This is a genomic window from Nocardia sp. No.11 (assembly GCF_038752175.1).
Lineage (GTDB): Bacteria > Actinomycetota > Actinomycetes > Mycobacteriales > Mycobacteriaceae > Nocardia > Nocardia canadensis.
Genome location: NZ_JBCGFB010000044.1, coordinates 1 through 44,183, shown reverse-complemented (window position 1 = coordinate 44,183; position 44,183 = coordinate 1). Strand labels below are relative to the sequence as shown.

Genomic DNA, 44,183 nt, shown 5'->3' with positions numbered 1-44,183 from the left:
TGCTCGGCTACCTCGCCGCCGTGGTGGGCCGCCTCGCCGCCCGCGCCACCGAGACCCGGCAGCGGCCGACCCGCACCGACCTCACCTCCGCGCTCGCCCACCCGCTGGGCGTGGCGCACTACTTGGCGCTGTGGACCCGGTCGCACTACCGCCATCGCACCGGCACGCTGCGCTGGAAGCAGCGCCCACTGGTCGCGCCGGAGACCGCGAGCGCCCAGCACGCCTGACGCGCCCGGCCGCGCTCAGCGATCGGTGATCCGCAACGAGAATTCGCCGCCCATCCCCCGGCTCGTCGTCAGGGTCAGCCGCAGCCGCGACATACCGTCGACGAGATCGCGATTGCCGCCCCGACGAAGATCCGGCCACAGCCACGAGATCCTCGAACCCCAAGCGATCCGGCGCCACGCGATCCGGCGCCACGCGATCCGGCGCCACGCAGGAAGAGAGCAGATCCGCGGGGCCACCTTCGAACATCGGGTCGGCGAAGGCCTTCGCGCGCAGGCGGTGGGAAGGCGCGTGCGTATCGGGCCGTCGGCGCGTGCTCGGCGAAGGCGGCTGCCGCACGCGCTGTTCCATCGGCCAGGACCAGCACCAGCATGGCGGCCAGGAACACCGTCGAAGCCGTTGGTCGCGTCGACCACCCGCTTGCCGCCGAGCGCGGCGGCGCGTGCGAGTCCGTCGAGTCCCCGCTGAGCCCTCAGGGAACCTCGGTGATCCCCACGGTCGGGAAGAAGAAGCAGGAGCGGCCCGCGTTGTCGGTGGTGCCGAAGACGGCGGCCAGGACGGTGCCGTGGCCGGTGTCGACCGGGACGGCCCGCACACCGCCGACCGGGACGGCGGCGAAGAGGAAGTCGCGGATCGCGGTCTCGGCGATGGGGCGCAGTTCGACGGGGACCTCGGGCGGGACCAGCGCGCGCACCACGTCGGCGATGGAGCCCATCGAGGCCAGCCCGCCGCGCCCGGTGCTGATATTGAGCCAGGCCACCTGCATGCCGGAGGTCTCGGTGGCCGCGGTGTCCGGTGCCAGGCCGTAGGGCAGGAAGGTGAACATCGTCTGGCCCGACTTCACGGCGGTGAGGTCGAGACCGGGGATCTGCACGGCGTTGGCGGGCCACGGGCCGGGCACCGCGCCCGCGACGGCGGGCACGAGCCCGAGGCCGTCGCCCGCGCAGTTCGCGGCGACCGTCGGGTACAGGAACGGTTGGATGCCCAGCGCTTTCAGGGTGTCGACGACGGTCTGATACGCGCCGAGCAGGTCACCGGGACCGGCGGTCGGGGTGGCGGCGGGCGCATCCCTGGTTACCGTCGCGGGCACGGCCGCCGCGGTGGGCGCGGCCAGCAGCAGCGCGGCGGCGCAGGCCGCCAGCGTGGTCAGGGCGGTGAAACGACGCGGCACGGTCACAACGCACTCCTCATCGACGCGGAGACATCCGACGCTACGCCCGTATACGGCGGAATCCGCGCAGGTGAGGCGCGTCGTTTCGTCGGCGCGTCGCGGACAGTGTGCACCAGCGCCGCCCCGGTTCCAAGCTCTGCGCTCACGCTGATCCTTACCGTTGTGAAGTATCGCCGCAGTGCCACATGCTGATTCGGTACCGGCCCCTGTGGTCGGTCACAACCATCCAGAGCGACCGAGAGACCTGGCTCCATGACGTCGCAGCAACCCGCCCGTTCCCGGGTGTGGGTGCTTCCGCCGGGTTCGATGGAGGAGCAAGAGTGGCGAGGTCTGCTGTCGCATGAAGTTTCTGTTGTTCACGCTGGTGACCCGGGCGGTGACCACGCTCAGCCTGTTCGACCCGGTGCGCGCGTCCGAGGACTACGCGACGCTGGACAACCTGGCGGATGGCCGGCTGGAGCTGATCATCGGCAAGGGCAACGGCGCCGCGCAGGCCCGGATCCGGCACGGCAGCGCGACCAGCCGCGAGTCGGTGGAACTGGCCGCGCGCCACGGTGATCCGCTGCTCTCGGCCGACGTCACCAACCCCATCGAGCCGTCTGCCGAACTGGTTCGCCACTATCGGCAGCGCTGGGCCCACTACGGCCGCGACCCCGCCGACGCGCTCGTCGGCGCGGGCACTGCGGGCTTCCACGTCGCCGCCACCTCCCAGCAGGCCAGAGCGGTCTCCACGCCGCTGTTCGAGGCGCGTCGCGCGCTGGCGCGAAAGCTGGGCCTGCCCCTGGTGTTCGACACCATCGACGACTTCCTCGCGCGCAGCTCCGCTCTGGTCGGCAGCCCGCAGGAAGTCATCGACAAGGTCGGCCGCTACCACGAGCAGCTCGGCCACGAGGTGATCCATCTCTCCGCCGAACGCGACGGTCGCGCCGACACCGACTACCTGGGCAGCCTCGAGCTGTTCCAGGCCGAGGTGGCGCCCGAACTGCGCCGCCGCATTCCCAGCCGTCCCCTGGCCGCAGGCCGCGAATTCTCTGGAGTCACCCCGTGATCGGTCCTCGTCATCGTTTCGCCGCCGCCGTCGGCGTCCTGGCTGTCGCCACCTCCGTGGTCGCGTGCGGCAGCGACACCGGCGGATCGGGTGGGCAGGCCGGTCCGCCGCAGCCCGGCGGCACCCTGCGCTACGGGTTGTCCCAGGCCCCGTCGTGCTCGGATCCGGCCCAGGCCGGGTCGAACCAGACCATCTACGTCGCCCGCCAGATCGTCGACTCGCTGACCGATCAGGACCCCAAGACCGGCGCGATCACCCCCTGGCTGGCCAAGAGCTGGGAGGTCAGCCCCGACGCCAAGGTGTTCACCTTCACCCTCGCCGACGGCGTCACCTTCAGCGACGGCACCGCGCTGACCGCGGATTCGGTGCGCGACACCTTCGACGCGATCGTCGAGCTGGGCGGTGCGAAGGCGCCGCTGGGCGCGAGCTACCTGACCAACTACGTCGGCACGACGGCGGTCGACAAGCTCACCGCCCGGGTCGAGTTCAGCCAGCCCAACGCCCAGTTCCTGCAGGCCTCCTCGACGCCGCAGCTCGGCATCCTGGGCCGGGCGACCAATGCCAAGCCGGCCGAGGCCCGCTGCGCGGGCGACAACATCGGCAGCGGCCCGTTCACCTACGCCGCCTACAAGCAGGACGTCTCGGTGACCCTGGCCAAGCGGGCCGGATACCACTGGGGCTCGGCGGTGTTCGGCCATCAGGGCGAGGCCTACCTGGACCGGATCGAATTCACCGTCGTTCCCGAGTCCGGCGTGCGCACCGGCAGTCTCGTCTCCGGCCAGCTCGACGCGATCAGCGACGCGCTGCCCCAGGACGCGCCGCAGATCGAGGCCGTCGACGGCCGGATCCTGTCCACCTCCAACCCCGGCACGCCGTTCGGCTTGCAGCTCAACGTCAATCGCGGCCCGCTGCGCGATCCGGCCGTGCGCCAGGCGCTGCTGCCCGCGCTCGATCGCAAGCAGCTCGTCGACACCGTACTCGGCCCGCAGTTCAAGTTCGCGACCTCGTCGCTGGCCTCGGCGACCCCGGCCTACACGGACCTGTCGGCGAAGCTGCCCAACGACCCGGCCAAGGCGAAGTCGATCCTCGACCAGGCGGGCTGGGTGCCCGGTGGCGACGGTATCCGCGCGAAGAACGGTGAGCGCCTGAGCTTCTCGGTGACCTTCAGCCAGGTCTTCGCGGGCAACCAGGCGATCCTGGAGCTGGTGCAGCAGCAGCTGCGGCAGGTCGGCGTCGAGCTGACGCTCGATCTGGTCTCGGGCCCGGAGAGCACCGCCAAGATGAACTCCAAGGACTACGACTCCTTCTACAGCAACTCCACCCGCGCCGACGGTGACATCCTGCGCACGTCGTTCTCGCTCACCGGCCGCAACCTCAACGCGCGCGGCCCGATCCCGGCGCTGGACGAGACCCTCGACAAGCAGCTGGCCACCAACGATCCCGCGGCCCGCGCCGCGCTGCTCGGGACCGCGCAGCAACTGATCCTCGACAACGGCCTCTACCTGCCCACCGTCGAGCTGTCCCAGGCGATCGGCGCGGCCGCCAACACCCAGGATCTGAAGTTCGAGGCCTCGGCCCGGCTGCAGTTCTTCGATACCTGGCTGAGCGGGCGCTAGTCATGGTCCGCTATGTGGGTTCGCGCCTGCTGCAGGCGATCTGGGTGATGTGGGCCGCGTTCACCATCTCCTTCGCCGTGCTGTACCTGCTGCCCGCCGACCCGGTGTCGATGGCCGCCGACGGCGGCGGCCCCGGCAGCGCCGTCGACAGGGCGGCGATCGCGGAACTGCAGGCACGCTACGGGCTGGACAAGCCCCTGTGGGAGCAGTACGTGACCGCGCTGGGCAACGCGGTGACCGGCGATCTCGGCCGGTCCATCACCACCGGCCAACCGGTCACCGAGGCCCTGCTCGACGTGCTGCCCGCCACGCTCGGGCTGGCCGCGCTGGCGCTGCTGTTCGCCACGCTCGGCGGGGTGGTGCTGGCCTTCGCCGCCACCTACACCCGCCGCCCGTGGCTGCGCAACACCCTCAACGCGCTGCCGCCGCTGGGGGTGTCGGTGCCGACGTTCTGGACCGGCCTGATCCTGTTGCAGCTGTTCTCCTTCCGGCTGCACTGGTTCCCGGCGTTCGGCGGGACCGGGCTGCGCGGCACCCTGCTGCCCGCGCTGACCCTGGCCCTGCCGATCGGCGCGGTGATCGCCCAGGTGCTCGCGGCCGGATTGCAGCAGACCTGGCGGCAGCCGTTCACCGAGGTGGCGCTGGCCAAGGGCGCGTCGCGCTGGTGGGTGCAGCGGCGCCACGTCGCGCGGCTGGCGAGCGTGCCCGCGTTCACCATCGCGGGTGTGCTGGTCGGCACCATGCTCGCCGGTTCGGTGGTGGTGGAGTCGGTGTTCGCCCGCGCGGGCGTGGGCAGGCTGACCCAGACCGCCGTGCTCAACCAGGACATCCCGGTCGTGCAGGGCGTGGTGTTGCTGTCCGCGCTGATCTTCGTCGCGGTGAATCTGACCGTCGACCTGCTCTATCCGCTGCTCGATCCACGCATCACCGGTGCGAGCAGGCGGCGGGCCACCGCGCGCGCCGCGCTCCCGGACACCAAGGCCGATGTCGCCGCGAAGGCGGTGCACAGTGCCTGATCCCACCCCGCCCATCGAGACCGAAGGGAACGTCCATGGTTGACATCCTCGTGCGCCGTGGCACGGTCGCCGAGCGGCCCGACGCGGCCGACGACAGCCACGTACGGACGCACCGTGCCGCCGCGGCGGCGGGCTGGGTCCGCGGGCATCTGGGCCTGGTGCTCTCGGGCGTCGTGCTCGTCGTCGCGGTCGGCTGGGCGGTGGCGCCGTCGGTGTTCGCCTCCGGCGACCCGCTGACCGGCGTGCCCGCCGAGAAGTTCCAGGCGCCCAGCGCGGCGCACTGGTTCGGCACCGACAATCTCGGCCGTGACCTCTACACCCGGATGGTGCACGGCGCCGGGCTCTCGCTCACCGCGACCCTGACCGCCGTCGGGATCGCCCTGGTGATCGGCTCGCTGCTCGGGCTGCTGTCCGGTGCGGCGGGCGGGATCGTCGACACCGCGATCATGCGGGTCGTCGACGTGCTGCTCTCGATCCCCGCGCTGCTGCTGTCGCTGGCCCTGGTGACCGCGCTGGGCTTCGGTACCCGCAATGTCGCGCTCGCCGTCGGCATCTCGCTGATCGCCAACTTCGCCAGGGTGATGCGCTCGGAGGTGCTGCGGGTGCAGCACGCACCGTATGTCGAGGCGGCGCACGCGTCCGGCGTGCGCTGGTACGCGGTGCTCGCCCGGCACGTGCTGCCCAACTCGTTCCAGCCCGTATTGGCGCTGGCCGCCGTGGAATTCGGGATGGCGGTGCTGGCGGTGTCGTCGCTGAGTTTCCTGGGCTACGGCACCAAACCGCCCACCCCCGAATGGGGTTCGCTGATCTCGGAGGGCCGCAACTTCCTCGCGTCGGCGTGGTGGCTGACGACGCTGCCGGGTCTGGTCATCGTCACCGTCGTGCTGTCGGCCCAGCGCCTCGGCCGGTTCGTGGGAAAGGCGGAGACCCGATGAGCGAGTCGGCGGCCACACACCCGACGTCGGCGGAGGAAGCGTCCGCCGCACACGCGGAAGTTCCAGCGCTCCCGGCCGGTCCGCTGCTGCGCGTCGACGAGCTGCGCATCGCCTACCACTCCAGCTCCGGCCGGGTCGACGCCCTGCGCGGCGCCTCGATCGAGGTCGGGCGCGGGGAGGTGGTCGCGCTGGTCGGGGAATCCGGCTCGGGCAAGTCCACGCTGGCGCACGCGGTGATCGGCCTGCTCGGCGATACCGCGCGCTTCGTCTCCGGCGGCATCGACTTCGCCGGCGAGAAGGTCGACCCGACCGACGAGAAGGCGCTGCGGCGCCTGCGCGGCGCCCGGGTCGGACTGGTGCCGCAGGATCCGGGTCTGTCGCTGAATCCGGTTCTGCGCGTGGGTGATCAGGTGGCCGAGGCGCTGCTGGTGCACCGGCTCGCCGATCGGCGCGGCGCCCGGTGGCAGGCGCTGGACCTGCTCGCGGAAGTCGGGCTGGACCGACCCGAGCTGCGGGCACGGCAGTTCCCCCACGAATTGTCCGGTGGACAGCGGCAGCGGGTGCTGATCGCCATCGCGCTGGCCTGCGGACCGGAGCTGATCATCGCCGACGAGCCCACCAGCGCCCTGGACGCGACGGTGGCCCGCCAGGTGCTGGATCGGCTGGCGGAACGGATCGCGGCCCGCGGCACGGCCGTCCTGCTGATCACCCACGATCTGGCCGTCGCCGCCGAGCGGGCCGATCGGCTGATCGTGCTCGAACGCGGCGAGGTGGTCGAATCCGGTCCTGCGGCACAGGTGCTCACCCACCCGCGGCATCCCTACACACGTCGGCTGCTCGCCGCCTCCCCCGCGCTCGCGCCCGCCGGCTTCCGCCCGCCGCGGGCCAGAGCCGAGTCACCGCTGCTGTCGGTGCGCGCCCTGCACAAACGGTTCCACGCGGCCGAGGTGACCGCGGTCGACGATGTCGGGTTCACCCTCGACCGGGGCGAGACCCTCGCGCTGGTGGGCGAATCCGGTTCGGGCAAGTCCACCACCGCGCGCATCGCGCTGCGATTGACCGAACCCGACAGCGGCACGGTGACCTTCGACGGGCACGACCTCACCAGGGCGCGCAGGCGCAGGCTGCGCGAGCTGCGCAGGCGCTTCCAGGTGGTCTACCAGAACCCGTACTCGTCACTGGATCCGCGCTGGCAGGTCGGCGACATCATCGCCGAACCCCTGCACGCCTACGGCGTCGGCGACCGCGCCGCGCGAACCCGCCGGGTGACCGAACTGCTCGACCAGGTCGCGCTGCCCGCCGAGTTCACCGCGCGCAGGCCCGCCGAGCTCTCCGGCGGCCAGCGCCAGCGCGTCGCCATCGCCCGCGCGCTGGCCCTGCGGCCCGACCTACTCGTGCTCGACGAGCCGGTCTCGGCACTGGACGCCTCGGTGCAGGCGCAAATCCTCGACCTGCTCGACGGGCTGCAAGCCGAGCTCGCGCTCGGCTACCTGTTCATCTCCCACGATCTGGCCGTGGTCCGGCAGATCAGCGACCGGGTGGCGGTGCTGCGCCACGGTCGCATCGTCGAAACCGGGCCCACCGCCACCCTGTTCACCGATCCGCAGCACGACTACACGCGCGAGTTGCTCGCCGCGATTCCCACACCGAGCGTCCGGATCGACCCCCTCGACGGAAAGGACCCCACCCGATGAGCGAAGGCACGCTGTTCCTTGGCATCGAGACCGCGGGCACCGGAACGCATCCCGCGTCCTGGCGACGCGCGGACTCGCGTGCCGAGGATCTGTTCACCGCCGGCTACTGGACCGAGGTGGTGGCGCGCGCCGAACAGCTCGGCGCCGACGCGATATTCCTGCCCGACGCGTTCGGCCTGCAGGACGGCGGCACCGCGGTGACCCGCGGCAGACTCGACGCCGTCGCGATCGCCGCCCGCGTCGCCCCGCTGACCCGCCGGATCGGGCTGATCCCGCAGGCGCCGCTCACCCACACCGAGCCGTTCCACGTGTCCAAGGCGATCGCCGCGCTCGATTTCGCGAGCCTGGGCCGGGCCGGCTGGGAAGTGGGCGTGTCCGCCACGGCCCAGGAGGCGAAGGCTTTCGGCCGCAAGGCGGTTCAAGATCGCACCGACCTGTGGCACGAGGCCGACGAGGCGATCGAGGTGGTGACCCGGCTGTGGGACAGCTGGGAGGACGGCGCCGAGATCCGCGACGTGCCTACCGGCCGGTTCATCGACCGGGATCGCCTGCACTACATCGATTTCGCCGGGGACCACTTCTCGGTGAAGGGCCCGTCCATCACGCCGCGCTCGCCGCAGGGTCAGCCGATCGTGACGGTGCGCGCCGACGACGCCGTGGCCGTCGACGTCGCCGTGCGCCGCGCCGATCTCGTGCGGATCAGCGCCCCCGATCTGGCCACCGCCGCCGCGCACCGCGTTTCGCTGCGCGCCGCCCTCGCCGCGGCGGGCCGCGATCCGGACACGGTCCGGGTGCTGCTCGATCTCACCGTGCACCTGGCCGATTCGGCCGAGCGGGCCAGGGCTGAGGTCCGCGAGCTGGATCAGTGGCTGGGGCAGCCGATCGACGATCCCGGGCTCACCCAGGTCGGCACCGCGGGCGAACTCGACGACCTGCTCGCCGAGATCGGCGGTTCGGCCGTCGCCGACGGTGTGGTGCTGCGACCGCTGGCGCTGCCCGCCACTCTCGCCGCGCTCACCTCGCGCCCCGAACGGGCGACGGGCACCCTGCGCGAACAGCTCGGCCTCCCCCGCCCGGCCAGCCGTTATGCCGCCGCGACCACGCAAGGAGCAGCACTGTGAACGCGAAGCCACGCAAGCAAGTCCATCTCGCCGCGCACTTCCCCGGCGTCAACAACACCACCGTGTGGGCCGATCCGGCGTCGAAGTCGCAGGTCGATTTCGCCTCGTTCGAGCACCTGGCGCGCACCGCCGAACGCGGTCTGTTCGACTTCTTCTTCCTCGCCGAGGGGCTGCGGCTGCGCGAACACCGCGGGCGCATCCACGATCTGGACGTGGTGGGCAGGCCGGACACCTTGACCGTGCTCAACGCCGTCGCGGCGGTCACCGATAGGCTCGGCCTCGCCGGGACCATCAACAGCACCTACAACGAGCCGTTCGAGCTGGCCAAGCAGTTCGCCTCGCTGGATCACCTCTCCGGCGGCCGCGCCGCCTGGAACGTCGTCACCTCCTCCGACGCGTTCACCGGCGAGAACTTCCGCCGCGGTGGCTATCTGGACCACAGCGACCGCTACCGCCGCGCCGCCGAGGTGGTCGAGGCGACGAAGACACTGTGGGACAGCTGGCCCGCCGACGCCCTCGTGATCGACCGGGAGCGCGGCGTCTTCGCCCACGAGGTCCCCACCACGGCCGTCCGCAGCAGCCAGTTCGACATCGAGGCGCCGTTCGTGCTGCCACCGAGCCCGCAGGGTCATCCGGTGCTGTTGCAGGCGGGCGATTCCGACGAGGGCCGCGAATTCGGCGCCAAGGCCGCCGATGCCATCTTCACCGTGCACGGCACCCTCGAGGCGGGGCAGGCGTTCTACGCCGACATCAAGGGCAGGCTGGCGAAATACGGCCGCTCCCACGACGAACTGCTGGTGTTCCCGGCGGCGACGTTCGTGCTCGGCGACACCGAGGCCGAGGCGCACGAGCGGGCCAGGCACATCCGTTACCAGCAGGTGAGCCCGCAGACCGCCATCGCCTTCCTCGAACAGGTCTGGGGCCGCGACCTGTCCGGCTACGACCCCGACGGTCCGCTGCCCGACATCGAGCCCGACACCACGACCGAGATCACCCGCGGCCGGGTGCGGCACGCGAAAGATCCACTGGCCGTGGCGAAGGCGTGGCGCGCGCAGGCCGAGGCCGCGAACCTGAGCATCCGCGAGCTCATCATCGAGGTCACCACGCGCCAGCAGTTCATCGGCACCCCGGTCCAGGTCGCCGAGCAGATCGACCACTACGTGCAGTCCGACGCCGCCGACGGATTCATCCTCGTCCCGCACCTCACCCCCGCCGGGCTCGACGAGTTCGTCGACCGGGTGGTGCCGGAATTGCAGGAACGCGGCAGTTTCCGCACCGCCTACACCGGCACCACGCTGCGCGACCACCTCGGTCTGCGTCATCCCCACCACCCCACCGTCGCCGAAGGAGCACGCGCGTCATGACGATCACCGTCGATACCACCAGCACCGCAACCACGTTCACCGACGACTGGCACCGCTGGCACAACGCCCGCGAGGACGGCCTGCGCGACCCGCTGGGCTGGCTCAGCCTCGCCGGACTGCACTGGCTCACCGACAGCCCCGAGCGCATCGACGGCCTGCCGGGCACCTGGTGGGTGACCGACGGGAAGGTGTTCATCACCGCCCAGCCCGCCGACCGGCTCGACGTCGACGGCGAGCGGATCGGCGGCGTGCAGATCTTGGTCCCGGCCGAGGGCGCGCCCGGGCTGAGCGTGTTCAACGAGGAGCGGGTCTTCGAGGTGATCCGGCGCTCCGGGCAGTTCGCGGTGCGGGTGCACGACCCGGCCGCGCCGACGCTGGCCGCGTTCACCGGCGTGCCCGCCTACCCGGCCGATCCGCGCTGGGTCGTCACCGGGCGGTTCACCCCGTTCGACAGCGCGCGCACCGTCACCACCGGCGCGGTCGTCGACGGACTCGAACACCACCACAGTGCCGCGGGCACCATCGAATTCCGGATCGGTGACACGACCGAGACCCTGGTCGCCTTCGGCACCCCCGCCGATCTGAAGGTGCTGTTCACCGACGCCACCAGCGGTGTCACCACCTACCCCGCGGCACGGTCGCTGGCGATCGGGGCGGTCGAGGCCGACGGGACCGTGACGCTGGACTTCAACCGAGCGGTCAACCTGCCGTGCGCCTTCAGCGACTTCGCGACGTGCCCGGTCGCGCCGGCCGAGAACCGGCTGCGGGTGGCGATCGAAGCGGGAGAACAGGATCCGACGCTGTGACCGTTCCGCTGTCGATCCTCGACCTCTCGCCGATCAGCGCCGGGTCCTCCGCCGCGCAGGCCGTGCGCAACACCATCGAGCTGGCCCGGCGGGCCGAACAGTGGGGTTACCACCGGTATTGGCTGGCCGAGCACCACTTCGTGTCGGTGGCCAGTTCGTCGTCACTGACGCTGCTCGGGCTCGTCGCGGCCGCGACCTCCCGGATCCGGGTCGGCACCGGCGCGGTACAGGTGGGCCACCACACCTCGGCTTCGATCGTCGAGGCGTTCGGCACCGTCGACGCGGTGGCGCCGGGCCGGCTGGATGTGGGGTTGGGCCGGTCGGGACATCGGCGCAGCCAGTTCGGGGCCGAGACCTCGACCACCAAGGGCGGGCGGCCGGTGCTCGACGCCCTCGTCGGGCGCACCGAGATCCGCGACGGCGTGGTGGTGCCACCGCCGTTCGATCCGCGCGGGATCACCGACCGGTCCAAGTTCGCCGCCTCGCTCGAGGCCTTGCAGCAGCCCGGCGCGCAGGCGCAGGACTTCCCCGAGCAGGTCGCCGACGTGCAGGCCCTGCTCGAGGGAAGCTATATCGGCTCCAATGACGTAGCGCTGCACGCTGTTCCCGGCGAGGGAGCCGAGGTGGAGCTGTGGCTGTTCGGCAGCACCGCCGGGGAGAGCGCGGAACTGGCGGGTCGCCTCGGCCTGCCGTTCGCCGCCGCCTACCACGTCGCCCCCGGCACCGCGCTGGACGCGGTCGAGGCGTACCGGGCGGCGTTCCGGCCCTCGGCCACCCTCGCCGAACCCCACGTGATCGTCTCCGCCGACGTGGTCGTGGCCGCCGACGAGGACACCGCCCGCCACCACGCGAGCACCTACGGCCACTGGGTGCACAGCATCCGCAGCGGTTCCGGCGCCTGCGAATACCTCGACCCCGACACCGCCGCCCCCCTCACCCCCGACCAGCTCCGCCTCGTCGAGGACCGCCTGGCCGCCCAGATCGTCGGCACCCCCGACACCGTCACCGAGCGTCTCCGGGCCCTGGCCGAGCTCACCGACGCCAGCGAACTCCTGATCACCACCATCACCCACCACCACACCGACCGCTTGGAATCCCACCGCCTCCTGGCCGACGCCTGGGGGTTACGCACCGCCCGCGCCGCCTGAACTGCGAGGGGCGGCGCCGCGACCACCGCGGCGCCGCCCCTCGTCCATTCACGAAATACGTTGCACCACAACACGGGAGCGGGCCGCCGCACGCGGCTTCCCATACCCGCCGACCCGAGCTCGGAAAGGTCTACGGGGTTCAGTCGAAGAGATCCGCTGTCTCCGCTGCGTCGATCGCGCGTCTCAGCCAAGCATCGAGCTGGTTCAGGTCTCGGCAACCCTGGATACGTTCCCGCTGGTCGTCGGAGACAGCGAGTCGACGGGTACCGAGGACCGTCAGGATGCTGGCCGCGGTGGCTTCTTCACGGCCCTCTTCACGGCCCTCTTCGCGGCCTTCTTGTCGGCCCTGCTCGACATACTTACGGGCGATCCGGCCCTGGTATTCGTAGGTCATCGTCATCAATTCCTCCAACCGTCGGCTGGCCGCCTCGGACAACACCTCATCGACCAGGTCATGGTACATCCGCGCACGCTCGTCATCGGTCTTCGTCAGGCCGACGAGGAGAGCGGTGAAGACCTCGTCGGAGTGGGGGCCGTTGCCGTGCGCCATGGCTGAGAGGACCGCCCGTTCCGGGGAGGACGCGGCCTCCCTGGTCGCGAATTTCGTGATGCGCCAACAGCGTTCGGCGAGTCTGGTGCGCCGCGCCGTTTGCTGTCCGGAATATCCGGAGTCGAGTCGGCTTGGACGCGGGCGTGTTCGCAGCCCGCAGGCGCAGCGGAGATCGATCGATTGCCGCTGCCGCGCGGATCTGATCTATACGTAGGCGTATATCAGGGGTACGCTCCCTCCATACGCATCCGTACGGAGAGGGGTTTCTCATGCGAGTTCCGGCAGTGGCGCATACCGGGCGGGGGTGGCGTATCCACGAGATCACGCCGGATTTCGAGGTCGAGGACGTGTGGCGGTTTCGGACGCCGGGTGGGGCGGCGGGGGACTTTCCGGCGCTGCTCGCGGCGTTGCGGACGGCGCGGGCGTCGGAGTCTTCCGGGGTGAGCGGGGTGTTGTTCGAGATCCGGTGGAAGCTGGGGGCGGTGCTGGGGTGGGATCGGGAGGCGGCGGGGGCCGGGCGGCGGGTGGCGTCGTTGCGGGATCGGCTGCCCGCCGACCTGCGGGAACTGCCGCGACCCGACGACGCGGGGAGCCCGTTCACCAGCCTGTACGCGCTCGACGACGAGTACGCGGCCGAGATCGCCAACGGCACCGTGCACGGGGTGATGCACCTGGGGTGGGTGCCCGACGACGACGGGCCCGGCTACCACCTGCAGATGGCGGTGCTGGTGAAGCCGAACGGGGTGTTCGGGCGCGCCTATATGGCCTTCATCAAACCGTTCCGCTACCTGATCGTCTATCCGGCGATGACCAGGAACTGGGAACGCGTGTGGACCGAGCTCGCGCTCACGCGCTGAGCGGGGCCGCCGTCACGCCGTAACCGAGATTGGTGAGCACCTCGCTGGTCGCCTTCGCGAAGTTGAGGGTGATGAAATGCAGGCAGGGGGCGCCCTCGTCGATCAGGCGCTGAGCCATCTCGGTGGCGATCTGGATGCCCTCGGCGCGCACGGCCGCCTTGTCCTCTTCGGGGCCGGTGCCCGCGGCGCGGGTCAGCCGGGCCAGCACCGACGGCTCCAGCGGACGGCCGCAGAGTTCCTCGGCGCGCTGCACGGTACGCAGCGAGGTGATCGGCATCAGCTCGGGAATGATCGGCTTGGCGCCCTCGATCGGGTCCATGGCCACCACCCGGTCCCGCAGCCGCAGGTAGTGCTCGACGTCGAAGAACATCTGGGTGATCGAATACTCCGCGCCCGCACGCAGTTTCGCGGCGAGCTGGCGGGTGTCGTGGTCGAGGTCGGGCGAGCGGTGGTGCCCCTGCGGGAACGAGGCGACACCGACGTGGAAGTCGCCCAGATCGCGCACGATGCGCACCAGTTCCTCGGCGTACTCGACGCCCTCGGGATGCTTGCGCCACTCCCCGAGCGGATCGCCCGGCGGGTCACCGCGCAGGACGAGCAGGTTGCGGATGCCGGAATCGGCGTAGGAGCCGACCAGCGCGCGCAACTCGTCGATGCTGTGACCGACGGCGGTGAGGTGGGCGACCGGGAGCAGGGTGGTCTCGGTGGCCAGCTCACCGGTGATCCGCACGGTGCGGTCCTTGGTGGAGCCGCCGGCGCCGTAGGTCATCGACACATAGGCCGGGTGCATGCACTCGAACTCGCGGACCGCGCGCCACAGCCGGGCCTCGCCCGCCGCGTCGCGGGGCGGATTGAACTCCACCGAGAAGGGCACGCCGCTGCCCGAGTGGGCACGCAGGCTCTGCACCACCGAGGGGGTGTTCGAGACGATCGACTGCTTCCGGGCGGGTCGATCAGGGGTCGAACGTCCCCGTCCATCGTCGAATGTCACCGGTTCAGTGTAGTGGTGCGCCCCGGCACCGCGGCGCCGACCGGGAATCGACGACCGCGACCGGCCGAAATCGGGCACGGACCTGCCGCTCGTTCGTCAAGTCCGCTGAACGCGATCCGCGCGAGGGGCAGACACCGCCGAATCGCCGGGTGTGGGGTCGGTCGCAGCGGCCGTGTGCGCCGACGACACCCCCGCGCCACCCGCGTATTCTGCGACGGAACGCCGGTGATCGCGCCGCCGCGTGCGATCGACGTCCATCCGCTCGCCCACTTCCGCACCTGGAGGCCACCCTGTCCGCCGGAATCGGTACCCCGCTTTCCCGGTCCGTCGCCGACACCCCGGCTTCGGTCGATCTCGTCACGCTCACGCCGGGCACGCCCGCGTTCGTCGCCGCGGTCGAGCAGGTGCTGGCCGATTTCTTCGCGTCCCGGCGCGAGATCGTCGAGCCGCTCGGCCCGGTCTTCGTCGACGCCGCCGAGGCGCTGGAACAGTTCGTCATCCGGGGCGGCAAGCGCACCCGGCCCGGCTTCGCCTGGACCGGCTGGCTCGGCGCGGGCGGCGATCCGGCCGGACCCGACGCGGCCGCGGTGCTCACCGCCTGCTCGGCGCTGGAACTGGTGCAGGCGTGCGCGCTGGTACACGACGACATCATCGACTCCTCGCAGACCCGGCGCGGCTACCCGACCGTGCACATCGAGTTCGAGGACCGGCACCGCGCGGCGGGCTGGCCCGGTGACGGCGCCGAGTACGGCCGCGCCGTCGCCATCCTGATCGGCGATCTCGCCCTGGCCTGGGCCGACGACCTGGTCCACGAGGCCGGGCTCGCCCCCGCCGCGCTGGCCCGGTTCGCGCCGGTCTGGGCGCGGATGCGCACCGAGGTGCTGGGCGGGCAGTTGCTCGACATCAACGGCGAGGCCGGTGGCGACGAATCGGTGGAGGCCGCGCTGCGGATCAACCGGTACAAGACCGCCGCGTACACGATCGAACGCCCCTTGCACCTGGGCGCCGCGCTGGCCGGAGCCGACGACGCCCTGGTGGCGGCGCTGCGGACCTACGGCACCGATGTCGGCATCGCCTTCCAGCTGCGCGACGACCTGCTCGGGGTGTTCGGCGACCCCGCCGTCACCGGCAAGCCGTCCGGCGACGACCTGCGCGAAGGCAAGCGCACGGTGCTCATCGCGGAGGCGCTGCGGCGCGCCGAGCCGGCACCGGCGGCCCTGATCCGCACCGGGCTCGGCACCGATCTCGACGACGCGGCCGTGGACCGGCTGCGCGCGCTGCTCACCGAGCTCGGCGCGGTCGACGAGGTGGAACGCCGGATCACCGAGCTCACCGACACCGGCCTGCGCGCCGTGGCGACGAGCAGCGCGACCGCGCAGGCCAAGCAATTACTGCACGACATGGCGCTGGCCGCCACCCGCCGAACCGCCTGAGCCCGCCATGAGAAGCGTGGTGGGACAGACGAACCATGTCGTCGTGGTCGGCGCGGGCTTGGCCGGGCTGGCCGCGGCGCTGCATCTGCGCGGCGCGGGCCGCGAGGTGACCGTGCTCGAACGGGCCGATCATCCGGGCGGCCGGGTCGGGCGCTACCGGTTCGACGACTACGAGATCGACAACGGGGCCACCGTGCTCACGCTGCCGGAGCTGATCGACGAGGCGCTGGCCGCGGTCGGGCGGACGCGCGCGGACGTCGGCCTGCGCGTGCACCGCCTCGCGCCCGCCTATCACGCCCGCTACGCCGACGGCACCGACATCCGCGTCTACGACGACGCCGAGACGATGGCCACCGAGGTCGAGCGAGCTTGCGGACCGACCGAGGCCCGCAACTACCGGCGGCTGCGCGCCTGGCTGGGGCGGATCTACGACGCCGAGTACGACGAGTTCATGGACGCGAACTTCGATTCGCCGCTGGACCTGGTGCGCAGCGGCGAAGCACGGGCGGGGCTGACGGCGCTCGCCCGCCTCGGCGGCTTCGGCAAGCTGGGACCGCGGGTGCGGTCCTACCTGCGCGACGAGCGGCTGGCCCGGCTGTTCACCTTCCAGGCGCTCTACGCGGGCACGGTGCCGGACAAGGCGCTGGCGCTCTACGGCGCGATCCCGAACATGGACACCTGCCTGGGCGTCTACTTCCCCGAGGGCGGCATGCGCGCGATCACCGCCGCGCTCGCCGAGGCGTTCACGGCGGCGGGCGGCAACCTGCTCCTCGGGGCCGAGGTCGTCGGGATCGACTATGCGGCCGGCACGCGCAAAGGCCGCCGCGCCGAGGCGGTTCGCACCGCCGACGGCCGCCGGGTCGCCTGCGATGCCGTCGTCCTCACCGCCGATCTCGGCGCACTGCCCCGATTCGGCCTGCGCCACCGGCGCGGTCTGCGGGCCTCACCGTCGGCGGTGGTGGCCCACGGCACGGTGCCCGCCGAGGTCGCCGCGCGGTGGCCGGTGCAGGCCCATCACACCATCGATTTCGGGGCCGCCTGGGCCACGACCTTCACCGAGATCGCCGCGCGCCGCGGCCGCGGACGGGTCATGAGCGATCCGTCCCTGCTGCTGACCCGGCCCGCACTGACCGACGCCGGTCTGTACGTCGAGCGCGCCGACGGCCGCCATGAACCGTTCTCGCTGCTCGCGCCGTGTCCCAATCTGGACGCCGCGCCGCTGGACTGGGACCGCCTCGCCCCGGCCTATCTGCGCGAACTGCTCGCGGAGCTGGAGCGGCGCGGCTACACCGGGATCGCCGAGCACTTCCGGATCGACCACGTCGACACTCCGGTCACCTGGGCGGCGCAGGGCATGATCGCCGGCACACCGTTCTCGGTGGCACACCTGTTCCGCCAAACGGGTCCGTTCCGGCCACGCAATCTGCCAAGGGGCGTGGACAACGTCGTTCTCGCAGGTTGCGGCACCACTCCGGGGGTGGGCGTGCCCACCACCTTGCTGTCGGGCAAGCTGGCCGCGGCACGAATCACCGGCAGCCGGACGCGCAACGCCACCGACCACCGGGCTAGTGTTCCAACGTGAAGCCGTAAACTGACGGCCGACTTATCAGCTCGCGGTTGCGACCGCCGACCATCCGGGGGGACCGACCGAACATGCCGCCCCCTGAGACGACCGTAGGCCCCATGGACACCACGCGCACCCTCGAGCCGCAGCGCCACATGCCCACCGGGACCGATCCCGGCGTCCGGTCCCGGCTACGGACCGCGGGTGACTTCATCCGCAGTCCCGAAGGCCACGCGGCCGTCATGGGGTTCTTCGGCGCGGTCATGATCACCTTCGGCGGTTTCGGCGCGGGCGCCGTGCGCAAGCGCGACCCGCTGCTCGAGGCACTGCACCTGTCCTGGCTGCGGTTCGGCCACGGCTACGCGCTCTCGACGATCGTCATCTGGATCGGCGTCCTGCTGATGATCACGGCGTGGGTTCGGCTGGGCCGCAACACCCTCGGCAAGGACGGCGGGCACGTCACGCTGAACGAGCTGCGGGCCATCGTTGGCATCTGGATCACGCCGCTGCTGTTCGCGGCGCCGATGTTCAGTCGCGACGCCTACTCCTACCTCGCCCAGGGCGCGCTGCTGCGCGACGGTTACGACCCCTATCAGGTGGGTCCCGTCGCCAATCCCGGTGTGCTGCTGGACAACGTGAGCCCGGTCTGGACCACCACCACCGCGCCCTACGGCCCGATGTTCCTGCTCATCGGCCGGGTGCTCACCATGCTCACCGGCGACAACGTCATCGCGGGCACCATCGCGCTGCGCGTCGTCATGCTGCCCGGCCTGGCGCTGATGATGTGGGCGGTGCCGTACCTGACCAAGCACCTGGGCGGGAAGCCGACCGTGGCGCTGTGGCTGGCGGTGCTCAATCCGCTGGTGCTGGTGCACCTGATCGGCGGCGTGCACAACGAGATGCTGATGGTCGGGCTGATGTGCGCGGGCATCGCGCTGGTGCTCGAACGCCACCATGTGGCCGGCATCGTGGTCGTCGCGATCGGCGTCGCCATCAAGGCCACCGCGGGCGTCGCGCTGCCGTTCCTGGTGTGGATCTGGATCCTGCACGAGAAGGAGCGTCGGGCCGCCGAACGGGGCGCCTCCGATCCCGAGGTGTCGGAAGACCAGAAGCATCCCGACGCGGCCCGCCCGTCGGCGGACATGCCGCATCCGCTGTTCGTCTTCGCCAAGATCGCCGGTATCGGTGTCGGGGTGTTCGCGCTGGTGTTCGGCGCCGCCTCGGTGATCGCGGGGGTCGGGTTCGGCTGGGTCACCGCGCTGCAGGGCTCCAACAAGATCATCAACTGGCTCTCGCTGCCAACGATCCTGGCGCACATGGTCACCTGGGTGACCCCGCTGCGCCTGGACTCCGTGCTCAGCGTGACCCGCGAACTGTGCAAGATCGCCCTGGTGGTGTTGCTGGTCGCCATCTGGTGGCGGTTCCGGCATTCCGAGCGGGAGGCCGTCCTCGGCATCGTGATCGCGTTCGTCGCGATCGTGCTGCTCTCCCCCGCCGCGCTGCCCTGGTACTACTCGTGGCCGCTGGCGCTGGCCGCCGGTTTCGCGCTGTCGACAGTGACCCTGCAGTGGCTGGTCGGGCTGTGCACCTGGTTGATGCTGGTGTTCCAGCCGGACGGGTCGATCGGGCTGTACAACTTCTGGCACGTCGCGCTGGCCACCTTCGCCGCCGTCGTGGCCGCGGTGTCGCTGCGGACCGTCGATCCCCTGCACCTGCGATCGGCCAGTTCCCGGCCCGTCACCAGGGAACCGGCGCCCACCGTCCGGGCATGAGCGATCGGGGTCCGGGCGCGGTCGCGCCGGAAGACCTGACCGGGCCGGCGGCCGACGCCGCTGTGATCCCGCTCGATGCCGCGTACGCGAGTTGTCGGCGCATCGCCGCCGAGCACGGTCGCACGTACTACCTGGCGACCACCCTGCTCACACCACCGCGGCGCCGAGCCGTGCACGCGCTCTACGCCTTCGCGCGCATGGTGGACGACATCGTCGACCACGCCGACAACCCGGCCCGGGTCCTCGACCCCCGCGACGGCGCGTACCTCGCCGGTTCGGAGCTGAGCCCGGCCCAGCACCTCGATCTGGTCGAACGGCAATTCCGGCTCGCCCTCGAACAGGGCGTGATCGATACCGGCGACCCGCGTCGTCGGCAGATCCTGACCGCCGCCGCCGACACCATCGCCCGCTACGACATCGCGCACACCCACTTCTGGACGTTCCTCGACGCCATGCGCATGGACGTGCCCGGCACCGACGGCCACCGCACCCGCTACGCCACCATGACCGAGTTGCGCGAGTACATGCGTGGTTCCGCCGCCGCCATCGGCCTGCAATTGCTGCCGGTGCTCGGCACGGTCGTCCCGGTCGCCGACGCCGAACCGGCCGCCGCCGCGCTGGGCGAGGCCTTCCAGCTCACCAACTTCCTGCGCGATGTCGGTGAGGACCTCGACCGCGACCGGATCTACCTGCCCACCGAGGAGCTGGCCGCCTTCGGCGTCGACGAAGCCCACCTGCGCGCGTGCCGTGCCACCGGGCGCACCGATCAGCCGCTGCGCCGCGCGCTGGCACATCTGATCGCCGTCAATCGCGATGTCTACCGCCGCGCGGAGCCCGGTATCGCGCTGCTCGAGCCCCGGGTCCGGCCGGCGATCCGCACGGCGGCGGCGCTCTACGCCGAGATCCTCGACCGTATCGAGGGGGCCGACTTCCAGGTGTTCCAGCGAAGGGCGACGGTGCCCAACCGTCGGCGAATCCTGGTCGCCGCCAAGGGGTTCGCCACCGTACGGCGCTGACGCGGCCGGGCGGCCCGCGGCGTCACATCATCGGACTGCCGCGATCTCGGGCCGTCCGCCGACGTGCCAAGCCCCGGCACCGACCGATGCCGTCGGTTCAGCCCGCGATCTCAGGGCGTTCGGCCAGGCCCAGGCGCAGGTGCTCGCTGTGGTAGACAGCCTCGTCGAGCAACTGGGCGACGTGCTGGTCGTAGAGGCTGTAGACGATGCTGCGGCCGGCGCGGGTGCCGGTGACCAGGCCCAGATTGCGCAGCAGCCGCAGCTGATGCGACACCGCGGACTGCTCCATCCCCACCGCCTCGGCGAGTTCGGTGACCGGTCGGGGCCCCTGGCGCAGTTCGGACAGGATCAGCAGTCGGCTCGGGGTGGCCAACGCTTGCAGGGTGGTCGCCACGTGCGCGGCGGCCGCGGCGTCCAGCCGCGTCGCCGGACGGCCGCCTTCCACACCGTGTCCCATGGCGTGGAGTGTAGCGGACCAGCACACATGAATATCTCTTCATATGATCTGTTATTCTCGGGTCCTCGTTCCCCGCCTCGGAGGTGCCCTGTGGTCTCGTCCACCGCCACGCCGACCCGCGCCGTCACCGCGTCCCGCGCTTCGACCACGCGGACCCGACTGTTCGCGATTCCCGAGATGCGCTGGGCCGCCACGGCGACCGCGCTGTTCGCGCTCGGTCTGCTCGCGAAGCTGACCGGCGGACCGTCCTGGCTGTGGTGGTCGCTGCTGCTGGCCTGCTACCTCGCGGGCGGCTGGGAACCCGGTCTGGCGGGTCTGAAAGCGTTGCGGGACAAGACCCTCGACGTGGACCTGCTGATGGTGGCGGCCGCACTCGGGGCGGCGGCGATCGGCCAGGTCGTGGACGGGGCGCTGCTCATCGTCATCTTCGCGACCTCGGGTGCGCTCGAGGCGCTGGCGACCACGCGTACCGAGGACTCGGTGCGCGGCCTGCTCACCCTCGCCCCCGACACCGCGACCCGGCTCACCGACGACGGTGAACAGACCGTCGCCGCCGTCGATCTCGCGATCGGCGAGGTGATCCTGATCCGTCCCGGCGACCGGATCGCCGCCGACGGCCGGGTCGTCGACGGCGCGAGCGAGGTCGACCAGGCCACCATCACCGGTGAACCCCTGCCGGTGGACAAGGCCACCGGCGACGAGGTGTTCGCCGGGACGCTCAACGGCACCGGCGCGCTGCGGGTCCGGGTCGAGCGCCGGGCCGAGGATTCGGTGGTCGCGCGGATCGCGGCGCTGGTCGAGGAGGCGGGTCGCACCAAGGCCAGGACCCAGCTGTTCATCGAGAAGATCGAGCAGCGCTATTCGATCGGCATGGTCGTCGCGACGCTGGCCGTCTTCATCGTTCCGCTGATCTTCGGTGCACCGCTGCGGGATTCCCTGTTGCGCGCGATGACGTTCATGATCGTCGCCTCCCCCTGCGCGGTGGTCCTGGCCACGATGCCGCCGCTGCTGGCCGCGATCGCCACCGCGGGCCGCCACGGCGTGCTGGTGAAGTCGGCGGTGGTGATGGAACAGCTGGGCGCGACCACCCGGGTCGCCTTCGACAAGACCGGCACGCTCACCCGCGGCATCCCGGACCTCGTGGAGATCCACCCGCTGCCGGGCAGTGCGGTCTCCGAGGATCAGATCCTGTGCCTGGCCGCCGCGGTCGAGCACCCGAGCGAACATCCGCTGGCCGCGGCGACCGTCCGCGCTGCCCGGCAGCGGGGTCTGGACCTCCCCGTCGTCCACGACTTCGCCGCACAACCCGGTCGTGGCGTGTCAGGGCGGGTCGACGACCACCACCTGCGCATCGGCTCGCCCACCGTGCTCACCGGCGATCTCAGCTCGGTCGCGGACGCCGCGCGAGTGCGGCACGGGTCCAACGCCAGGCCGACGCGCTCGATCGCCGCCGCGGAGATCGTCGCGACGGTACACTCCCGTGGCCGCACGGCGGTCGTGGTGCTGCGCGAGGACGAACCGGTGGCGGTGCTCGGCTTCACCGATCAGGTCCGCCCCGAGGCGGCGGGCGCGGTGGCCGCGCTCGCCGAATCCACTGGCAGCACACCGGTTCTGCTGACCGGCGACAACCCCGCCACCGCGGACCGGCTCGCCCGGCAGCTCGGGATCGGCGAGGTGCGCGCCGGGCTGCTGCCGCACGACAAGGTCACGGCCGTGCGGGAGCTGGCCGCGGGCGGCCACCGGGTGACCATGGTCGGTGACGGGATCAACGACGCGCCCGCCCTGGCCGCCGCGCAGGTGGGGATCGCGATGGGTGGCGCGGGCTCGGATCTGACGGTGCGGACCGCGGACGCCATCGTCGTCCGGGACGACCTGACCACCATCCCGGCCGTCATCGCGCTGTCGCGGCGCGCGCGCCGGGCGGTGCTGGCCAACCTCGCCATCGCGGCGAGCTTCCTCGGCGTCCTGGTCGTCTGGGACCTGGTCGGTCATCTCCCCTTGCCGCTCGGCGTGCTCGGGCACGAGGGTTCGACGGTCCTCGTCGGCCTCAACGGCCTGCGACTGCTGCGCTCGTCCGCCTGGCGGCGGGCACACGATCAGGCGGCCGGACACGGCGCATCCTGAGCGCCGGCGTCTTCCCGGGGCCGCAGGTCCGAGCCGCGTACCCGGCGCGCCGCCGACCGAGCTCAGGCGCAGGTCGACAGACGCGCGCCGAGGCCCGCTGACGAGGATCAGAGCTGGAGCGACGGACGCCGGCTACCGGGCCGCCGACCGGACACGCCATGGGCCGGGCCGGCGGGCGGCGGCAGGAACGCGCGGGATCAGAAGGGTTCGGCAGCGGCGCGGCGGACGACCTCGCGCGCCAGCGGGCCGTGCAGGGCGTCGACGGGGCGGCCGGGCAGCGAGTCGTCCTCGGTGTAGATCCAGCGCAGGATGTCCTCGTCGGAGTACTTGCCGTCGCGCATCACGGTGATGAGGCCGGGCAGCATCCGGACGATCTCGTCGTTGTCGTCGAAGAAGCGGGACGGAATGCCGGCGACGCCGTTGCGGCGGATCGCGAGGAGCTGGTGGTCACGCAGCAACTGGTGCACCGCGGTGACCGGGATACCGAGTATGTCGGCGGCCTCGGGGAGCGAGACGACGGTTTCGGTGTCGGGCAGCACATCGTCGCTGCAAGGGAAGGCACTCACTCGCACAACCGTAGTACGTGCGACCTCGCGCGCATCGGCTGGCATGCCATCATGACCCGGTTACGATCGTGGGGGCCGCACACGGTGGCCTGGTCGCTTGTCGCAGTGTCGCGAGGGGTGAGAAGTTTGTGAAAGCCGGAGGACATCACTTGATCGGCCAGATGCTGGAAGGGCGCTATCGCATCGATGCGCCGATCGCTCGCGGCGGGATGTCGATGGTGTTCCGGGGCACCGACACCCGGCTGGATCGCCCGGTGGCGGTCAAGGTGATGGATCCGAAGTTCGCCGGCGACCCCCAGTTCCTGACCCGCTTCGAGTTCGAGGCGCGCGCGGTGGCCAAGCTGAAGCACCCCTCCCTGGTGGCCGTCTACGACCAGGGCGTCGACGGCGAGTACCCCTTCCTGATCATGGAACTGGTCGAGGGCGGCACGCTGCGCGAACTGCTGCGCGAGCGCGGCCCGATGCCGCCGCACGCGGTGCGCGCCGTCGCCGAACCGGTCCTGCGCGCCATCGGCACCGCCCACGACGCCGGGCTCGTGCACCGCGACATCAAGCCGGAGAACGTCCTGATCTCCGACGCCGGCGAGGTGAAGATCGCCGACTTCGGCCTGGTCCGCGCCGTCGCCGCCGCCAACACCACCTCGGCCAGCGTCATCCTCGGTACCGCCGCCTACCTGGCGCCCGAGCAGGTCACCACCGGCACCGCCGACGCCCGCAGCGATGTGTACTCCTTCGGCATCCTGATCTTCGAACTGCTCACCGGCCGGGTGCCGTTCACCGGCGACAACTCGCTGTCGGTGGCGTATCAGCGGGTCGAGAACGACGTGCCGCCGCCGAGCCAGTTCATCGGCGGCGTGCCGCCGGAACTCGACGCTCTGGTCGCCAAGGCCACCTCCCGCGATCCCGAGCGCCGCTACGCCGACGCCAACGAGATGGCCGCGCAGCTGCAGATGATCGCCATGGAGCTGAATCTGCCGCCGTACCGGGTTCCGGCGCCCCGCGATTCGGCCGAGCACCTCAGCGAGAGCTACCGCACCGGCGACGCACACCACCCCGGAGACCGCCCGGTCACCCCGAATCCCGTTGTCGCGCACGCGATGCCGAACGCCCAGCCACAGCACACCAGGGTGGTCACCGCGCCTCGCCCGCGCCCCGACGACTACCAGCACGCGCACTCCCCCGCACCACAGCACAACCCGTTCGCGTCCAACGAGAATCCCTCGCGCCGCACCGGCGTGGTCTGGGCCGCGATCGTCACCGCGCTGACCCTGCTGGTCGGTATCGGCGGCTGGTGGCTGGGCGTGGGCCGCTACACAGCCGTGCCGCCGATCGCGGGCATGGACTCCGAACGCGCCGTCGCGGTGCTGCAGGAGGCCGGTTTCGAGACGGTGCTGCGCAACAAGTCCTCCGACACCATCCCGGTGGGCGGCGTGGTCGGCACCGATCCGTCGGCCGGGTCGCGGGTCACCAAGAGCTCGACCATCGCGGTGCTGATCTCCAACGGCAAGCCTCGCGTACCCGACATCAAGCCCGGCGACCAGATCAGCGCCACCAACCAGGCCATCCGCGACGCGGGCCTGCAACCGATCGACAGCGGCGAGGCCCCGAGCACCGCGCCGAAGGGCTCGCTGGCCAAGGTGGAGCCCGCGCCGGGCACCATCCTGCCGATGGGCGCCCAGGTGAAGGTGTACCGCAGCAAGGGTTCGCAGCCCGTCAACGTGCCCGATGTGCGCGGCAAGACCGCCGAGGCGGCGGCCAGGGCCCTGACCGCCGCCGGGCTGACCGTGCGCGAGACCCGCGTGCAGTACGACAAGAGCGTCGAGGGCGACAAGGCGATCGGCACCGACCCCGCCGTCGGCACCACCCTGCAGTCCGGCGACAGCGTGACGCTGATCGTGTCGAACGCGGTGAAGGTGCCCAACGTGATGGGTCAGACCGTCGGCAATGCCCGCAGCAAACTCCAGCAGCTGGGCCTGCGGGTGGAGGTCAAGTCCATCACCGACTCCGACAGCTCCCTGGTGATCGGCCAGGTCCCCGGCTTCAACTCGAACGTGGAGGCGGGCAGCGTCGTGACGCTCACCGCCCTACCTTGAAGAGATCAGGCCCCGGACAAAGACGACAAGGACAAGGACAAGCCTGGGCGCGGTCACCGCTGACCGCGCCCAGGCACACACCGCACTCCCGGCCCCGCACATCCCGACCTCGAGGAGGGATCGCCGCGCAGCGGCGGTTCTCGCGGCCGTCCCGTCGATCAGGCGCCGTTGCGAACGCGACGAAGGAGCAAGCAGCTGATCGACGGGACCACGGGGCCGCGAACCTCGAGCGCGCCAGCACTCCGAACTAGCGCAGCATCTCGGCGACCAGGAACGACAGCTCCAGCGACTGCTGGGTGTTCAGGCGCGGGTCGCACGCGGTCTCGTAGCGGTCCTCGAGGTCGAGGTCGGAGATGTCCTGCGCGCCGCCCAGGCACTCGGTGACGTTCTCGCCGGTCAGCTCGATGTGCAGGCCGCCGGGGTGGGTGCCCAACGCGTGGTGCACCTCGAAGAAGCCCTGCACCTCGTCGACGATGCGGTCGAAGTGGCGGGTCTTGAAGCCGGTGGAGGACTCGTGGGTGTTGCCGTGCATCGGGTCGCACTGCCAGATGACCTGGTGGCCGGTGGCCTGCACCTTCTCGATGATGGGCGGCAGCACGTCGCGCACCTTGCCGTTGCCCATGCGGGCGACCAGGGTGAGCCGACCGGGCTCGTTGTGCGGGTCGAGCCGCTCGACGTACTCCACGGCCTGATCGGGCGTGGTGGTCGGCCCGATCTTCAGGCCGATCGGGTTGGCCAGCAACTCGGCCAGCGCGATGTGCGCGCCGTCGAGCTGACGGGTGCGCTCGCCGATCCACAGGAAGTGCGCCGAGAGGTCGTAGAGCAGCGGCTCGCCGGTCTCGGACTCGCTCAGCCGCAGCATCGCGCGCTCGTAGTCGAGCACCAGCGCCTCGTGCGAGGCGTAGATGCGGGCCGACTTCAGGCTCGGGTCGTTGACCTGACAGGCGGTCATGAAGCGCAGGCCGCGGTCGATCTCCTCGGCCAGCGCCTCGTAGCGGGCGCCGGCGGGCGACTGGGCGACGAAGTCGCGGTTCCAGTCGTGCACCTGGTGCAGGTCGGCCATGCCCGCGGTGGTCAGCGCGCGGACCAGGTTCATCGCGGCGCTGGCGTTGGCGTAGGCGCGGACCAGGCGCGAGGGGTCGTGGCGGCGCAGCTGCTGGTCGGCGACCAGGGAGTTGACCATGTCACCACGGTAGGAGGTGAGCCCGAGCGCGTCGGTGTCCGAGGAGCGCGGCTTGGCGTACTGCCCGGCGATGCGCGCGACCTTCACCACCGGCAGGCTCGCGCCGTAGGTGAGCACGACGGCCATCTGCAGCAGGGTGCGGATGTTGCCGCGGATGTGCGGCTCGGTGTTGTCGGCGAAGGTCTCCGCGCAGTCACCGCCCTGCATGAGGAACGCCTCGCCGCGCGCGACGGCGGCGAGCTGGGTCTTGAGCTCCTCCACCTCGGCGGGCAGGCAGATCGGCGGCACGCTCTCGAGCACGGTACGCATCGTCGCGGCCTCGTCGGCGTCCCAGGACGGCTGCTGCAGCGCGGGCCGGGCCAGGGCGGCGTCGAGCCGGTGGCGCAGCTCGGCGGGCAGCGGCGGCAGTTCCGGCAGGCGGTCAATGGGTACGTCGACGGTCCAGGTCACCAGATCAGAATACGGCTTTCGCCGCCCGGCGAATATCCGGCGTACCGGCTACCCGTTCGTCGCGTCGCCGAACCATCGACATAGGGTTTCTCCCGACCCATCGTGGGTCACGGACCGCGTCGTCCTCCTCGGACGGTCACGGCCGCCCACCGGCACGAAGAGGCGATCTCCCTGCGATATTTCTACGACTCCGAATTCATCGAGGACGGCACCACGATCGATCTGATCTCGATCGGCGTCGTCTGCGAGGACGGTCGCGAGTACTACGCGGTCTCCACCGAATTCGACGCGGGACGGGCCGGTCCGTGGGTGCGCAAACATGTGCTGCCGAAGTTGCCGCCGGCGGGATCGCCGCTGTATCGCACCAGGGCGCAGATCCGCGACGACCTGTTCAAGTTCTTCCTGCCCCGCCCGAGCGTGCAGCCGGAGCTGTGGGCCTGGGTCTCGGCCTACGACCACGTCGCGCTGTGCCAGCTCTGGGGTGATATGACCGCGCTGCCCAAGGGCATGCCGCGCTACACCAACGAGCTGCGCCAGCACTGGGCCGCGCACGGCAGCCCCGAACTGCCGCCGATCCCCGACGACGCCCACGACGCGCTGGCCGACGCCCGCCACAACCTGGCCAAGTTCGAGGCGATCGAGGCCTACCGGCGCACCCCACGGCTGTAGCGACCGAGATGACGAGGAAGGCCCCGAGTCGTAGCGACTCGGGGCCTTCCTCGTGTGCGTCGGTGCGCGGTCAGTGACCGTGCGGCTCGTCACCGTTGGCGCGGGCCTGCTCCTCGGCGAGGGCCGTGAGCATCTTGTGCTCCTCGACGTGCTCGTTCTCGAAGTAGGCGTCGGACTCCGCCTTCGGGTCGGGGCGCAGGAAGCTACCCGTGCCCGGCTTGCCCGCCGAACCCAGCTTGTTCATCTTCTTGGGCACCGGGGCGCCCTGGTACTCCAGCGGGATCGCGTGGCCGTGGTCGTCGACCGGGCCCAGCGGCTGGTGCACCTCGATGTACTCACCGTGCGGCAGGCGCTTGATGACACCGGTCTCGATGCCGTGCTCTAGCACCGCGCGGTCACTGCGCTGCAGGCCGATGCAGAACCGGTAGGCCACGAAGTAGGCCAGCGGCGGCAGCAGCAGCACGCCGATACGACCGATCCAGGTGGTCGCGTTCAGCGAGATGTCGAACTTCAGCGCGATGATGTCGTTGACGCACGACAGCGTGAGCACCACGTAGAACGCGATGGCCATGGCACCGATAGCGGTACGCACCGGCACGTCGCGCGGACGCTGCAGCAGGTTGTGGTGCGCGGTGGTGTCGCCGGTGAGGCGCTTCTCGATCCACGGGTAGGCGATCAGCAGCGTGAACACCAGGCCCATGACGAGGGCGACCCAGAACACCGCCGGGATCGTGTAGCGACCCAGGTAGAGCTCCCACGGCGGCATCAGACGCGCCATGCCGTCGGTCCACATCATGTAGAAGTCGGGCTGCGAGCCCGCCGAGACCTGGGACGGGTTGTACGGACCCAGGTTCCAGATCGGGTTGATCTGCAGGATGCCGCCCATGATGCCGACGATGCCGAGGGTGAACGCGAAGAACGCGCCCTGGTCCGCGGCGAACACCGGCACGATGCGCGCGCCGACCACGTTGTTCTCGGTCCGGCCGGGGCCGGGGAACTGGGTGTGCTTCTGGTACCAGACCAGCGCGACGTGCGCGCCGATCAGCGCCAGGATGATGCCGGGCAGCAGCAGCACGTGCGCGATGTAGAGGCGCGGGATGATGATGTCGCCGGGGAAGTCACCGCCGAACATCAGCCAGTGCAGCCAGGTACCGACGACCGGGACACCGATGGTGATACCCGAGAACGCGGCGCGCAGACCGGTACCCGAGAGCAGGTCGTCGGGCAGCGAGTAGCCGAAGAAGCCCTCGAACATCGCCAGGATCAGCAGCAGCGAGCCGATCACCCAGTTCGCCTCACGCGGCTTGCGGAACGCGCCGGTGAAGAAGATGCGGAACAGGTGGATGATGATCGATGCCGCGAACAGCAGGGCCGCCCAGTGGTGGATCTGCCGGACGAACAGACCGCCGCGCACCTCGAAGGAGATGTTCAGCGCGGTCTCGTACGCCCGCGACATGCCGACGCCGCGCAGCGGCTGGTAGGCGCCGTCGTAGGTCACGTGCGCCATCGACGGGTCGAAGTACAGCGTCAGGTAGATACCCGACAGCAGCAGGATGATGAACGCGTACAGCGCGATCTCACCGAGCAGGAACGACCAGTGGGTCGGGAAGACCTTGTTGATCGACCGCTTCATGAACGCGGCGGCGCGATACCGCTCGTCCATCTCGTTGGCTTGGTTCGCCACCAGAGTGCTCATGAACGACGCTCCCAGAAGGCCGGGCCGAGCGGCTCGATGAAGTCGCCGTTGGCGACCAGGAAGCCCTCGGAGTTGACGGTGATCGGCAGCTGCGGGAGCGCGCGGGCGGCCGGACCGAAGACCGGCTTACCCCACTCGGTCGCCGAGAACTGCGACTGGTGGCAGGGGCACAGGATGCGGTTGGTCTGCTGCTCGAACAGCGAGGTGGGGCAGCCGAGGTGGGTGCAGATCTTCGAGTAGGCGAAGTAGTCGCCGTAGTTGAAGCTCTCCTGGCCCTTGCGCTTGATGGCCTTCTCCGCGTCCGCGGTGCGCAGACGGATCAGCATGACCGCGTTGCGGATGCCGCGCAGCGACTGCAGCGTCTCGTGCTCGTTGCCGCGCCACTTCTCCTTCCACGGGAAGACGGTCTCCATGGCGCCCGCGTCCAGGTCCTCCGGACGCACCAGCACGACATCCTGCGGGCGACCGGTGTCGCGGCGGATGTAGACGGTCTCGCCCGGGAAGTCCGGGGTCCAGCCCGAGACCCACAGCGGCGACTTGTCGCGCTTGGCCCACGGGTTCTTCACCATGCCGCCGACGAACACCAGCAGCGCGCCGATACCCAGCACGCCGACGCCGGCGCCCGCGGTACCGAGCATCATCTTGCGGCGACCCAGGGTGGAGGTGTCGAGCGCGTCCTGCAGCTCGGCCGCCAGGGTGCGGCGCTCGACCTCGTCGGACGGGCCGTCGTGGCGCTGCTGGATCGAGATCTCGGCGGGGATGAACCGCTTGCGGATCAGCACCACCGCGATGCCGATGACCAGCACCGAGATGCCGAAGGTCAGACCGACCAGCGGGGTGAACAGCGAGTAGGCGGCATGGCCTTCGTCGCCGTTGCCCTTCCACTCCCACGGCCAGAACAGGAAGACACCGATCAGCGCGGCGGCGGCCAGGCCGGAGATGGCGAACCAGAACGTGACCGCGCGCTCGGCGCGCTTCTCCGCGCGCGTGCCGGGGACCGGCCAGCGCTCGCCGCGGTACGCGACGTCGACGCCGTCGCGCGCGGTACCGAGCTCGACCAGCTCGTCACGCGTCATCGCGTCCAGTTCGGCTTCGGTCGGTTCCCGACCCATGTCGTTGTGCTCCTGTCCACTCATGTGCGAGATCCGATCCACATCGCGGCACCCACCACGGCGGTGATGCCGATAACCCAGATCGCCAGACCCTCGGTCGCCGGGCCGAAACCGCCGAGGTCCCAGCCGCCGGGCGACTTCTCTTCCGCGGCGTTCTTGACGTAGGCGACGATGTCGCGCTTCTCCTCCGGCGTCAGCTGCCGGTCGGAGAACTTCGGCATGTTCTGCGGGCCGGTGAGCATGGCGTCGTAGATCTGCTGCTCGTTGGCCTCGGCCAGCGGCGGGGCGAACTTGCCGCCGGACAGCGCGCCACCACGGGCGGTGAAGTTGTGGCAGGAGGCGCAGTTCATGCGGAACAGCTCCGAGCCGCGGGCGATGTCGTCGCCACGCAGCGATTCCTGCGCGATCTCGCCGTTGGCGTCGCGGATCACCGAGGGGCCACCGCCGTTGGCGGCGACGAACGCGCCGAGCGCGTCGGTCTGATGCGCGTCGAACTTCTCGGGCTTGCGCATGGCCTGGGCCTCGTTGCGCACCATCGGCATGCGGCCGGAGGACACCTGGAAGTAGACGGCGGCTTCGCCGACGCCGATCAGGCTGGGGCCACGATCCTCGACACCCTGCAGGTTCGCGCCGTGGCAGGTGATGCACGAGGTCTCGTAGAGCTGCTTGCCCTCGCGGATCAGCGCGGACTGGTCCTCGTGCGCGGTGGCGACCTGAGGCGCGGGGGTGAGTGCCGCGGCGAGGAAGCCGGCTCCGACCAGACCAACCAGCAACGCGAGGCCACCCGCGATACGACGGCGAACGCGACGCTGCTTACGCGCCTTGGTGGCCTGACCGTGGTCAGGGCCGGCGGGCTCGGGGGCCGACGGGGGAGATGAACTCATCTGTGTCCCTTTGGAGTAGACGGAACCGACTTGTGCAAATGCTGTGCGCCCGCGCGCTAGCGGACGAAGTAGATCGTGGCGAACAGCCCGATCCAGACGATGTCGACGAAGTGCCAGTAGTAGGACACCACGATGGCGGCGGTGGCCTGGGCGGGCGTGAACTTGCTCAGCGTGGTGCGGATCAGCAGGAACACGAACGCGATCAGACCGCCGATCACGTGCAGACCGTGGAAGCCGGTGGTGATGTAGAAGACCGAGCCGTACGAGCTGCCGGAGATCGAGGTCCCCTCCTCCACCAGGTGGTAGTACTCGTAGCCCTGGCCGGCGACGAAGAACGCGCCCATCAGCAGGGTGATCATGTACCAGCGACGGAGGCCGAACACGTCGCCCTTCTCCGCGGCGAACACACCCATCTGGCATGTGAACGACGATGCGACCAGCACGGCCGTCACCGGAACGGCGAGCTTCATGTTCAGCTCGGTCGGCTCCGGGGGCCAGTTGCCGTGCGCCTGCGCGCGCGCAACGAAGTACATGGCGAAGAGGCCGGCGAAGAACATCAGCTCGCTCGACAGCCAGATGATGGTTCCGACGCTGACCATGTTGGGCCGGTTCAGCGAATGCACACGCTGAGTAATGGCCGATCCTGGGGTGCCTACTGCGGTCGTCACGGGGTAAGTATGACTCTTCGTAGTACGACAGCTGTACCCGGGTACGAAAGTTTGTCGCGGGAGTCGGAAAACCCACGCACAGAGGGGGTCTACGACCTCCGTCGGCGTGTTGGCGACGATCACGTGACGACCCATTGTGACAGCGTTGGATGTGGATAACCTGAGACGAGGAGGCGGCGATGGTCGTGGTGCGGATGTGGCGGCGGTTGTTCGGCGGGCAGGGCGAGTCGCTCGACCCCGCGCGGACCGATCTCGTCGTGGTCGCGGCGAGTTTCGACGACGCCGAAGCCTGCTCGGCGGCGCTGGACCGGGCCTCCGAGCTCGACCGGGACGCCGACGCGGTCCTGCGCCACCACCTGCGCCTGCCCGCGGACCGGATCGACGAGGCCGCCGAGATCGCCGGTTACGACGGCTACGCGCGGGCCGAGGCCGTGGACACCACCGCGGGCGAGCTGGTGCCGGTCGTGTTGCAGCGGGTGCAGCGCCTCGATCCGCTGACCTGTTCGCAGGAGCGATCGCGGATGGCCGGGCTCGCGCAGCGCCACGACGGCGTCGCCGACGGCTGGGACGCGCTGCAACCGCCGCGTCCCGCGCCGTAAACTCAGCCAACGGCGCAATAGGCTTGCGCTACCCCGCCGCGCCCGATCAGAGTTGCGCGATGGCGATGTCGAACGGAGATGCGGAGCAGATGAGCGTGCGCAGCTGGCCCCAGGTGCTCGGAACCCTCGCCGACGGCGGCGACCTGGCCGCGGACGACACGACCTGGGTGATCGACGAGATCTTCACCGACAATGCCACCGCCGCCCAGATCGCGGCTTTCGGCGTCGCCATGAAGATCAAGGGCCCCACCCCCACCGAACTGGCGGGGATGGTCGCGGGCATGCTCGGGCACGCCCGCCTGGTGCACGTCGACGGCGACGCGGTCGACATCGTCGGCACCGGCGGTGACCGCTCCGGGTCGGTCAACATCTCCACCATGTCCTCGGTGGTCGTGGCGGCCGCCGGGGTGCCGGTGGTCAAGCACGGCAACCGGGCCGCGTCGTCCAAGGCGGGCGGCGCCGACGTGCTCGAGGCGCTGGGCGTGAAGCTGGCGCTGGGCCCGGAGTCGGTGGCGCGGTCGGTGCGCGAGGCCGGGATCGGCTTCTGTTTCGCGCCGCTGTTCCACTCGGGGCTGCGTTTCGCTGGTCCGGCGCGCAAGGAGATCGGCATCCCGACCGTGTTCAACGTGCTCGGCCCGCTCACCAACCCCGCGCAGCCGCGCGCAGGCCTGATCGGCTGCGCCTTCGCCGACCTGGCGCCGGTCATCGCCGGGGTGTTCGCCGAGCGTGGCGCGAGTGCGCTGGTGGTGCGCGGACGCGACGGACTCGACGAGATCACGACCTCCGACGTCACCGACGTGTGGGTGGTCAGCGGCGGGCGGATCCGGCAGACCGTGCTCGATCCGACCCGCCTCGGCATCCCTCGGGTGGACCTGGACGCGCTGCGCGGCGGTGACGCCGTGGCCAACGCGGGGATCGCGCGCGAGATGTTCGCCGGCGCGCCGGGCGCGGTGCGCGACGCGGTGCTGCTCAACTCGGCGGCCGCGATCGTCGCCTACGACCTCTCGCGCGGCGCGGGCGACGTCGACCTGGATCTGGACGCCGCCCTGACCGGCGGGCTCGAGCGCGCCGCCGCCGCGGTGGACAGCGGCGCGGCGGCGAAGCTGTTGCAGAGCTGGGCCGAGCTCACCCAGGTCCTCGACGAGTCCTGAACGCGCGAAAGCCTCACTCCCCCAGCGAGAATCCGGCTTCCACGTCGGCGCTCGAGTACGACTTGAAGGCGATGTGGGTGGTGGTGCGCACTACGCCGGGGACCTTGTCGATGCCGCTGGTGACGACCTCGGCGATGCGCTCGTGATCGCGCACCCGCACGATCGCGATCAGATCGACGTCACCGGCGCAGGAGTACACCTCGGCGACTCCGGCGGTGTCGGCGAGAGCCTGCGCGGTCTCGGGGATACGAGAGTTCTCGGCCTGGATCAGCACGATCGCGGTAATCATGGGATCAGCCTAGAACTTCGGGCCGCTCGGTGGCCGCTTTGAACCGGCGCATCAGCTCCAGGCTCTTCACCCCGGGCGCCGATTCCACCGAACTGGACACGTCGACGCCGTACGGGCGGTGCCGGGCGATGGTCTCGGCGACATTGCCGGCATCGAGCCCGCCGGCCAGCACCACCTTGCCGGGCAGCGCGCGCACCCAGTCCGGGAACTCCTCGAAGATCCCGGAGCCCGCGCTGGCGTCGTAGAAGAAGTACTCGCTGGTCTGCTCGGGCGCGGGCGGCGTGGACGAGCAGAACGCGAGGTTGGGCAGGTCGGCCCACTGATAGAGCTGGACGACGTCGAAGGCGTCGGCCACCTCGGTGACCTCGGCGGCCGCCAGGGCCACGACGAAGGTGGTGATCCGGCCGCGCGCGTAGTCGGCGAGGGCACGGGCCTGCGCGGGCGTGCGGTACCGCTTGCTCTTGGGCGTGGCCATGACGCCGATCGCGGAGTAGCCGAGCTCGACGGCCCAGTCGATCTGTTCCTCGGTGGTCAGACCGCACACCTTCACGAACATTCGCGCCTTCGCCCTCTCTCCCGCCGTCACCGGGGCGTGACAGGCGGTTCCATGATCCTCCGGGCCCGCGGTCACCGTTCGGCCAGGTACTGCTCCCCCGGGCCGACCGTGGTGGCGGCGGTGCGGGCCAGCTGGGCCCAGCCTTTCCAGCGGGCCGCGCCGTGCAGGGGTTCGCGATAGCCCTCGCTGGTGCGGACGATGCGGACGCCGGGCTTGGCCAGCCAGCGGGCGATGACGCCGACCTCCTCGGGAGGGGCGCCGCGCAACGGGGGAATGTCGTCGTCGGGCGGGGTCGCGCAGGCGAACAGGGCATCGTGGGCGGACGGGGCGTCCATGCCGGGCGCGGCGGTGGCCGAACGGATGCGGCCGGTGGTCGCCGCGTCGCCCAGGTCCGGGAGGACGGTCTCGGCGGCCGCGACGATCTGGTCGACGACCGCCATGGGCGGGGTGCCGCGCCGGGCGGTGCCCGCGGCGGCGAGGCGGCCGTAGCGGATCACCGAGAACTCCCAGCCGCCCGCGCCGTCGGGCAGGGCGACGATCAGTTCCGCGAGCCGGGCCAGCGCGGCGAGACGCTGGGTGCGGTGCAGCATGGTGACGACGGCGGCGGCGCGGTCGCGCAGGCGGGCGGCGGCCTCGAAATGCTCAGCGGTGGAGTGGGTTTCGATGCGGTCGAGCATGGCGCGCAGCAGCGCGTCCGAGCGACCCGCGAGCAGGTCGCGCACCGCGTCCACGGCCGGGGCGTAGCCGGTGGCGTCCAGGTCGACCTCGGGGCGTGCGGCCGGGCAACCGCCGACGACGGCGGGCGGGCAGGTGTGTCGCGCCGCGCGGGTGAGCCGGGTGGCGCAGGTCCGCAGGCCGGCGAACTCGGCGATCGTCGCCGCCACATCGACGGCATCGGCGCGGGAACCGAACGGCCCCAATGCCGTTCGCGTGGGTGTGCGCACCGTGGTGAGCCGGGGGAAGGCTTCGTCGCTGAGGGTGAGCCACCAGCCGCGCCGGGGGAATTTCGAGCGGCGGTTGTAGGGCGGCGCGTGCGCGGCCAGCAGGCGCAACTCCCGCACCCCCGCTTCCAGACCGTGCGCGCACACCACATGGTCGACCCGGATCGCCAGGGCCACCATCTCTTTCATCCGGCCGCGGGTCTCCGAACCGGTGAAGTAGGTGCGGACACGGCGGCGCAGGTTGACAGCCGTCCCTATATAGAGGACTTCGTCGGACGGCCCACGGAACAGGTAGACACCGGGCGCGGTCGGCAGATCACCGGCGAAAACGCGCTTGGCGCGCTGGGTTCCGGTCACCCCGGGCAGATAGTCGAGCAGCTCGGTCAGGCTGTGCACGCCCTGGTTGCCGACCCGGCCGATCAGGGCGTGCAGCACGTCGACGGTAGCGCGGGCGTCGTCGAGGGCGCGATGCGTCGGTGTGGTCGAGGCGCCCAGGATCTGGGCGAGCACGCCGAGCCGGGCCGAGGGCGCCTCGTCGCGGGTCAGCACCCGCCGGGCGAGCTTGACCGTGCACAGCACCTGCGGATTCGGCCAGGCGATGTCCTGCCGGGCGGCGGCGGCCTTGAGGAAGGCGGTGTCGAAACGGGCGTTGTGCGCCACCAGGACCGCGCCGGCGGCGAACTCGAGGAAACCCGGCAGCACCGCCTCGATCCGCGGCGCCTCGTACACCATCGCCGTGGTGATCCCGGTGATCTGCACGATCGCGGGCGGGATCGCGAATCCCGGATTCACCAGAGTCGCGAACTCCCCCAGCACTTCTCCCCCGCGTACCTTCACCGCCCCGATCTCGGTGATGGAGTCCCCGTCCGGGCTGGTCCCGGTCGTTTCCAGGTCGACGACGACGAAGGTGGTGTCGTAGAGCGGTGTGTCGAGTTCGTCGAACGCCAGCTGACGCGCGGCGGCCGGGAGCGGAACGGGATCGGGCACGGCGAGCAGCGTAGGACGGGGGTACGACACGCTCGCCGTCGCCGAACCCGGTTCCGCGCCGGCCCTCGCGCGCCGCACGGGAACCGGTTCGCCGGGCGCCGCCGAGAAGCCCGCGCCCGGCCATTCGCCGCGAGACTTTCGTTCCGATGCGAACAAAATGACCTTGATCAGACCCGAATGAGACCGGGCTCACAGTTTGCCGAACATCACATGACCGGGCCGAATTTCATCGGGTAAGACCGATTACCGATCGGCGGCCGCCGGAGCGGGCGGCGCGCCGCCCGCGGGCACGCTTGGTCGACCGACCGGTTCGAGGGTCGACGCGCGGAGGCGACCTGGGGGTTCACCCCTAGTGGTAGACCAATAGGCCGTGAACAAGCCGTCCACGACGCGCCGGGCGGCAGTCCGGAAGCCGCCCGAAGTCGACCTGGCGTTATCGTTTCGTGATTGGTGTGACGCAGCTCGCACACAAAGTTCGGGCAGATCTCCCGAATTGCCTTTCGGACCGATGTCCGACTTTACAAACCACCGTGATGTCTTCGTAACCTTTTCGAGACCTCACGGAGTCCCCACGGCCACGAACGGTTCAACGGGATGAAGCCCGCCGCGTCATACGGACCCGGCGTCGTGGGGCAGATTGGAAGTACCCGCATCATGGCGACCAACACCGTCAAGCGTCAGGCGCAGCGAGCCGTTGCCGCCGGAGCCGTCGGCGCTGCCACCATCGGCGCGTTCCTCCTGCCGGCCGCTCCCGCGTCGGCGACGCCGGTCACTGTCCCCGGTATCGGCACCTTCGAGGTGCCCAACGAGATCCCGCTGCCGCAGGGCATCCCCGGCATCGAGACCCCCTCGGTCCCGCAGGCCTTCACCGCGCCGCGCGCCACCGCCGCCGACATCGCCCTCGATGCCGCGCTGAGCAAGGTCGGCTCCCCCTACGTCTACGGCGCCGCCGGCCCGGACGCCTTCGACTGCTCGGGCCTGGTCCAGTGGGCCTACCGGCAGGCCGGCATGGAGCTGCCGCGCACCAGCGGCGCCCAGCTCGGCGCAGGCACCCCGGTCTCCCTCGACAGCCTGCAGCCCGGCGACCTCGTGTCGTTCTACGGCGGCGGCCACTCGGGTCTGTACGCGGGCGACGGCAACGTCGTGCACGCCTCGACCTCGGGCACCCCGGTCCAACTGGCGCCGATCTCCTCGATGCCGTTCGCGGGCGCTCGCCGCTTCTGATCGACGGGTACGGTGCGTCGTTCGCGGGGAAGGGCGCACCGTGACCCCTCCGTGGCCTACTGGACACGGGCATACGCGGTTCCGTAACCTGATCGAGACCTTCTCGCCGGACGAGAGGATCCGGTTCGGGTAAGGCGCTGCATCGGCGGACATCGAGAGAACGGGGCACGGCGCACTGTGACTGACCACCACCGGAACCCACGCGTTGCGCGGGGCATCGCCGGAGCCATGTCCGCCGCGATCCTGGTGTGCGCCACCTACGCCGCGGGCCCCGCCCTCGCCGACCCGATCGCCCTGCCGACCACCGCCGGTGACGCCATCGCCCGGATGATCGACCTCTCCCGGCAGGCCGAGGTGCTCAACCAGGCCTCGCTCGACGCGCAGTCCGATCTCGACGCCAAATGGGCCGTGCAGCGCGAGGCCGACGACAAGCTGGCCGCCAGCACCGCCGTCGCCGACGCCGCCCGCGCCGAGGTCCGCAAGTTCCAGCCGATGATCGATCGCACCGCGATCGCCACCTACACCGGCGCCCGCACCGATCGCATGTTCGCGGTGCTGTCGAGCAATTCACCGCAGCAGCTGCTGGACAAGATGTCCACGCTGGACGTGCTCGCGCAGCAGACCGCCGACAGCGTGCGCCAGTTCAAGAAGGCCGCCGACGCGGCCACCGCCGCCGAATCGGTGACCCGCGCGGCCGCCGACACCGCCCGCGCCGCGACCGCGGCCGCCGAGGCCGTGCGCGCCGACGTCGACCGCAAGCGCCACGATCTCAGCCTGGCCACCACCCAGGTCGTCGAGGCCTGGGGCGCNGGCCACCGCCGCCGAATCGGTGACCCGCGCGGCCGCCGACACCGCCCGCGCCGCGACCGCGGCCGCCGAGGCCGTGCGCGCCGACGTCGACCGCAAGCGCCACGATCTCAGCCTGGCCACCACCCAGGTCGTCGAGGCCTGGGGCGCGCTCTCGGCCAAGGACAAGTCGACCCTGGCCGGTTCCCCCTTCCCGCCCGGCTTCGACCGCGACTCCCTGCTGCAGGGCCTGGTCCCCGGCAGCGGCACCAGCGCGCTGGCCGCCGCCCTGACCCGCATCGGCGACCCGTATGTCTGGGGCGCCACCGGTCCCGACCAGTTCGACTGCTCCGGGCTCGTGCAGTGGGCCTTCAAGCAGGTGGGCAAGAACGTCCCGCGCACCAGCTCCCAGCAGGCGAACTTCGGCACCCCGGTGGCCAAGGACGACCTGCAGCCCGGCGACGTCGTGCTGTTCTATCCCGAGATCTCCCACGTCGGGATCTACGCGGGCAACGGCATGATGGTGCACGCCTCCACCTTCGGTGTCCCGGTGGCCGTCGCGCCGATCAACACCACCCCCTTCCACTCGGCCCGGCGATACTGAGCCGGCGGTGACCGATCCGTCCCGCCGTACCTCCGGCCTACGATCCTGGTTCTCGGCCAACGGCCGCCTCGAATTCGCGCTCACGCTCGCCTCGGTCACGCTGTTGACCGGGGCGTGCGTCGCACTGATCCTGGTGCCGCGCAACGCCGGTCCGCTACAGCTGGCCACCGACGAGGCCGAGGTACTCGACACCACCGAGGGCATCGACGACCCCCGGCTGACCCCGGTCCGCCGCGAGCTGCAGCCGTTCGGGCCGATCCTGGTGCGCCGGGTCGCCGCGGGCGACGAGGCCGACGCGCTCGTGGTCGCCCACTCCGGCCACCGCACCGACGTCGACGTCCTCGAGCAGGAACTCGCCCCGGCGATCGCCGACGTGAGCACCACCTGGGGCACCGACTGGAATCGCGCACCGGTGATCGTCGTCGCGGGCACGCCCACCGAGTTCACCGCGCTCACCAGGGCGGCGGGCGCCTCGACCGGTGCCGATGTGGCCGCGGTGTCGCTCACCGGCTCCTACGCGCCCGGCACCCGGCCGACCGATCAGCGGATCGTGTTCAATCCCGACGCCCGCCGCCGCGTCGGCGACGAGGGCATGGCGACGCTGCTGCGCCACGAACTGACCCACATCGCGACCAGGGCGGCCACCGCCGACGGCGCGCCGCTGTGGCTGGTCGAGGGCTACGCCGAGTACGTCGCCCAGCGCACGAGTGCCAGCACCTTCTCCCAGATCGCCCCCACGCTGACCACCCGGCTGCGCGCGGGCGCCCTGCCCACCGATCTGATCGGTGACGCCGACTTCACCGGCACCGACGCCCCCTACGCCTACGAATCGGCCTGGAGTGCCTGCGCCTTCCTCGCCGACCGCTACGGCCCGGCCGCCCTCACCACGCTGTACAAGCGGCTCGCGACCGGCCCGCAGTCCGCCGCGGCCCAGGACGCCGCCTTCGCCGCCGTACTCGGCACCTCGCGCACCGACCTGCTCGACGGCTGGCGCGCCTGGTTACGGGGCCGCGCCGTCTGACCACCCGTCGCCCGACCACCACCCCTCATCGAGTCACTCCGTGACACTCACCTATTAGGTTGTTCACTTATGGCCCGAACTCTGCTGGTTACCAACGATTTCCCGCCTCGGCCGGGCGGCATCCAGTCCTATCTGCACGCGCTGGCCGAGCAGCTGCCGCCCGACGACCTGGTCGTCTACGCGCCGCGCTGGCGTGGTGACAGCCACGAGAAGTTCGACGCCGCGCAGAAGTTCCGCGTCGTTCGCCATCCGACGACCCTCATGCTGCCGACGCCGGGGGTGATCAAGCGCGCGGGCAAGCTGCTGCGCGAACACGACTGCGACACCGTGTGGTTCGGCGCGGCCGCGCCGCTGGCGGCGATGGCGCCGATGCTGCGCCGCGCGGGTGCCGAGCGCATCCTGGCCAGCACCCACGGCCACGAGGTGGGCTGGTCGATGCTGCCGGGCGCGCGGCAGGTGCTGCGCTCGATCGGCGAGAACACCGACGTCGTCACCTATGTCAGCAAGTACACCCGGGGCCGGTTCGCCTCGGCGTTCGGTCCGCGCGCCGCGCTCGAGTACCTGCCGCCGGGCGTCGATCCGGCCGAGTTCCGGCCCGACCCGGGCGCGCGCGCCGAACTGCGCGCTCGCTACGGCCTCGGTGACCGGCCGACGGTGCTGTGTCTGTCGCGCCTGGTCCCGCGCAAGGGCCAGGACATGCTGATCGTGGCGATGAGCGAGATCCGTGAACGCGTCGACGGGGCGGTCCTGGTGATCGCGGGCGGTGGCCCCTACGAGATCCGGCTGCGGGGGCTGGCCGAGGCGCTCGGGGTCTCCGACTCCGTGGTGTTCACCGGTCGGGTGCCCTCGGGCGAGCTCGCCGCCCACCACACCATCGCCGACGTGTTCGCGATGCCGTGCCGCACCCGCGGCGCGGGCCTGGATGTCGAAGGCCTCGGCATCGTCTACCTGGAGGCCTCGGCCACCGGGGTGCCGGTGGTGGCGGGCAGTTCCGGCGGCGCGCCCGAGACCGTGCGGGAGGGCGAGACCGGGCTGGTCGTGCACGGCCGCTCCGCCGAGCAGATCAGCGACGCCCTCGTCGAACTGCTCACCGACCGCGACAAGGCGGCCGCCATGGGCGCCGCCGGGCGCGCGTGGGTGGAACAGAACTGGCATTGGGACCGTCAGGGCGCCCGGCTGCGGGAGCTGCTGCGGTGACACCCCGGCCGCGTCCGGTGTGGCGTCCACTACGCTCAGCGAGGTGAGCAGTATCCAGGTCGCAGATCAGACCTTTCTCGCGGCGCCGCCCGCCGCGATCGCCGACGTGCTGAGCGCCACGAACAACTGGCGTCGCTGGTGGCCCGATCTCCGTCTCGACGTGCGGGAGGATCGCGGCGACAAGGGCATCCGCTGGACGGTGGCGGGCCCGCTGGACGGGACCATGGAAGTGTGGCTGGAGGCCGTCCCCGAGGGCGCCATCCTGCACTACTTCCTGCACGCCGAGCCCACCGCCGCCAAGCCGCTGACCCCGCGCGCGCTGGCCGCGGCGAATCGGGCCCGCCGGGTGGCGGGCAAGCACATGTCGTTCGAATTGAAGGCTCGACTCGAGGCAGGCCGACCCGCCGGCGTCGCGCCCGCGGTCGCCGCGGCGTCCTGACGCCACCGGCACCGACTGCTCGTCCCGCACGAAAGGAACCGTTGTCCGCCATGGCCGACCGGACCCAGAGATCGATCGTCATCGAGGCGCCGTCGCAGCAGGTGATGGCCGTCATCGCGGACCTGGAGTCCTATCCGGAATGGGTCGCGGCCGCGCAGTCGGTCGAGGTGCTCGACACCGACGCCGCCGGGCGGGCGGCGACCGCCCGGTTCGTGCTCGACGCCGGCGTCGTCAAGGACACCTACGTGCTGGCCTACACCTGGCGCGCCGACGGCCACGCGGTGAGCTGGCGGCTGCTCAGCGGTGACCTGCAGAAGGCCCAGGACGGCAGCTACGAACTGCGCGAACGGCCCGACGGCAGCACCGAGGTGGTCTACGAGCTGACCGTCGACTTGAACATCCCGATGATCGGCATGTTCAAGCGGAAGGCCGAGAAGGTGATCACCGATACGGCCTTGAAGGAACTGAAGAAGCGGGTCGAGGGCTGAGCGCCCCGGGCGGTACCCGCGTCGAACTGTTCGTCGGCAAGGGCGGTGTCGGCAAGACGACGCTGGCCTGCGCGACGGCCATGGCCCACGCCCGCGCCGGACAGCGGGTGCTGATCGCCTCGCTCGACCAGGCGCATTCGCTCGGCGACGCGCTCGGCTTCCGTTTCCCGCACGATCCGGGCACCGTCGCCGGGGTGGCCAGGGTCGCGCCCGGGCTCGAGGTGATCGAGATCGATTCCCTCGCCCTGCTCGAGGACCGGTTCCGCGATGTGGTGCGGATGCTGGCCAAGGGCGGCGGCCACGATCACGGCGTCGACTTGACCGCGATCGACCCGGCCGAACTGACCGGCCTGCCCGGCGTGCAGGAACTGCTGATGCTGGTGGAGATCGCCCAGTACACCGAGGAGGACGACTGGGACGTCATCGTCGTCGACTGCCCGCCCTCGGCCGACATGCTGCGCCTGGTCACCGCGCCGGACACCCTGCTCACCTATCTGGAACGGCTCTGGCCGCGCCACGAACGCACGATGAGCGCGATCGGCCCCGATCTGCGCAAAGCGGTGCTGGCGGCCACGGTCGAACGGATCGTCGCCGCGGTCACCGGGGTTCGCGACCTGCTCGCCGACCGCACCCGCACCAGCGCCCGGCTGATCACCGGTCCCGAGCAGGTAGCCGTCGCCGAGTCCCGGCGCGTGCGTTCGGCGGCCGCGCTGCTCGGTCTGCGGCTGGACGCGGTGGTGGTGAACAAGGTGCTGCCGCAGGTGCCGCCGCCCGGCGAGAACGCCCATCCGGCCGTGCACTGGTATCTCAACCGTCGCGCCGAGCAGCTCGAGGTGGTGGCGCGGCTGCACGAGCAGATCACCGATGTCCCGATCCTGATCGCCCAGCACGCGGGCGCCGAGCCGGCGGGTCTGAGTTCGCTCTCGGCGTTCTCCTACGCGGTCGACACGCTGCCCGGCCCGCACGCTCAGAGCGCGCGATCGGGCGAACCGATGGTTCGATGGGAGTCGGGCTCCGGTGTCGACTCCGTGTACGCGATGCGGATGCGGCTGCCGGTAGTCGATCCCGGCACCTTGCGGCTGGGCCGAGTGGAGGACGATCTGATCGTGGGAGCCGACGGGGTGCGCACGCGCGTACGGCTCGCGCCGGTGCTGCAACGCTGCACGGTGGCGGGCGCCGAGCTCGACGACGGTCATCTGGTGGTCCGCTTCCGGCCCGATCCGCAGGTCTGGCCCGCCGATCCGAACTACACGAAGGCCACCGCAGATGAGTAGTGACGCCCAGTCCGACCGCCGCGGCCACCACCCCGACGGCTTCGCCGAGTTCACCGAGGAGCTGCGGCTGCTGGCCGAAGTGCTGCTGGCCAGAGTCGAACCGGTGCTGCGCCGCACCGCCGCCGACGGGCAGGCCGATCTCGGCGGCTGCGCCTGGTGCCCGGTCTGCGCGGCCGCGGCGCTGGTGCGCGGCGAACACCACGACGTGGTCGCCGCCCTCGCCGAGCACGGCACCTCGATGGTGACGGTGCTGCGCGAGGCGCTCGCCGGTGTCCCCGTGGAGCCGGTCCTGCCGCCGGAGTGGGCCGAACACGCTGCCGGACACCATGATTCGCACGACCCCGCGTGGCCGCACCAGCACGGCGCCACCGACGCCCGGCCGGCCCCCGACGCCGACG

The 44,183-nt window shown here is 71.0% G+C and carries 42 protein-coding genes, 1 pseudogene and 1 riboswitch; of the genes and pseudogenes, 28 read left to right on the top strand and 15 right to left on the bottom strand.

Annotated features, from left to right (window positions below; translation table 11 throughout):
• A pseudogene (locus tag V8688_RS16055) lies at window positions 1–227 on the top strand (glycosyl transferase); the annotation flags it as partial.
• Window positions 228–242: 15 nt separating this feature from the next.
• On the opposite strand, the gene V8688_RS16050 reads toward V8688_RS16055, so the two are convergent.
• Window positions 243–464 (bottom strand): hypothetical protein, encoded by a 222-nt coding sequence (locus V8688_RS16050; protein ID WP_342801137.1) that lies wholly within the window; start codon window positions 462–464, stop codon window positions 243–245.
• A gap of 233 nt (window positions 465–697) precedes the next feature.
• Complete coding sequence (locus tag V8688_RS16045; RefSeq protein ID WP_218717238.1) at window positions 698–1,402, bottom strand: hypothetical protein; 705 nt, start codon at window positions 1,400–1,402, stop codon at window positions 698–700.
• Between the two features lie 213 nt (window positions 1,403–1,615).
• Window positions 1,616–1,709: riboswitch (SAM riboswitch) on the top strand.
• Window positions 1,710–1,736: 27 nt separating this feature from the next.
• Between V8688_RS16045 and V8688_RS16040 the strand changes: the two genes are divergently transcribed.
• From V8688_RS16040 to V8688_RS16000, 9 genes are read left to right on the top strand one after another with little or no spacing between them, the layout of a single operon-like run.
• Complete coding sequence (locus tag V8688_RS16040) at window positions 1,737–2,444, top strand: LLM class flavin-dependent oxidoreductase (RefSeq protein WP_342801136.1); 708 nt, start codon at window positions 1,737–1,739, stop codon at window positions 2,442–2,444.
• On the top strand, window positions 2,441–4,060 hold the full coding sequence (locus V8688_RS16035) for an ABC transporter substrate-binding protein (RefSeq protein ID WP_342801135.1): 1,620 nt from the start codon (window positions 2,441–2,443) through the stop codon (window positions 4,058–4,060). Before V8688_RS16040 ends, V8688_RS16035 begins: the two co-directional genes overlap by 4 nt.
• A gap of 2 nt (window positions 4,061–4,062) precedes the next feature.
• The gene (locus V8688_RS16030) at window positions 4,063–5,076 is read left to right on the top strand and encodes an ABC transporter permease (RefSeq protein WP_342801134.1); all 1,014 of its coding nucleotides are present in this window, start codon (window positions 4,063–4,065) and stop codon (window positions 5,074–5,076) included.
• 35 nt (window positions 5,077–5,111) lie between these two features.
• A complete protein-coding gene (locus tag V8688_RS16025; RefSeq protein ID WP_342801133.1) occupies window positions 5,112–6,011 on the top strand; it encodes an ABC transporter permease in 900 nt (299 codons plus the stop codon).
• A complete protein-coding gene (locus V8688_RS16020) occupies window positions 6,008–7,705 on the top strand; it encodes an ABC transporter ATP-binding protein (RefSeq protein ID WP_342801132.1) in 1,698 nt (565 codons plus the stop codon). Before V8688_RS16025 ends, V8688_RS16020 begins: the two co-directional genes overlap by 4 nt.
• Entirely contained in the window at window positions 7,702–8,826 is a 1,125-nt protein-coding gene (locus V8688_RS16015) for an LLM class flavin-dependent oxidoreductase (protein WP_218717244.1), read from the top strand. The genes V8688_RS16020 and V8688_RS16015 overlap by 4 nt, the downstream gene beginning before the upstream one ends.
• Window positions 8,823–10,190, top strand: coding sequence for an NtaA/DmoA family FMN-dependent monooxygenase (locus V8688_RS16010; RefSeq protein ID WP_316573315.1), 1,368 nt, complete (start codon window positions 8,823–8,825; stop codon window positions 10,188–10,190). Before V8688_RS16015 ends, V8688_RS16010 begins: the two co-directional genes overlap by 4 nt.
• Entirely contained in the window at window positions 10,187–10,996 is an 810-nt protein-coding gene (locus tag V8688_RS16005; protein WP_218717246.1) for a DUF1684 domain-containing protein, read from the top strand. The genes V8688_RS16010 and V8688_RS16005 overlap by 4 nt, the downstream gene beginning before the upstream one ends.
• Complete coding sequence (locus tag V8688_RS16000; RefSeq protein WP_342801131.1) at window positions 10,993–12,144, top strand: LLM class flavin-dependent oxidoreductase; 1,152 nt, start codon at window positions 10,993–10,995, stop codon at window positions 12,142–12,144. The genes V8688_RS16005 and V8688_RS16000 overlap by 4 nt, the downstream gene beginning before the upstream one ends.
• Window positions 12,145–12,283: 139 nt before the next feature.
• On the opposite strand, the gene V8688_RS15995 is transcribed toward V8688_RS16000, so the two are convergent.
• The gene (locus V8688_RS15995; RefSeq protein WP_218717248.1) at window positions 12,284–12,694 is read right to left on the bottom strand and encodes a hypothetical protein; all 411 of its coding nucleotides are present in this window, start codon (window positions 12,692–12,694) and stop codon (window positions 12,284–12,286) included.
• A gap of 269 nt (window positions 12,695–12,963) precedes the next feature.
• Between V8688_RS15995 and V8688_RS15990 the strand changes: the two genes are divergently transcribed.
• Window positions 12,964–13,551: a DUF2867 domain-containing protein gene (locus V8688_RS15990; RefSeq protein WP_218717249.1), complete on the top strand. Its 588-nt coding sequence runs from the start codon at window positions 12,964–12,966 to the stop codon at window positions 13,549–13,551.
• On the opposite strand, the gene V8688_RS15985 is transcribed toward V8688_RS15990, so the two are convergent.
• Window positions 13,541–14,461, bottom strand: a complete 921-nt coding sequence (locus V8688_RS15985; protein WP_308248405.1) for a methylenetetrahydrofolate reductase — start codon at window positions 14,459–14,461, stop codon at window positions 13,541–13,543. The genes V8688_RS15990 and V8688_RS15985 overlap by 11 nt on opposite strands.
• A gap of 485 nt (window positions 14,462–14,946) precedes the next feature.
• On the opposite strand from V8688_RS15985, the gene V8688_RS15980 reads away from it, so the two are divergent.
• From V8688_RS15980 to V8688_RS15965, 4 genes are all read left to right on the top strand, one after another.
• Window positions 14,947–15,975 carry a polyprenyl synthetase family protein gene (locus tag V8688_RS15980; RefSeq protein ID WP_308248406.1) on the top strand — a complete coding sequence of 343 codons (1,029 nt, stop codon included), beginning with the start codon at window positions 14,947–14,949 and terminating at the stop codon, window positions 15,973–15,975.
• A gap of 7 nt (window positions 15,976–15,982) precedes the next feature.
• A complete protein-coding gene (gene crtI / locus V8688_RS15975; protein WP_218717251.1) occupies window positions 15,983–17,557 on the top strand; it encodes a phytoene desaturase family protein in 1,575 nt (524 codons plus the stop codon).
• Window positions 17,558–17,694: 137 nt separating this feature from the next.
• Window positions 17,695–19,311, top strand: coding sequence for an alpha-(1->6)-mannopyranosyltransferase A (locus V8688_RS15970; protein WP_255587363.1), 1,617 nt, complete (start codon window positions 17,695–17,697; stop codon window positions 19,309–19,311).
• The gene (locus tag V8688_RS15965) at window positions 19,308–20,327 is read left to right on the top strand and encodes a phytoene/squalene synthase family protein (protein WP_218717253.1); all 1,020 of its coding nucleotides are present in this window, start codon (window positions 19,308–19,310) and stop codon (window positions 20,325–20,327) included. Before V8688_RS15970 ends, V8688_RS15965 begins: the two co-directional genes overlap by 4 nt.
• A 97-nt stretch (window positions 20,328–20,424) precedes the next feature.
• Here V8688_RS15965 and V8688_RS15960 read toward each other — a convergent pair whose 3' ends face one another.
• Window positions 20,425–20,784 carry a metalloregulator ArsR/SmtB family transcription factor gene (locus tag V8688_RS15960; protein ID WP_218717254.1) on the bottom strand — a complete coding sequence of 120 codons (360 nt, stop codon included), beginning with the start codon at window positions 20,782–20,784 and terminating at the stop codon, window positions 20,425–20,427.
• A 90-nt stretch (window positions 20,785–20,874) separates the two neighbouring features.
• On the opposite strand from V8688_RS15960, the gene V8688_RS15955 reads away from it, so the two are divergent.
• Window positions 20,875–22,908 carry a heavy metal translocating P-type ATPase gene (locus V8688_RS15955; protein WP_342801130.1) on the top strand — a complete coding sequence of 678 codons (2,034 nt, stop codon included), beginning with the start codon at window positions 20,875–20,877 and terminating at the stop codon, window positions 22,906–22,908.
• A 197-nt stretch (window positions 22,909–23,105) separates the two neighbouring features.
• Here the strand turns inward: V8688_RS15955 and V8688_RS15950 are convergent, their stop codons facing one another.
• Complete coding sequence (locus V8688_RS15950; RefSeq protein ID WP_218717256.1) at window positions 23,106–23,474, bottom strand: Rv2175c family DNA-binding protein; 369 nt, start codon at window positions 23,472–23,474, stop codon at window positions 23,106–23,108.
• A 161-nt stretch (window positions 23,475–23,635) separates the two neighbouring features.
• Here V8688_RS15950 and pknB point away from each other — a divergent pair, with 161 nt between their 5' ends.
• Window positions 23,636–25,567 carry a Stk1 family PASTA domain-containing Ser/Thr kinase gene (gene pknB, locus V8688_RS15945; RefSeq protein WP_342801139.1) on the top strand — a complete coding sequence of 644 codons (1,932 nt, stop codon included), beginning with the start codon at window positions 23,636–23,638 and terminating at the stop codon, window positions 25,565–25,567.
• A gap of 247 nt (window positions 25,568–25,814) precedes the next feature.
• Here the strand turns inward: pknB and V8688_RS15940 are convergent, their stop codons facing one another.
• Window positions 25,815–27,200 (bottom strand): 3-deoxy-7-phosphoheptulonate synthase class II, encoded by a 1,386-nt coding sequence (locus tag V8688_RS15940; RefSeq protein WP_218717258.1) that lies wholly within the window; start codon window positions 27,198–27,200, stop codon window positions 25,815–25,817.
• Between the two features lie 171 nt (window positions 27,201–27,371).
• Here V8688_RS15940 and V8688_RS15935 point away from each other — a divergent pair, with 171 nt between their 5' ends.
• On the top strand, window positions 27,372–27,869 hold the full coding sequence (locus V8688_RS15935) for a polyadenylate-specific 3'-exoribonuclease AS (RefSeq protein WP_218717274.1): 498 nt from the start codon (window positions 27,372–27,374) through the stop codon (window positions 27,867–27,869).
• A gap of 70 nt (window positions 27,870–27,939) precedes the next feature.
• Here V8688_RS15935 and V8688_RS15930 read toward each other — a convergent pair whose 3' ends face one another.
• The 4 genes from V8688_RS15930 to V8688_RS15915 are packed head-to-tail and all read right to left on the bottom strand — an operon-like array spanning window position 27,940 to window position 32,229.
• On the bottom strand, window positions 27,940–29,565 hold the full coding sequence (locus V8688_RS15930) for a cytochrome bc complex cytochrome b subunit (RefSeq protein WP_218717259.1): 1,626 nt from the start codon (window positions 29,563–29,565) through the stop codon (window positions 27,940–27,942).
• A complete protein-coding gene (locus tag V8688_RS15925; RefSeq protein WP_255587357.1) occupies window positions 29,562–30,701 on the bottom strand; it encodes a ubiquinol-cytochrome c reductase iron-sulfur subunit in 1,140 nt (379 codons plus the stop codon). The genes V8688_RS15930 and V8688_RS15925 overlap by 4 nt, the downstream gene beginning before the upstream one ends.
• Complete coding sequence (locus tag V8688_RS15920; protein ID WP_218717260.1) at window positions 30,698–31,561, bottom strand: cytochrome c; 864 nt, start codon at window positions 31,559–31,561, stop codon at window positions 30,698–30,700. Before V8688_RS15920 ends, V8688_RS15925 begins: the two co-directional genes overlap by 4 nt.
• A gap of 56 nt (window positions 31,562–31,617) precedes the next feature.
• On the bottom strand, window positions 31,618–32,229 hold the full coding sequence (locus tag V8688_RS15915) for a heme-copper oxidase subunit III (RefSeq protein WP_218717261.1): 612 nt from the start codon (window positions 32,227–32,229) through the stop codon (window positions 31,618–31,620).
• 179 nt (window positions 32,230–32,408) lie between these two features.
• On the opposite strand from V8688_RS15915, the gene V8688_RS15910 reads away from it, so the two are divergent.
• Both V8688_RS15910 and trpD read left to right on the top strand, forming a co-directional pair.
• Window positions 32,409–32,828 carry a hypothetical protein gene (locus V8688_RS15910; protein ID WP_316573308.1) on the top strand — a complete coding sequence of 140 codons (420 nt, stop codon included), beginning with the start codon at window positions 32,409–32,411 and terminating at the stop codon, window positions 32,826–32,828.
• An 89-nt stretch (window positions 32,829–32,917) separates the two neighbouring features.
• Window positions 32,918–33,979, top strand: a complete 1,062-nt coding sequence (gene trpD / locus V8688_RS15905; protein ID WP_218717276.1) for an anthranilate phosphoribosyltransferase — start codon at window positions 32,918–32,920, stop codon at window positions 33,977–33,979.
• Window positions 33,980–33,992: 13 nt separating this feature from the next.
• Here trpD and V8688_RS15900 read toward each other — a convergent pair whose 3' ends face one another.
• The 3 genes from V8688_RS15900 to V8688_RS15890 form a co-directional block, all read right to left on the bottom strand.
• Window positions 33,993–34,268 carry an Lrp/AsnC ligand binding domain-containing protein gene (locus V8688_RS15900; protein ID WP_218717263.1) on the bottom strand — a complete coding sequence of 92 codons (276 nt, stop codon included), beginning with the start codon at window positions 34,266–34,268 and terminating at the stop codon, window positions 33,993–33,995.
• Between the two features lie 4 nt (window positions 34,269–34,272).
• Entirely contained in the window at window positions 34,273–34,824 is a 552-nt protein-coding gene (locus V8688_RS15895) for a hypothetical protein (RefSeq protein WP_218717264.1), read from the bottom strand.
• A gap of 71 nt (window positions 34,825–34,895) precedes the next feature.
• Window positions 34,896–36,752 (bottom strand): DEDD exonuclease domain-containing protein, encoded by a 1,857-nt coding sequence (locus V8688_RS15890; RefSeq protein WP_342801129.1) that lies wholly within the window; start codon window positions 36,750–36,752, stop codon window positions 34,896–34,898.
• 654 nt (window positions 36,753–37,406) lie between these two features.
• Here V8688_RS15890 and V8688_RS15885 point away from each other — a divergent pair.
• Window positions 37,407–37,976 carry a C40 family peptidase gene (locus tag V8688_RS15885; protein ID WP_218717266.1) on the top strand — a complete coding sequence of 190 codons (570 nt, stop codon included), beginning with the start codon at window positions 37,407–37,409 and terminating at the stop codon, window positions 37,974–37,976.
• Window positions 37,977–38,543: 567 nt separating this feature from the next.
• Here V8688_RS15885 and V8688_RS15880 read toward each other — a convergent pair.
• On the bottom strand, window positions 38,544–38,741 hold the full coding sequence (locus tag V8688_RS15880) for a hypothetical protein (protein WP_342801128.1): 198 nt from the start codon (window positions 38,739–38,741) through the stop codon (window positions 38,544–38,546).
• 64 nt (window positions 38,742–38,805) lie between these two features.
• Here V8688_RS15880 and V8688_RS15875 point away from each other — a divergent pair, with 64 nt between their 5' ends.
• The 7 genes from V8688_RS15875 to V8688_RS15845 form a co-directional block, all read left to right on the top strand.
• The gene (locus tag V8688_RS15875; protein WP_342801127.1) at window positions 38,806–39,366 is read left to right on the top strand and encodes an NlpC/P60 family protein; all 561 of its coding nucleotides are present in this window, start codon (window positions 38,806–38,808) and stop codon (window positions 39,364–39,366) included.
• Window positions 39,367–39,373: 7 nt separating this feature from the next.
• The gene (locus V8688_RS15870) at window positions 39,374–40,387 is read left to right on the top strand and encodes a hypothetical protein (RefSeq protein WP_342801126.1); all 1,014 of its coding nucleotides are present in this window, start codon (window positions 39,374–39,376) and stop codon (window positions 40,385–40,387) included.
• A gap of 69 nt (window positions 40,388–40,456) precedes the next feature.
• Window positions 40,457–41,584, top strand: a complete 1,128-nt coding sequence (locus V8688_RS15865) for a glycosyltransferase family 4 protein (protein ID WP_316573305.1) — start codon at window positions 40,457–40,459, stop codon at window positions 41,582–41,584.
• A 43-nt stretch (window positions 41,585–41,627) separates the two neighbouring features.
• Window positions 41,628–42,023: a polyketide cyclase / dehydrase and lipid transport gene (locus V8688_RS15860; RefSeq protein WP_218717270.1), complete on the top strand. Its 396-nt coding sequence runs from the start codon at window positions 41,628–41,630 to the stop codon at window positions 42,021–42,023.
• Window positions 42,024–42,073: 50 nt separating this feature from the next.
• A complete protein-coding gene (locus V8688_RS15855; protein WP_218717271.1) occupies window positions 42,074–42,511 on the top strand; it encodes an SRPBCC family protein in 438 nt (145 codons plus the stop codon).
• Entirely contained in the window at window positions 42,508–43,785 is a 1,278-nt protein-coding gene (locus V8688_RS15850) for an ArsA family ATPase (protein WP_342801138.1), read from the top strand. The genes V8688_RS15855 and V8688_RS15850 overlap by 4 nt, the downstream gene beginning before the upstream one ends.
• A partial coding sequence (locus tag V8688_RS15845; RefSeq protein ID WP_342801125.1) for a hypothetical protein occupies window positions 43,778–44,183 on the top strand: 406 nt, incomplete at its 3' end. The genes V8688_RS15850 and V8688_RS15845, both read left to right, overlap by 8 nt.

Bases quoted from the DNA above. Each gene is read 5' to 3' on its own strand.
- V8688_RS16040 (WP_342801136.1), top strand. From the start codon at position 1,737: ATGAAGTTTCTGTTGTTCACGCTGGTGACCCGGGCGGTGACCACGCTC.
- V8688_RS16030 (WP_342801134.1), top strand. From the start codon at position 4,063: ATGGTCCGCTATGTGGGTTCGCGCCTGCTGCAGGCGATCTGGGTGATG.
- V8688_RS16025 (WP_342801133.1), top strand. From the start codon at position 5,112: ATGGTTGACATCCTCGTGCGCCGTGGCACGGTCGCCGAGCGGCCCGAC.
- V8688_RS16020 (WP_342801132.1), top strand. From the start codon at position 6,008: ATGAGCGAGTCGGCGGCCACACACCCGACGTCGGCGGAGGAAGCGTCC.
- V8688_RS16015 (WP_218717244.1), top strand. From the start codon at position 7,702: ATGAGCGAAGGCACGCTGTTCCTTGGCATCGAGACCGCGGGCACCGGA.
- V8688_RS16005 (WP_218717246.1), top strand. From the start codon at position 10,187: ATGACGATCACCGTCGATACCACCAGCACCGCAACCACGTTCACCGAC.
- V8688_RS15995 (WP_218717248.1), bottom strand. From the start codon at position 12,694: ATGGCGCACGGCAACGGCCCCCACTCCGACGAGGTCTTCACCGCTCTC.
- V8688_RS15990 (WP_218717249.1), top strand. From the start codon at position 12,964: ATGCGAGTTCCGGCAGTGGCGCATACCGGGCGGGGGTGGCGTATCCAC.
- crtI (WP_218717251.1), top strand. From the start codon at position 15,983: ATGAGAAGCGTGGTGGGACAGACGAACCATGTCGTCGTGGTCGGCGCG.
- V8688_RS15970 (WP_255587363.1), top strand. From the start codon at position 17,695: ATGCCCACCGGGACCGATCCCGGCGTCCGGTCCCGGCTACGGACCGCG.
- V8688_RS15965 (WP_218717253.1), top strand. From the start codon at position 19,308: ATGAGCGATCGGGGTCCGGGCGCGGTCGCGCCGGAAGACCTGACCGGG.
- V8688_RS15960 (WP_218717254.1), bottom strand. From the start codon at position 20,784: ATGGGACACGGTGTGGAAGGCGGCCGTCCGGCGACGCGGCTGGACGCC.
- pknB (WP_342801139.1), top strand. From the start codon at position 23,636: ATGCTGGAAGGGCGCTATCGCATCGATGCGCCGATCGCTCGCGGCGGG.
- V8688_RS15930 (WP_218717259.1), bottom strand. From the start codon at position 29,565: ATGAGCACTCTGGTGGCGAACCAAGCCAACGAGATGGACGAGCGGTAT.
- V8688_RS15925 (WP_255587357.1), bottom strand. From the start codon at position 30,701: ATGAGTGGACAGGAGCACAACGACATGGGTCGGGAACCGACCGAAGCC.
- V8688_RS15920 (WP_218717260.1), bottom strand. From the start codon at position 31,561: ATGAGTTCATCTCCCCCGTCGGCCCCCGAGCCCGCCGGCCCTGACCAC.
- V8688_RS15910 (WP_316573308.1), top strand. From the start codon at position 32,409: ATGGTCGTGGTGCGGATGTGGCGGCGGTTGTTCGGCGGGCAGGGCGAG.
- trpD (WP_218717276.1), top strand. From the start codon at position 32,918: ATGAGCGTGCGCAGCTGGCCCCAGGTGCTCGGAACCCTCGCCGACGGC.
- V8688_RS15900 (WP_218717263.1), bottom strand. From the start codon at position 34,268: ATGATTACCGCGATCGTGCTGATCCAGGCCGAGAACTCTCGTATCCCC.
- V8688_RS15895 (WP_218717264.1), bottom strand. From the start codon at position 34,824: ATGTTCGTGAAGGTGTGCGGTCTGACCACCGAGGAACAGATCGACTGG.
- V8688_RS15885 (WP_218717266.1), top strand. From the start codon at position 37,407: ATGGCGACCAACACCGTCAAGCGTCAGGCGCAGCGAGCCGTTGCCGCC.
- V8688_RS15865 (WP_316573305.1), top strand. From the start codon at position 40,457: ATGGCCCGAACTCTGCTGGTTACCAACGATTTCCCGCCTCGGCCGGGC.
- V8688_RS15855 (WP_218717271.1), top strand. From the start codon at position 42,074: ATGGCCGACCGGACCCAGAGATCGATCGTCATCGAGGCGCCGTCGCAG.